The organism is Kribbella koreensis, assembly GCF_039525325.1.
Taxonomy (GTDB): Bacteria; Actinomycetota; Actinomycetes; order Propionibacteriales; family Kribbellaceae; genus Kribbella; species Kribbella koreensis.
The window spans coordinates 1-54,731 of record NZ_BAAAHK010000019.1 but is presented as its reverse complement, the minus strand read 5'-3'; the positions used below and the strand labels follow the sequence as shown (position 1 = coordinate 54,731).

Below are 54,731 nucleotides of genomic sequence, written 5' to 3'. Positions count from 1 at the left end.
CGGTCGCCTACCGGATCCGGCAGGAGCCGAACGAGGTCGGCGTCGGGATCACCCGGATCGAGCCGCGCGCTCTGCTGATCCCGCCGGGGCATCCGGACTTCATGAGCCGGCACCGCTTCGTCCCCGCCGGACCGATCGTCCTGCAGGGCCGCGCCTGGTCCGGCTGGGCGCCGATCGAGCGGGTCGAGGTCAGCGTCGACGCCGGCGTCAGCTGGCAGGACGCGAAGCTCGATGCCGACAGCAACGACCTGTCCTGGCGCGGCTTCTCCTTCGACTGGGACGCCGTCCCCGGCGAGCACGTCCTCACCGTCCGGGCCCACGACGCCAGCGGCCGGGTCCAGCCGATCGAGGCCCCCTGGAACCGCGGCGGCTTCGCCAACAACTCCGCCCAGCGGATCACCGTCCTGGTGCTGTCCCAACCTTCTGCCTAGTCCGCGTGTCGAGCCGGGGTTCGGCGGCTGCCCGTCTCATGATGGAGACAGGTTTTCGTCAGCTGTTTCTCGACTTCACGGGGATGCGAGCGATGAGCGACCTTGACACCCAGATCCACCTGCACGCGCGCGTCTTCCGCACCGGCTGTGACTGGTACGCCGATATCGACGACCACACGGATCCACAACCCGACGATCCCTACTGGTACGGCTACTACTCCTCCCAGCGGGCCGCCATCGACGCGGCCTGCGAGCGGATCGCCGCCCTCAACCGCGACCGCTGCCGCCGGCTCAGCCAGCAATTGTTGTTGAGAGCAACTAGTTCCGCATGAGGTGATCACCACAGCAGCATGCTGCTGAAGCCGGCCAGGACCAGGCTGACGGCGATGCACAGCACGTACCAGTACCAATGCATGGTCCAGTCGGCGTCGGCGGCGAGGACGTTGCCGGGATCGTGCGGATCGACGTACACGCCGATCTTGTCGCCGACCGCCGGCCGCGGGTCGATTTCGTCGGCGCCGTAGATCTCGACGGTCCCGCCGTCGCCGGGGCGGGCGACCTTGATGGTGAGGTCGTGGTTCTTCGACCACTTGTCCTCGTCCACCGAGACCACGACAGCCTGCTGCACCGGCGCGGTCCGGGCGAGGCGCTCGTCGGAGCGCCCCGCCCCCAGCCCGAACGGGATGATCGCCAGCGACCCGAGCACCAGCACCAGGCCGAGAAGTCTCACCAGGAGATCCTCGATCCGGAACCGCCGCCGCCCGGCATGCCGGCCCTGGCCCTCGCGCGCTTTCCCATCGCGCTCCTGCCGCCGGTACTCGCGCTGCAGCTTCCGCTCACGCTCCGCGGCCCGCTCCCGCCGCGCGACCGTCCACTGGGTCGGCTGCTCGAGCCGCTTCCACCACGCGAACCGCTCGACCAGGAGCCGTGCCGGGTAGCAGGCGCCGCCGGCGATGGCGAAGGCGACCAGTGGGCCGTCCCACATCCAGTTCGGTCGCGCCAGCCACGCGATCAGCAACAGCAGTCCGGCGGTACCTCCGAAGAACAGCAGGAGCAGGACGAGCTGCCTGCCGTACAGGTCGTCGGTACCGTCGTCGTCATCGCTCATCTCGTCCAGTAGACGACACGAACCGGTCTTGGGTTCCTCAGTCGGTCACTCGGGCTTGTTGTGGGTGCTGCCGCCGATCCGGTACGGCGTACTGACGCCCTCGTACGCCAGATGCGTCATCAACCCCTCCGACGCGTGCGGCAGGTTGTGGCAGTGATCCATCCAGACGCCCGGATTGTCCGCGACGAAGGCGATCTCGTACGTCTCCTTGTCGCCCACCTCGAGGGTGTCGATCCACCACGGCGACCCGGTCGCCGCGACGCCGTTCCTGGACAGCACGACCGCATGGTGGCCGTGCAGGTGCATCGGATGCGCCTGGCCGCTGGAGTTGCCGATCGTCATCACCACGACGTCCCCCTCGGTGACCATGAACATCGGTACGTCGGGGAACTTGTGCCCGTTGATCGTCCACCACAGGCCGGGCACCCCGTCGAGAAAGCCTGCGCTGCGCCCGATCTTGTACTCGAAGCGGCGGTCGGCCTTCGACGGATCGAGGCCGAGCGGCGCCGGCGTACCGTAGGTCAGCAGATCGACGCTTGCACTTGGCAACGATCCCGCCGCCTCGCCCTCTCCCAGCACCAACGACACCGTCCCAGCCTCGAGCTTCAAGGCTCCGGTCGCGGGCATTACGGCTTCAAGGTCGACTCTTGCGCCTGCAGCGAGCGGAAACGCCGCCGTTGTCGGCGTCGGACCATGCACGTCTCGGCCGTCGACGGCGACCACCTTGTACTCCGCGCCGGTGAGCCCGGTCCGTACCAGCGTGTTGTCGGTGTTGATCACCCGGACTCTGAGCTTCTTGCCTGGGGCGACGGATAGTCGCTGGTGGCCGGTCCGGCCGTTGATCGTGCGTTTGCCGTCATAGGTGTGGATGGCCGCGATCACGTCGTCGTGCGCGCCGCCGATGACGATCGTGCCGAACAGGCCGTCGCGGACCTCCTCGCTCGACACCTGGTGTGAGTGGTACCAGTACGTGCCTTGCTGGTCGGCCTTGAAGCGGTAGACGTGTTTGCCACCGACCGGTACCGCGTCCTGGGTGACGCCGGCGACGCCGTCCTCCGCGTTCGGTACGTCGATGCCGTGCCAGTGCAGGGTGGCACCGTCCGGGACCGACTCGTTGACGAGGGTGACCTCGACGAGATCGCCTTGCCCGGCTCGGATCAGCGGGCCGGGCGACGAGCCGTTGAGGGTGAAGCCGTCGATCTGTTCACCACTCGCGAGGGTGAACTTCTGCTTCCGGGCGGTCAGGGTGACGGCGACGTCCGGCTTGCCTCGGCGCGGTCCGGTCAGGTCGGTGAGGCTGGTCCCACCGTGGTGCATGTGGCCGGACATCGACGGGCCGCCGCCGTAGTCGGCGTACCCCATGTCCATGGCCGAGTAGTTGTCAGGGACGAGGCTGGTCGCCCAGAGGTACGCCAGCGGTACGAGTACCGCCAGCGTCACCCCCAGAGCGATCAGCCGTCCCCTCCACCTACGCACTGACCGGCTGGGCTGGTGTCGCTGCCCGACGTGACGCCATCCCAGCGACTGCCGCGACGGCGAGCCCGTTGATGCCGTGCAGGATTCCCAGCGCCGGCAACCCGAAGGACACGACCGCGAGCACGAACTGCAGCACCACCAACCCGAGCACGATCCCGGCCAGGGCACGGCCGCGCGGTACGTCGGTCAGGAAGGACACGATCAGGAAGACGAGCGCGAGCACGGCGATCGCAGTACCGGCGATGCTGTGATAGCTCTGCCCGAAGTTGCTGTAGTCGGCCCCGATCGTCTTCCCGTCCTCGGCATCACTCGCGACGGTGAACCCGGCCAGCGCGATCGACGCGATCTGCAGTACCACCGCCACCGCGATCGACGACGCCAGCACCCGGTACGCCGCTCTCATGCCCGTCGCTCCTGCCGACGCCGCTTAGCGATCACCACGCCAGCCACCAGCAACACCAGCGGCAGTACGGGCGGATGCCCACCGAACACCACACACCCGATGGACGCCAGCACCCCAGCCACCGCCAGCACCACCAACAACGGCAACGGAACCCGCCCCAGCGGCCCCCGCCCACCCCACGGCGGCCCGTACTGCGCTCCGTCGCGCCCACTCCAGGCCCCCTGCCTCCGCGGATCCTGTCCAGCACCTGGCCTGCCACCCGGCCCAGCGCCCTGCCCTGCTGCGTGCGCCGCGCCCTGGTCCTGCGGCGTCGTCCACGGCGGCCGCGACCATCCCCACGGCCCAGCCCACTGCTCGCCGTCGCCCGCCTCCTGCGCTCCAGCGGTCGGCTCCCCCGGCAGATCCGCGAACAGCGCCGCCAGCTCCACCTGCGTCTTCGCCTGCAGCGCCTCCCCGACCCGCTCCTGGTGCTCCTCAGCAGTCAGCCGCCCGGCCTCGTAATGCGCACCCAGCCGCGAGACAGCCTCCTCCCGCTCCTGATCGCCGATCCGAACCGGCTTCTCCTCGTTCATGACACTCCTCGCTGTAATCGCAGTTTTCCGACCACATCGATCGTGTCGCCCACCCCCTACCCAGCGCGTCGCCTCCGCGGCTACACCTCATCTACTCCCCAGGAGGCACCTCCCCCACCAGCCGCAGCAGGACGTACTCCCTCTGGAGTACGTCACCCCAGGGACAACCCTTGCCGGGAAAACAAGCTGAACCAGGGGTGCATCTCGGGTTAGGGTCGAACCAGGTCGCACCGATGCCAGGTGCACCCGCCGGCAGGCCGTTCCGGCTCTCCAGTGTGGCGACCTCCCCAGTCTGCGCCGGGGTCGCAGATTGGATGACCTATGCCCGCGATCCAGACCGAAGCCCTGACGAAGAGCTACCGCTACACCGAGCAACGCCCAGGACTCAGCGCGGCCGTACGAGGCTTGTTCCGTCCCGACCGTCGTGAGCGGCTGGCGGTCGACGCGCTCGACCTCACTGTGCCTCGCGGTCAGGTGATCGGCCTGCTCGGCCCGAACGGCGCCGGCAAGACGACCACGATCAAGATGCTCTGCGGCCTGCTGCGACCGACCGCCGGCGAGCTCGAGGTGCTCGGCCATCGCCCGTCGAAGCGCGGCTACGACTTCTTGTCGCGGATCTCCGTCGTCTTCGGCCAGAAGTCGATGCTGTGGTGGGACGTCTCGACGTACGACTCCCTGCTGATCCACAAGGAGATGTACGCCCTGGCCAAGCCACGCTTCGACCAGACCGTCGAGGACCTGTCGAACCGGCTGCAGATCCAGGACATCCTGAACATCGCGGTCCGCAAGCTCTCCCTCGGCCAGCGGATGCGCTGCGAGCTGATGCTGGCCCTCCTGCACGGCCCGGAACTGCTCTTCGCCGACGAACCGACCGTCGGCCTCGACGTCGTCGCCAAGCTCACCGTCCGTACCTTCCTGGCCGAGCTCAACCGCGACCTCGGCACCACCATCGTGCTCACCAGCCACGACATGAACGACGTCGCCGCGCTGTGCGAGCGGATCGTCGTGATCAACCACGGCCGCCCCGTCTTCGACGGCGACCTGCCGGCGTTGCGTGCCCGGTCCCACGACGGCGACGACCTCGACCAGGTGATGTCGAAGCTCTTCACGGCGCAAGCATGAGGACCGTACGGATCCTCCGGGTACTGATCGCCCGCGAGCTCACGACGACGCTGACCTACCGCTGGTGGCTGCTCTTCCTCCAACTCGCCACCGTCATCTCGCCGGCGATCTCGCTGCTCGTCTTGCGCGGCGCCATCGCCCAGGGAGCGACCCCGCCGGTCACCGAGTCGTTCCTCACGACGTACCTGGTCATGGTCGGCCTGGTGGTGATGCTGACCGCCAGCTGGACCTCGGGCTTCATGGCCGAGAGCATCCGGCTGGGCAAGCTGAGCAGCTGGCTGGTCCGGCCATGCTCCACCCATCTGGCGAACATCGCCAACAACCTCGGCGAGAAGCTGATCAAACTGCTGCTCGCCGTCCCGCTGGCCGTCGGGCTCGGCATCATCTTCCGCGACCAGGTCAAGCTCCCGTCGTCGCCGCGCCGATGGCTCGCCTTCGCCGTCGCGCTGACACTGGCCGGTGGCATGGCCTACACCCTGGACGTCGTGATCGGCTCGCTGGCGTTCTGGTTCGAGGACGTCACGGCCGTGAACCGGCTGCGTTTCCTGGTCTCCGGCCTGCTGTCGGGCGCGATCATCCCGCTCGCCCTCTTCCCGTCCGCCTTCGCCGGTTTCCTCGCGATCCAGCCGTTCCGCTTCATGGTGTCGTTCCCGCTCGAGGTACTGCTGGGCCACCCGACGGCCGGCAGCTTCGCCTGGCAGGCAGGCTGGTCCGCCACCTTCCTCGGGGCCGCGATCCTCACCTGGCGGCTAGGATTGCGCAGCTATCAGGGAGCCGGCGCATGAGGCGCTACGGACGGCTGTGGACAAGTTGCCTGAGGCAAGCGATCCGGCGCGACCTGCAGTTCCGCAGCCAGACGCTCATCAACGCGATCGCCTCGGCCGCCGAGCTGGCGCTCGGCCTGATCCCGGTCCTCGTCCTCACCGACCTGTCGACCACGGCCACCGGCTGGAACGGCCCGCTGACGCTCGTCGTCGTCGGCCTGTACGGCGCCTGTACCGGCCTGATGGACTGCTTCGTGACACCGAACCTGCGGCGGATCGACACCTACGTCCGGCAGGGTGAGCTCGACCTGATCCTGATCCGCCCGGTGAACGCCCAGCTCTTCGCCCTGTTGCGGTGGATGGAGCCGGCCGAGTTCGGGCGCGTCGTCACCGGCCTCGCTCTGGCGGCGGCCGGCGCGCAGGCGGCGCAGCTGTCGATCGACCCGGCGCTGCTGGCCAAGGCCGCGATCTGGCTCGTGACCGGTTTCATCGGCTACAGCCTGCTCTGGGCCAACCTCGCGTACCTCGCGTTCTGGACCGAGAGCGCGGCGCCCATCAACGATGTCGCGCAACAGGCCCGCGAAGCCGGGAAGTACCCGCAGACGTACTTCCCGAAGTCCGTCCAGCTCGTCTTGGCGACGATCGTGCCGGCCGGGCTGATCGCTGCGGTACCAGTTGGCGTTCTGACCGGTACCACCGCGGCGCTTTCAACAGCGGCGCTAGTGCTGACGGCCGGCGCCCTGCTCACCGTGTTGCATTGGCAGGTCGCCAGCCGTCGCTACAGCAGTGCGAGCTAGTCGATCGCCTGGACCTCCAGCAGTACTGCGGTTTCGGGCCACTGGGCTGGTACCTGTACGCCGACTGCGGCCAGGGCCGCGCCGTTGAGTTGGACCGTGCCGCCGTCTTGCCACCAGGGGGCCGAGTGGCGGGGTTGCGGGCCAGGCGTGGCTAGTTTGCTGACTCGGTAGGTGCGGTCCTTGTCGAGCCCTGGCAGGCGGACGCGGCCGAGGTCGGAGGTGATCGACTGGGCGACCTGTACTGCGGAGAAGACCCCACGCGAGCCGTCCTGAGCGACTACTCCGTGGAGCAGGAAGTCGTCCGAGCCGCGGTCGGCGCGGACTACCCGGCCGGTGTGGAGCAGCGGGCGGAGGGCCTTGTGCAGGGCGACCCAGCCGGCCAGCTCTTCGCGCTCCTCGGGGGACGCCAGGCTGATGTCCCACTCGATGCCGAAGTGGCCGAAGAGGGCCGTCGACGCACGGAAAGCCAGGCTCTGGGTGCGGCCGGTGGTGTGGGCCTTCGGCGGGCCGACGTGGCAGCCGATCAGCTCCGGCGGCAGCAGCAGTTGGGTGTAGCGCTGGATCTTCTGACGCTCCAGCGCGTCGTTGCTGTCGCTGCCCCAGACGCGGTCGGTCCGCTCGAGGATGGCGAGGTCGACCCGGGCGCCACCGGACGAGCAGGACTCGATCTCGACCTTGGGGTGGCGGCGCTTGAGCTCGTCCAGCAGCCGGTACACGCCGAGCGTCTGCTCGTGGATGCCCGCCGTACCGGTCAGCTGGTTGCCGCCGTCAACGAAGTCGCGGTTGTGGTCCCACTTGATGTAGCTGATGTCGTACTCGGTCAGGATGCTGTCGATCCGCTCGAGCAGGTAGTTCCAGGCCTCCGGGATGCCGAGGTTCAGGCCCTGCTGGTGCCGGGCGGTCGGCGGCATCCGGTTGCCGGTGGCAAGGATCCAGTCGGGGTGCTCGCGGGCCAGGTCGGAGTCGGGGTTGACCATCTCCGGCTCGAACCACAGCCCGAACTGCAGCCCGAGGCCGGTGACGTGGTCGACGAGCGGGTGCAGCCCCTTGGGCCAGATGCCTTCGTCGACGTACCAGTCACCGAGGCCCGCGTGGTCGTCGCGACGGCCGCGGAACCAGCCGTCGTCGAGCACGAACCGCTCGGCGCCGACCTGGGCGGCCGCATCGGCGAGCGCCTTGAGCTTGTCGAGGTCCAGGTCGAAGTACACGGCCTCCCAGGTGTTCAGCACCACCGGGCGATCGGTCTTCGGGTGGGTGTCGCGCGCCCGGAGGTACTCGTGGAAGCGGGTCGACATCTGGTCGAGGCCGATGCCGTACGAGCCGTAGATCCATGGAGTGCCGTACGAGCCTTGCGGCTGGAGGCGGCCTTCGCCGGGGAGGAGCAGTTCGCCGCCGCCGATCACGGCGTACCCGCTCATGCCGCGTTCGGCGTACGAGCGGTGGTTGCCACTCCAGGCGGTGTGGACGGCCCAGAGCTCGCCGGTGCTGAAGTCGAAGCCGGGGGTGCCGGCGATCAGCAGCAGAGTTGCGTCGGCGCCGGTGCGGCCGCGGCGGTTGTCGCGGATGTGCGCGCCCTGGGTGAACGCGTGCCGCTGCGGGTGCCGCTCACCGATGTGCCGGCCGGTCATGTCGAACAGCTCGGTCGCCTCGGTCGGTACCGGCAGAGCGAGCAGCAACTGGTCGACCGTGTAGACGGACGTACCGGTGTTGGTCAGCTCGGCCTTGGCCCGGACCAGGCCAGAGTCGGTCAGCTCGATCACCAGGGCCAGGCTCAGCCCGGCCTGCGGATCGGTCGCGGTGACCTGGACCGCGTTGCCGGACTGCGAGACCTCGGTGAGCTGGAACGACGCGGAGAAGTCCTGCCCGTCCCGGTGACCGTTGAGTCCCGGCAGTCCGAACCAGCCCGCGGAGTACTCCGGGATGATCGCGACCGGCTTGTTGTCATCGAGCCCGTTACCGGCCTGGACCGCGCCCGCACCTGTCCTCAGATCGGCCAGCACGGCCTCGTCCAGCGGGCCGAGATCCGCACCCCAGTGCAGGACGGACGGAAGAGCCGGACCGGAGCAGTCCAGGACCAAGCTGACACCCGCCGAGCGGAGCTGCAGCACCTTGGCGTTCGACACTGTTGATTCACTCTGCTTTCTGATTGTTTTCAGGACGAAACTATTTCCCGCCGCAGAGCAGATGTCAATAGATTCACAGAGTTAAGTAATACCCCGCCCGAGCGCTCTCAGACAGAGATGCTCCTTCTCCGGACAGACCTGAGCCAGGCGTCGACCTTGGCGACGTTCGGCACTGCCGGGAGAACTGTTTTCTGTAAGGCGTTTTCGAGGTCGTGGTGGAGGTCGAGGCGCCAGCGTTCCACCTCGTCCCACGGGAGCTCACCTCGTTTGACCGCCAGCAGGCGGTCGCGGTTCGGGCCGACGTCGACGATCAGTTCACCTTCGGTGAGGAGGGTGCGGGCGGCTAGCAGCAAGCGGATCAGGTGCATGACGTGCTTCCACTTGGGGGCGCCGTCGCGTCGGCAGTCCGCTTCGATCTTCTTGAACTGGCTGAGGACGTAGCCCGAGTAGGTCTGGTAGGCCAGTTGCGACAGGAAGTCTCGTCTCAGGTCGACCAACTCCTCGCCGAGTGGCGTCTGCTTGACCACCAGCGGTGAGTGGAGCACCTCGAGCAGGTTCGGGTTCGCCTTCAGGGCGAGTTCGCAGAAGCGCTCGACCTCCCACGAGAACCACTCCTCCGCCGGCCCGTCGACATGCATCGGCGGCTTGCCGAGCGACCAGAACGCCTCGGTCGGCGCGACGTAGACGCCACGGGTGTCGGTGTCCGAGGCATCCGTGTCCAGCCCGAACGCCCGCGACCCGACGACGGCCGCATAGATCGTGTGCTCCAGCACCAGCCGATCCCCATCCGGCTGATCCACGGCAACGGCTTCGCTCTGGTACGCCGTACGCAGGCTGAGCTGATCGCGTTTGGCCGTCGCCTCCCGCCCGTCGACCAGCGTGACGACGTACTGGCCGTCGGGAGTGACCCCGGTGACCCGCCCGGTCGCACCGCGTTGCGCAGTACCGCCGGCCTTGTCGCGCCGCTCCACCCGCAACACCACCTGCGTCCCCACCGGCAGCTGTGGCCCCTCGATCACCATGCGCTCATGCTCTCTCATCTGTTATTGACAAATGAAACTGTCAATAACAAGCTTGGCGGGTGAGGTTGCTGGAGGAGCCGGAGAAGGTGCGGGCTGCGTTGTCGCCGTTGCGGCGGCAGTTGCTCGACCTGCTGCAGGAGCCTGCGTCGGGGACCCAGTTGGCGGCGGCGTTGGAGTTGCCCCGGCAGCGGGTGAATTACCACTTGCGGGAGCTCGAGAAGGCCGGGCTGGTGGAGCTGGTCGAGGAGCGTCAGCGGCGGGGGTGCGTCGAGCGGATCCTGCGCGCGACCTCTGGTTCCTTCGTTGTGGATCCGGCTGTGATGGGCCGGGCCTTCAGTCGTCTGGGTGATCAGTACGCGGCTGAGCATCTGGTGGAGGTGGCTGCCGGCACCGTTCGCGACGTCGCCCGGATGCAGAACGCGGCCGATGCCGAGGGCAAGCGTCTGCTGACGTTCACGCTCGAGGCGTCGGTGCGGTTCGCGGAGCCGGGCGATATGCATCGCTTCACCGACGCGCTGGCCGAGGCGGTGCGGCAGGTGGTCGAGACCTTCGACAGTCCTGATGGGCGGGCCTATCGCGTGATCGCCGGCGGGCACCCGGCGCCCCGTAGTACAGAAGGAGAGAAGGCATGAGCAAGGAGACGCCCGAGATCGTGGTGGTCGTGGCCGCGCCGGTCGATGCGGTCTGGGATGCCCTGCGGGACAAGGAGAAGATCCGGCATTGGCACGGGTGGGAGGATCCGCAGCTGGATGCCGAGATCGACCTGATCTACTTCAGCGACGGCACTGTCGAGGACGGCCACACGCTGACCAGTCCGAACGGCGACCGGTTCGTGGTCGAGCCTTGGGAGGGTGGTTCGAGGGTCACTTTGACGCGGGCGGCGTACGGGGCGAATCCGGACTGGGACGCGTACTACGACGACATCACCGAGGGGTGGATCACGTTCCTCCACCAGCTGCGGTTCGCGCTCGAACGGCATCCGGGGACGGGGCGTCGAACTTTGTTCTACTCGGGGATCGGAGTTCGTAGCGCGGGACCGGCTGAGTTGCTCGGGCTCGATGGCGCTGTCGGTTCGGAGTACAGGGCCGACGTTGTCGGTGAGGCTGTGAGCGGGTCGGTGTGGTTCCGGTCCGAGCATCAGGTCGGGCTGACTGTGGACCAGTGGGGCGATGGGTTGCTCGTGCTCAGCTACATCGCGCCTGGCGAGGAGAAGCCGTCGGGGGCTGCGATGGCCGTACTCACCTTGTACGACCTCGGCGACAACGAGCGCGAACAACTCGGCGAACGCTGGCAGGCCTGGTGGTCAACGCGTTACCCAGCTCCGCCTCAACCGGACAATGATTGACCCGGTGGTGACAGGGCGCAAACGTGCCAGCACGCTCGGTCTGTTTTCCTTGATTACCCGGGAGTACATTCTCGCTGCACGGTGACCATCACGGGGTCCGAATGGTCGCCGCCGCCCCGGCGAGGAGGCCCTTGTGCCCAGACGACTTTCCTTGACCATCACCGCACTCACCCTGACGGCCGGCAGCCTGGTCGTCACCACCCCAGCAGCCCACGCGGACGGCCCCGGCACCGGTACGCCGTACGTCGTCACCGTCGGCGACTCGTACATCTCCGGCGAAGCGGGTCGCTGGGCCGGAAGCTCCAACGACTCCGAGACACCGGCCGACGCGCTCGGTGCCCACGCGTACCACGACAACGCGGCCGGTACCGCCGAGACGATCCCCCGCTGCCACCGCAGCAAGTCCGCGGAGGCCTACATCGGCGGCGGGGTCGGCGGACTCAATCTCGCCTGCTCGGGCGCGACGACCGGCACCACGACTGGGGACAACTTCAAACCCGGGCTCGACTTCTACGACGACGGCGCTGGTCATCTCGGTCAGGCCAAGCTGCTGCAGCAGTTCGCGACCGGGCACAACGTCAAGCAGGTGGTGGTGTCGATCGGCGGCAACGACTTCAACTTCGCGTCGGTCGTGCAGTCCTGCGTGACCGACTTCCTGACCTCACCGTCCTGGAACCCCGACTACTGCCGCGACGACTCATCCGTCGTCGCCAACTTCACCTCGGCCAACGTGACCGCGGTGCGCGGCCGGATCGCAACCGCCTTCCAGAACGTCCGTACTGCGATGCGCAACGCGGGCTATGGAGACACCGCGTGGACGCTGCTCGTACAGACGTACCCGTCCCCCATCCCTGCTGCTAGTGGCTTCCGTTACGGCCAATCCGGCTTCACCCGGCAGAGCGTCGGCGGCTGCGGCTTCTGGAACGCGGATGCGGACTGGGCCAACGCGACCGCCCTCCCCACGATCAACAGCACGGTGCGCGCCGCCATCGGCCAATCCGGCCTGACCAACACGCGCCTCCTCGAACTCCAGTCGACCTTCAACGGCCGACGCCTCTGCGAGAAGACAGTCGGCCTGTACGAAGAGGTAGGCCTCTCCTCCTGGACCCAGCCGACGGCTGTGGACCGCACCGAATGGGTCAACCAGATCCGCACGGTCACGACGGTCGGCTCCAACTACTTCATCCAGGAATCCATCCACCCCAACTACTGGGGCCAACTGGCCCTCCGCTCCTGCGTACGCCAGACCTACACCCAAAACCGAGGCGGCACCTGCACCATCGCCGGCACAGGCCTCCTCAACGCCGAACCCCGCATGACCCTGAACTAACCCCCACCGCCCCCGGCACGCGACGACCTGCGAGCCATTTGAGGGGATAACCCCGCAGATGGTGGGTTGCCTCGTCAGATACTGGCGAGGCAACCCACAAACTGAGGGGTTGCCCCCTCAAATGGGGGTCGGACGATTCAGGTGCGGCAGCTGATTTCCATGCCGTCTTCGACCGGGAACTCGGTGGTTACGTAGCCGTTGGTGGGGGTGCGGACGTAGGTGAGGTAGTCGGACATGGTGGTGAAGGTGATGTCGTCGGCGACGACCAGGGCGCCGGGGGCGAGGCGGTCTTCGAGGAGGCGGAGTACGGGGAGGCAGAGGTCTTTCCAGCCGTCCAGGAGGAGTAGGCCGATCGGGCCTGGGACGTCGGCGAGGGTGGTCAGGGCGTCGCCGGGGAGGATCTTCACCTGGTTCGCGACGCCGGCTTCGGTCAGGTTTGCTTGGGCGGCGGCGATCTTCGTCTCGCTCAGTTCGGTCGTCAGCACCTGGCCGATGCCGTTGTCGGCGACGGCGGCTGCGAGGTAGATGGTGGAGATGCCGTACGACGTACCGAACTCGACGACGGTCGTCGGCCGGGCGGCCCGGACCAGCGAATAGAGCAGGGCGCCTCCGGCCGCGGAGATCGGCATGTAGATGCCGGCGAGGGCGTCGGCGCGTTCCTGCGCGGTCGCCGACTCGTAGGAGAAGCCGTCGCCGCCGGGCGAACGTACGTCGTCATCGCGCTTGGCATCCTCGAAGAGGCGGTCGAGGACCTTCTGGACCGCGGGACTTTGCAGGGTGTTGGTCATGCTCGCTAGGCTAGACGCAACGTATGGTCTAGGCAAGAGACCATGGAGGAGGCAGGACTGTGCACCACGGGAACAGGCACGGGCGGAGCGAAGAGGCGCGGCAGGCAGTCCTCGAGGCGGCCGACGATCTGCTGGTGGAGAAGGGTTTCGCGGGCCTGACGGTCGAAGGGATCGCCACCCGGGCCGGCGTCGCGAAGCAGACGATCTACCGCTGGTGGCCGTCCAAGACGGAGATCCTGATCGAGGCGTTCGTCGACGACGCGGCGCAGTACCTGACCCCGCCCGACACCGGCGACCTGGCCACCGACCTCCGCCGCCACCTCGCCAGACTCGCCGACTTCCTCACCAAGACAGACGCCGGCGCAGTCTTCCGCGCCCTGGCAGGCCAGGCCCAGCATGACCCCACAGTCGCCGACCGCCTCCGCGCCGACCACCTGACCCACCAATGCGCCCGAGACAGCCAGCCCCTCCTCAACGCAATAGCCCGCGGCGACCTCCCCGCCACCACAGACGTCGACTCAGCCGTAGAACAACTCGTCAGCCCCATCTACTACCGAGTCCTCCTCACCGGCGAACCAGTCCCCCGCAAATACACCAACCACCTGGTCACCCAGTACCTGAGCCAGACATGACGAGGCCCCGGCAACCCATTGGGGAGTTGCCGGGGCCTCGCTTAACTCAGGTCAGCTCAGGTTCAGGCCCGTGTCGTCTACGACGAAGGAGGTCTGGAGGGAGCTGTCTTCGGTGCCGGTGAAGGTGATGGTGGACGTCGTGCCCGCGAGGGACGAGACGTCGAAGGACCGGAGCGTGTAGCCCGCGGCCTTGTTGAGGTTGGAGTACGTGGCCAGGGTGGTCGCGCCGGCCTTCACGGTCAGCTTGTCGTACTGGACCGTGGTGGTCGTCTCGGCCGTGTCGATGTGCAGCCAGAAGGACAGGGTCCCGTGGCAGCCGGCCGGGATGGTGACGGACTGGCTCAGCGTGTCGGTGTGAGTCGTTCCGTAGCCGTCGAGCCACGCCTTCTTGGCGCCGCCGTGAGCCGGCTGACTGGCGGAGCTGTCGATCACTCCGGCGGTAGCCGTCCAGGGTGCCGCCGTAGCGGATTCGAAGCCCGGGTTGCCCAGTACCTGACCGGAGCATCCGCCGCCGCCACCGGTGATGGTGAAGGTGAACGAGGTGCTACCGGATCCACCGGCACTCGCGGTCGCCGTTGCGGTGACGTTGTAGGTGCCGGCCGCGGTCGGCGTACCGGAGATGGTGCCGGTCGACGAACCGATCGTGATGCCGCCCGGCAGGCCGGTGGCCGACCAGGTGTACGGCGCGGTGCCGCCGGTGGCCGTCAGCGTGAACGACGCGATCGCGGTACCGACGACGCCGGACTTGTTGCCCGGGTTGCCGACGGTGACGCCGCCGCTGACGCTGCAGGTCGGGTCAGCGGCCTGCGCCGGAACGCTCACCGCGTCCCACGCCGCCTTGACGGTGTTGAACTCGGTGCAGCTGCCCGGGTACAGGTTCTTGGCAGCGGTCAGCGTCCAGGTGCGGTACTTCAGGTACGAGCTGCTGCTCGTCTTCATCAGCATCGCGTTGTACATGATCTTGATGGCCTTCTGGATGCCCAGACCGGTCACCGTCGAGCTGTTGCAGGTCGGCACGTTCGGGCTGCCGCCGCTGCCCTGGGACAGCAGCACGAACCAGTGGTTACCCGGACCGGCCGCCGCGTGCACCTCGGTGCCCGGGATCGAGCTCGAGTAGCAGTTGGGGTCGCCGAGCGCCGACGGGTCGTACATGTTGCGGATCGGGCCGCTGCCGACCAGGTTGACCTCTTCGCCGACCAGGAAGTCCGGCGGGTCGTACGAGGCGCCCTGGTTGCTGTAGAACTCGGTGGCCGCGCCGAACGTGTCGGCGACGAACTCCTGCGTTCCCGAACCCGAGATGCCACCCGGGGTGTGGTCGTCGATGCCGTGGCCCATCTCGTGCGCCAGAACGTCGATCGAGCCGATCCAGGCGCCGGCGGTGTTCTTGCCGATCTGGACCTGGGAACCGTCGTAGTACGCGTTCTGGTCGTTCAGGCCGACGCGGATCGGCCAGGCGCCGCCCGAGCCGTCCATGGCGTTGCGGCCGAGCCAGTCGTTCAGCATCTTCTTCTCGGTCTGGGCGGCGAAGAGCGCGTCGACGCAGCCCGTCTCCTTGTTCGTACCGACGCCGTTGCCCCAGACGTCGTCCGGACCGCTGAACGTGGTGTTGTTCGCCGCGTCCTGGCAGGACAGGTTCGTCGTGCCCGGGTCCTTCATCGAGTACGTGCTACCGGTCAGCGTGGTCGCCAGGGTCAGCGGGGCGGGCCCGCTGTAGACGCCCGTACCGGTGCCGGCCATCACGTGCTCCTTGGTACCGAGCACCTTGCCGGAGGCCGCGTCGACGTACACCGACAGGCTGGACGGCTCGTGGCCGTTGCTGCCGGTGACACGGGACTGCCAAGCCAGCTTGGGGGTACCGCTGAGGGCGTACACGGCCAGCGTCGGCGTGGTGCTGGAGGTGACGACCTTGAGTTGCTTGGTCGCGGTCGCCTTGGCGGTCGCGGCGCTGATACCGGCCTTCGTCGCTAGGTCGGGGATAGCGGTGGTCTGAGCGACCGAGGTTGCCTTGACGGCGCCGTCTCCGTCGGTGACGACGACGAAGTCACCGCCGATGACGGGCAGGCCCTTGAAGGTCCGCTCGTACGGGACGTACTGCAGCCCGGACGGTTCGGAGATCACGGGCTTTGCGATGAAGCTGTCCGACTTGCCGGCATGCAACGCGGCAGGACGGGCCGCCACCAGCGACGTCGCGGTCTTGGCCGCGAACGCCTTCGACTGGGCCTGTGTCGGCCGTGGTGGCGGTGCCGCGCCCGGCGCGGCGCTGGAGGCCGAGGTCCCCAGCGCGGCAGCGGTGGCTACCGAGAGGCTGAGGATCGCCAGAACGGTGGCGGGTTTACGGGAACGCTGAAACAAGACCATCGGTGTGGTCCCTTCGCGAAAATGGTGCTGGGCGGATCGCGCAACGCCGGGCTGGCAGGCAGCTGCACCAATCTCCGCCTGGAACGCACCGGCTCCCCACCCGACGTGCTGCAGGTCCTCACCTTCGTTTACCGTCCGGTAGAGCGCGCGGACGGACACTATGCCCGCGCATATTCCCCGGCAAGGCGCGGAAATGCCGCTGGCACCAACACGCCAAGTGACCACGTTGTCACGGTCCGGACATCGCTTTCCTGACCCGCTGGACAGGACATAGTCCGCCCGCGGCCGCCACTTTCCGGCGGTTTTCCTCGTGGGTCAGCGGTGGGCGGTAACGCGGGGGTGGTCGCGCCAGGCGGGCATGGTGGCCATGTAGGCGAGGGTGTCGGCTTCGATCTTCTCGCGGGGGTCGCCGGGGTTGCGGCGTTCCTGCCAGGAGACCATCGAGGCGAACCGGGTGTCGAAGTCCTGGAGGTTGCCGTCGGCATCTACGCAGTGTTCGCAGTACCGGCCGCTCTCGATCGGCATGCTGCAGCTCTCGCAGCTGGTGGTCGTGGTCATCGCGGGTCTCCGTTCGTTCGTACCAGGGTTGAGAGGGTGGTGAGCAGGCCGGCCCGGTCGCCGGGGGCCAGGGCGGCGAACGCCTCGGCCAGGGCTGGGACGCTGAGGACGTCGCGGTCAGCGCGGAGTACGGCGAAGCCATCGGGCGACAGCCACACCAGCGTGCGGCGCCGGTCCTCCGGATCGCGCTCCCGCTCCAGCACGCCCTTGGACTCGAGCTGAGTGACGATGTCGCTGACCACCGACTGCGCCCGATCCAGATGCAGCGCGATGTCACCAACCGTCAACGGCCCGGTCTGCGAAAGATGCTGCAACACGGCCCGGCTGGCCCCCGACATCTCACTCCGCTTCCCGTCCCGCCGGTGAAACCGCAGATACGTCTCCCGGAACAGATCGGCGAACGCCTGAGCGTCCTCGTCAACAGTGCTCACACGCAGAATCTCCATCGCCACAGATCCATCGTCAATCCCGATGGAATCCGCCCGGACAGGCGAGAAGGCCGGCCCCCGAGGGGACCGGCCTTCTCAACTCATAGGGGTGGAGGTGGCGGGAATCGAACCCGCGTCCTTCAGCGTCGCTCCAAGACTTCTCCGGGCGCAGTCTGCAAAATCGTTGTTCTCAGCCCCAGCACTCGTGCAGACACGTTGCTGACAGACTCATTCGCTGTAAATGTCCCGCGTCAACCCCGCGACCGGGTTGACGAAGCAAGCTTCCTAGCTGAGGCCAGGAACCGGGTCGGAAGCACCCCCGGGCTGACCGCTTCTTTTAGCTCAGGCCGTCAGGCGGCGAGAGCGAAGCTCTGCTGATTTGCATCGGCAGTTATTTTTTTCCAGAGATCGTTAACGAGATAACCCTGGATCCTCGGCCCGCTTCTCATGGAACGTACGTCCAAAGTCGAAACCGTTCACCCCCTGTTGAGTTGTCAAACCTCCGCGGACCGATAGCGCTCTGACTGTCCGCAGAAGACCAACACTACCAAGTACAACCAGTCACCCGCACGTGGGATTCCCTCAGTGGATCATGCGGAGGGTGAAGGGGTAGCGGAAGTCGGAGCCGAGCAGGGCCGCGATGCCGCCGATGCCGGTCAGGACGAACCAGACCAGGCCGACGAGCGGGAACAGGAAGCCGGTGAAGCCGCCGGTCACCCCGGTCACGATGCCCAGCAGGGCGAAGAGGCCGAAGGCGCTGAGCTGGAAGTTCAGCGCCTCCACCGCGTGCTTGCGGATGACCGGGTTCTGCTTGCCCGCGCCGGCCGCGACCAGCGCCGGGCCGACGAAGAAGGTGGGGAACCCGAGCCAGTGCGTGACCAGCCCCATCCCGCGCCCTTCCGACTGCCGGGCCGGTAGCGGCGGCCGGGTGAAGGCCGCGGGAGCGAAGGTCGGGACGGGCCGGGAGACGAGGCCGTCGAAGGTGCCGTTCAGCTCGGCCCGAGTCCGCGACTTGAGCGCCAGCTCCAGCCTGGTGTCGAACTCGAACCGGTCCAGGCGCCCGTCGGCGTACATCTCTTGAAGAATCTCGACGGCGCGGTCCCGTTGGGCCGGCGTCACCAGCAGGTCTGAAGTGGACATGCCTTCAGCCTGCCCCGCACCGGACGGCGACCCCATAGGGTGACGCCCGGAGCGGCCCCTGAGCAGACCCCCGCCCGCCCTCAGCAAGGCCGCCCAGTACTACCCCCGGCGGCGGTCGCTGAGTGCGCGCTGTGCCTCGCGGTCGGCCTGGCGCTCGGCCAGGGCGTGCCGCTTGTCGTAGTCCTTCTTGCCGCGCCCGGTGGCCAGCTCGACCTTCGCGTACCCGTCCTTGAAGTACAGCGACAGCGGGATCAGCGAGACGCCCTGCTGCTCGACCGCTTTGATCAGCTTCTGCATCTCGTCCTTGTGCAGCAGCAGCTTGCGGGTCCGCCGGGGCTCGTGGTTGGTCCACGTGCCGTGCGTGTACTCCGGGATGTGCATGTTCTGCAGCCAGAGCTCGCCGCCGCGCACCGACGCGAAGGCGTCGACGAGGGAGGCCCGACCCAGCCGCAGGGACTTCACCTCGGTCCCGGTCAGCACGAGTCCGGCCTCCACCACGTCGTCGATGTGGTAGTCGTGTCGCGCCTTACGATTCTGCGCGATCGGCTTGTGGCCGGTCTGTTTCACCATCCGACCAGTATCTCAGACCACTCACAGCCACTTCATCGGATTAACCACGTTGCCGTCCTGGTAGACCATGAAGTGCAGGTGACAGCCGGTCGAGTAGCCGGTCGTCCCGACGTACCCGATCACCTGGCCCTTCTTCACCCGCTGGCCGACGTGGACGTTGTACTTCGACAGGTGGTTGTAGACCGTGGTGATCGACGATCCGTCGATCACACCGTGTGACACGAACAACCGGTTGCCGTAGCCGCCGTTGTAGTACTTGTCCGTGACCCGCCCACTGGCCGCCGCGTGGATCGGCGTACCGCAGCCGGCGCCGAAGTCGGTGCCGTCGTGCAGCTTCCAGATGTGCAGGATCGGGTGGAACCGCATCCCGAACGGCGAGGTGATGTAGGTGTTGATCGGGTAGCTCAGCCCCGACGAGTTGTCCGGCGGATCATCCGGGATGCTCCGCGGCGGCCGGTGCTCCTTGCGCGCCTTCTCCCGCTCGGCCTTCTGGCGGGCGGCCTTGCGACGCGCCGCGGCCTCCCGCTCCGCCTTCGCCCGGGCGACCAGGATGCGCTGCACCCGGTTCCGCTCCGCGACCAGTGAGTTGTACTGCGCGAGGTCGGCGTTCTTGTCCCGCTGCGCCGCCTGGTACGTCGTCAGCTTCGCCTGGGCCAGCCGTGCCGCCTCAGCCTTGTCGGCGGCGACCTGCAACGTCAACGCGGTGACGTCCTTCACCGTCTGCGCTGCTTCGGCACGCTGCGCCGACACGGCCTTCTCGGCCGCGACCAGCTTGGCCCGCTTGTTCGCGAGTTGCGCCTGGGCGTCGTTCAGCCGGGTGATCGTGTTGCTCTGGATGCCGAACACGTTGCGCTGCACCTGGATGCCGTTGGCGACATCGGCCGGCGAGGCGCCCTGCAGCACGATCGACAGCCCGACCAGGCTGTTCTGCTGCTGGAACGCCGACTGCGCCGCACGGCCGGCCAGCCGGCGCTGCTTGTAGATCGCCAGCTCGCCGTCGTCGACGTCGGCGATCGCCGTCTGCAGCGCCGCCTCGGCCTCCCTGAGCTTGCCCGCGGCAACCTGATCGGCGGCCTTCGCGGCGGCGAGCTTGCCCTGCGCAACGGCGTACCGGATCTGGACGGCCTTGTACTGCGTCTCGGCCTGGTTGTACGCGGCAACGGACTGCGCGACCTGGTCGGTGGACTCTTTCAGGTCGGCGCGCGACTCGTTGATCTGCGAGTCGAGCTGCTTCTTCTTCGCGGCGGGGTCCGGTGGGTCCGCCTGGGCAGACGGGACCACCGCCAGTGCTCCGGCGGACATTGACAGGACAACGCAGCAAGCGGCGATGACCGTCTGCCGATGCGGCGAACCGCGCAGGCGTTGCCTGGCGGAGCGCTGAACCGGTACGGCGGCGGCGCCGATGCTGTCGTCTCGCTTGATGCTCCCCCGCTTGCGCGGGTTCGCACCGGGGAAGTGCGGGACCACAGTCGACCCCTTGCTATGGGTGATGGTGACGTGCTACTGCACGATAAGTCACCCAGGTCAGACTTTGAGGTATTTCCGCGTTGTCAGGAATGTCGGGATGATCGCCAGCACCAGACCGACCACGACCATGATGAGCGTGGCCCGGAAGGTTTCGGCCGCGCCGACCCACTGCCAGACCCGGAACGTCTCCTCGGCCTGTCTCTTCACGAACAGGAAGACGCCGAGCCACAAGGTGCCGCAGGCAAGGACCGCGCCGAGCAGGGCGGCCAGGATCGCCTCCAGCAGGAACGGCAGCTGGATGTAGAAGTTCGAGGCGCCCACCAGACGCATGATCCCGATCTCCCGTCTCCGGGCGTACGCCGCCAGCCGGATCGTGTTGGAGATCTGCATCAGCGCGGCGACCAGCAGCAACCCGGCGGCCGCCAGGGTCGCCCATTTCAGCTGGTTCAGCGCCTTGAAGAGTGGATCGAGATACTGTCTCAGGTCCTGCACGGTGTCGACGCCGGGCAGCCCGGCGACCGCGCTGACCAGGTTCTGGTAGCGCTGTGGATCCTTCAGTTTGACCCGGAAGGACTCCTGCATCTGGTCCTCGGTCACCGTCGAGACGATCGGCGAGTCCTTGTAGAGCTTCTTGAACTGATCGAAGGCTTCCTTCTTCGACTCGCCGAAGACGCCTTCGGGCGCGGTGTCCGGGTTCGACTCGATCACCTGCTTGATCCGGTTCTTCTGCTCCGTGGTCACCTCGGCGCCCGAGCAGCCGCGGCCGCCGGAGTCCTTGGTGCAGAGGAAGACCGAGATCTGGATCTTGTCGTACCAGTTCCCCTTCATCAGGTCGACCTGCTCGCGGGCGAGCAGCGCGCTGCCGAACAGCGACAGCGAGACCCAGATGGTGACCACGACGGCGATCGTCATCGAGAGGTTCCGGCGCAGGCCGATGCCGAGGTCGGAGAGGATGTAGTTCAAGCGCATCAGTCAGTCAGTCCCTGTAATCAGCCCTGATCGGCCCGGTCCGGGCAGGTCAGGCAGCGGTCAGTGCTGGTAGCCGTAGACGCCGCGCGACTCGTCGCGGACGACATGGCCGTTCTCCAGCTCGATCACGCGCTTGCGCATCTGGTCGACGATCGAGACGTCGTGGGTGGCCATCACCACGGTCGTCCCGGTCCGGTTGATCCGGTCCAGCAGCTTCATGATGCCGACCGACGTCCCGGGGTCGAGGTTTCCGGTCGGCTCGTCGGCGATCAGGATCATCGGCCGGTTGACGAAGGCCCGGGCGATCGCGACCCGCTGCTGCTCACCGCCGGACAGCTCGTCCGGCATCCGGTCCTCCTTGCCGTCCAGACCGACCAGCTCGAGCACCTCGGGCACCGTCTTGCGGATGTGCGAGCGGGGCTTGCCGATCACCTGCAGGGCGAAGGCGACGTTCTCCGCGACGGTCTTGTTCGGCAGCAGCCGGAAGTCCTGGAAGACGGTGCCGATCTGCCGGCGCATCTGCGGGATCCGCCAGCTGGCCAGCCGGTTCAGGTCCTTGCCCGCCACCATGATGTGACCCTTGGTGGTCCGGTGCTCGCGCAGGACGAGGCGCAGGAACGTCGACTTGCCGGAACCGGAGGTACCGACCAGGAAGACGAACTCGCCTTTTTCGATCTCGACGTCGACGTTCAGCAGGGCAGCCTTGGACTGGCCCTCGTACGTCTTGGAAACATTCTCGAAGCGGATCACGTGAGATTCCGGCCGTGGTCGGGAACAGGGAGTGACACAACGGTGTCCACGAAGGCACCGTACGCCACCGGAGCGGCCGTCGATCAGTGTAGGGGCTCCACCAGCGTGCTCCGACAAGGCGTGCCGCACCGTCCGCTAACCGGTGTTGGAGCTCCGGTACTACGTGACGCCAAGCCCAGCCCGCGTGGGTAGTACAAGTCAGGCAGGAGCCGGGGCGCCGGGACCTGTCTCGGGACGCGCGCTCGCGATCCGCGCCACGCCGGCGTCGGGCTTGCGGCCGGCCTTGCGGGCGGCCTCCACGTGCAGCCGTGCCAACTCGACGGCCTGGCGGGAGACCTTGACGGTCTTCTTCTCACCCATCGGCACTGTCTCCCTCGATCACGTCCGCGCCCTCTTCGGCAATATCAGCGTACGCGGCCGAGCCGACCCGGTCGATCGCCACGGCGGCCGTCAGCGCGGCGACCAGGTCGTAGTCCTCGGGCTGTAACAGTTCCGATCTCATCAGTGAGCGCAGCGTCACCACACCGGCGTCCGTGCCGGCCTCGTCGCCGGCGAGGATCTGCTCGACCGCCCAGCGGACCATCCGCATCGTCTCCTCGCGGTGCCGCCAGGTGTCCAGCTCGCGATCGGACTTGCGGGTCAGGTAGCCACCCAGCGCCACCCCGCCGAGCGCGATGAACGGGCTCAGCACGGTCGCGATCACGCCGATCACGCCGATCCAGGTCGGGATCACGAACACACCCCAGAACTCATCGCGTTCCTCCCAAATCCATGGTGATGGCCGGTCGATGATGCTACGAAGGACAGCACATCATCAGCCACCGACAATGCCGCCCCGCCACCGCCCGGCCGCCCGGCCGTCACCGAAGGAGCGAGTGTCACCGTGAAGGACGAACCGGACTGCTACGACGTGTTCGTACAGGGGACCGTGTTCCTGGACATCGTGCTGACCGGCCTGGAGTCCGCCCCGACCACCGGGACCGAGATCTTCGCCGAGGGGATGGGGTCGTGCCCCGGCGGCGTCGCCAACTTCGCCATCGCCGCCAGCCGGCTCGGCCTGCGCAGCGGCCTGGCCGCCGTCTTCGGCGACGACGTGTACGCCGACTTCTGCTGGCGCACGCTCGCCGACCAGGAGGGCGTCGACCTGTCGCACTCGCGCCGGATCGGTCACTGGCACTCACCCGTCACGGTCTCGATGTCGATCGACCGGGACCGCGCGATGGTCACCCACGCGCACGACGCGCCGGGCGACCCGAGCAAGCTGGTCGGCCCGGGACTGCGGACGCGGTCGGCGATCGTGCCGGTCGCGGAGGAGCTGCCGAGCTGGACCGCCGAGGCCCGCGAGTCGGGTGCATTGCTCTTCGGCGATGTCGGCTGGGATCCCACCGAGTCCTGGTCCCCCGCCGTGCTCGACGTACTCGAGGGCTTCCACGCCTTCACGCCGAATGCGGGTGAGGCGATGGCCTACACCCGCACCGACACCCCGAAGGCCGCTCTCCACAAGCTCGCCGAGAGGGTCCCCCTCGCCGTGGTCACCAACGGCTCCGACGGCGTACTGGCCATCGACTCCCTGACAGGCGAAGAGGAGCACATCCCAGCCCTCCCCGTCCGCTCCTACGACCCCACCGGCGCAGGCGACGTCTTCCTGGCCTCGCTGGTCCTAGGCACCCTCCGAGGCTGGCCCCTGGCCCACCGCCTAGCCTTCGGCAACCTCTGCGCCGGCCTCTCGGTCCAGCACTTCGGCGGCTCCCTGGCGGCCCCCGGCTGGGGCGACATCATCGACTGGGTCCGCGACCACAGCCGCTCCCGCCCCGGCGACGTAGACCCCGAAATCCTCCGCCACTACACCTTCATCGGCGACGTCCTCCCCGCCGGCCCAGTCCCCATAGTCCGCCGAGCCAGCGCCACCATCGCCCGCCTCTCGGACGCATAACCACCAGTACTACGCACGCCAGCAACACGGCTCCGGCGAAGGAGCCGTGGGATGGGGTGGTCTGGTCCAGGGCTAGGCCCGCCAGGGAGGAGCCGGCTGAGCTGCCTATGTTGTTGGCGGTGTTGATCCAGGTGCTGGCTTCGGTGCGTTGGTGGGCGGGAGTCAGGTCGTCGGAGGCTAGGTAGGAGACGACGTAGAGCGGGGCTATCGCTAGGCCGGTGCACGCCATTACTGCGCCTAGTACGAGCAGGTTGGTCGTTAGGGAGGCTGCTAGTAGGCCGGTGGCTAGTAGGGCGATCAGGACGGCCAGGTGGGTGTGCGGGGATCTGGTGTGGTTGCGGCGGGCCCAGAGGAGGCCGCCTATGACGCTGCCTACGCCGATGCCTGCTTCTAGGTAGCCGGCGGCTCCTGGGCGGCCTTGGGATTGGGCTACTGCGGCCAGGCAGATGTACGCGACGCTGATGCCGGCTGCGGTGGCCATGATGATCAGGAGGATGCGGCGGAGTCCGCCGATCGTCAGGGGCCCGAGTAGGTGCTGCTTGGGTGGGGTTGGGCTGGTGTGCCGGGCGTAGGGGTTGGTGACCATCAGGAGGGTGCCGACCAGCAGCAGGATGGCAGTACAGGTCAGCGCCAGGCGCGGGGACCAGAGGGTGATCAGTACGCCGGTGAGCAGCGGCCCGAAGAGGTACAGGGTCTCCTCGCAGATCGCGTCGAGGGCGTAGGCGCGTTCCTTGAGTTCGGAGCCCTCGGTGATCAGTCGCCAGGTCGCGCGCATCGACGGGCCGAGTGGTGGCGCGAAGAGGCCGGTGATGCCGACCATGGTGATCAGGAACGCGGCGTTCGTAGTACGGGCTGAAGCGGTCAGGCCCAGGCCGAGTGCGCACAGCAGCGCCAGGACCGGGAGGACGCGGCGCTGGCTGAAGCGGTCGACCAGGCGGGCCTTGAGCGGCATCGACAGGGAGGCCAGGCCGAAGGCGGCGACGGCGGGGCCCGCGGTCGCGAACGAGTCGGTTGATTGTTGAACGGTGAACAGGGCAGACAGCGGGAGCAGACCGTAGGCCAGCCGGCCGAACAGCGCGGGCACGAAAGTGCGCAGCGCGTGCGGCAGCAGCAGGACGTCACGGTAGCTCCCGGCACGGGTTGTGCCAGGCATGAGAAGGCGCTCCTAGAAAGCCCCGGCTCCGTCAGCGGAGCGGGGTACGAAATGGGCTCGGCGACTGCGAGCGCTCTCTAGGCACGGGGAGCTGACACGGCACGAAGCTTAGCGGAGAAACCTGTCAGGGAAGTTGCTTTTTCACCGGCGGAAATGGCGCGACGTCAACCCCCTGCGGTCGTAGGGTCGGAGGGCTGCGTGGCTCGGGGCCGCGCCGGGACTGCGGAGGTACGTCGAGATGCCAAGCGCGGGTGGATTCAACCGTCGGAAGTTCCTGGCTGTGGGTGGCGGGCTGGCCGCGATGGCGGTCGCGAGCTGTGGCTCCAACACCGGGCGAGCGTCCGACAGTGGATCGAGTGGTGGCAAGCCGGCGCTGGCGCAGTGGTACCACCAGTACGGCGAAGCGGGCACCCAGCAAGCCGTGGAGAAGTACGCCAAGGCCTACCCCGATGCCACCGTGACCGTGCAGTGGTCGCCCGGCGACTACGACAAGAAGACAGCGTCGGCGCTGCTCACCGACGGCGGGCCGGACGTCTTCGAGTACGTCAACGGCCCGAGCATCGACATGATCAAGGGCGGCCAGGTCGTCGACCTGACCGACCTGCTCGGTGACACCAAGTCCGACTTCACTCCGTCGCTGATCGCCCGGATGACGTACCAGGGCAAGCTGTACGCGATCCCGCAAGTGACCGACATGCAACTGCTCGTCTACCGCAAGAGCCTGCTCTCGGCCGCCGGCATCCAGCCGCCGACGACCGTCGACGAGCTGATCGCCGCCGCCAAGAAGCTCACCACCGACAAGGTGAAGGGCCTGTTCGTCGGCAACGACGGCGGTGTCGGCATCCTCGGTGGACCGGCGCTCTGGTCGGCCGGCCTCGACTACCTCAAGGACGACAACACCTTCGGCTTCGACGACCCGGCCGCGGTCGAGTCGCTGCGCAAACTGCGCGAGCTCTTCACCAGCAAGGCCTTGTTGCTCGGGGCACCGACCGACTGGTCCGACCCGTCGGCCTTCACCCAGGGACTGACCGCGATGCAGTTCACCGGGCTGTGGACCTTCCCGCAGATCCAGAAAGCGCTGCCGGACGACTTCGGCGTACTGCCCTGGCCCAAGCTGAACAGCACGACCGGCGCACCCAGCGTGCCGGTCGGCGCCTACGGCTCGGTGGTCAGTGCCAAGTCGAAGAACGTCGACGCCGCCAAGAAGTTCGTCAAGTGGCTGTGGGTGGACCAGACCGAGGACCAGCTCGACTTCGCCCAGTCCTACGGCTTCCACATCCCGGCCCGCAAGAGCCTGGCCGAGAAGGCGGACAAGCTGAAGTCCGGCCCGGCCGCCGACGCGGTCAAGTTCGTCAACGAGAACGGGCACGCCCAGACCCCGCTGCTCTGGACGCCCAAATCCGGTACCGCGTACTCCGACGCCCTCAACCGCATCATCAAGAACGGCTCCGACCCGGCCACCGAGATCAAGGCCGTCAAGGCGATCGTCGAAGCGGAACTCAAGCGCGTAGCAGGCTGATGACTGCGTCGATACCATCCCCACCCCACCGCCCCGGTCGGGTAAGCACCAGGCTGCGTGGCCGCCACGACCGCAATCTCTGGTTCGCCGTCTTCGTCGGCCCCTTCGTCCTGGGGCTGGCCGTCTTCGTCTACGTCCCGATCCTGTGGTCGGTCTGGCTGAGCTTCTTCAACGCGCACAACACCGTCACGCCGACCGAGTTCGTTGGCCTGGGCAACTATCTCGACATGCTGAGGGACGAGGCCTTCCGCTCCAGCCTGCTCACCTTCGTCGTCTTCGCGCTGTTCATCGTGCCGGCCACCTTCGTCGCGTCCCTCGGCCTGGCCCTGCTGGTCAACCGCGCCCGCTTCGCCAAGACCTTCTTCCGCTCGGTCTTCTTCCTGCCGACCGCCTGCTCCTACGTCGTCGCCTCGCTGATCTGGAAGCTCTCGATCTTCTCCGGCGTCCGTTTCGGCCTGATGAACACGGTTCTCGGCTGGTTCGGCATCGACCCGATCGCCTGGCTCTCGGTCACACAACCACCGTGGTACTGGCTGGTCATCGTCACCGCCCGGATGTGGCTGCAGGCCGGCTTCTACATGATCCTCTTCCTGGCCGGCCTGCAACGGATCTCGCCGTCGCTCTACGAAGCCGCCGCGATCGACGGAGCGACAGGCTGGAAGGTGCTCCGCTTCCTCACCCTCCCCCAGCTCCGCGCCACCTCGACCGCAGTACTGCTGCTCCTTCTGATCAACGCATTCCAAGCCTTCGACGAGTTCTACAACCTGCTGTCCAGCTCCGGGCAATACCCGCCGTACGCCCGCCCGCCCCTCGTCTACCTGTACTACGCAGCCCTCGGCCAGGGCCAGGACTTCGGCCACGGCAGCGCCGGAGCCGTGATCCTCACGCTGCTCATCGCCCTGGTCGCACTAGGCCAAGGACGCTTCCTGGGACTCGGCCGGAGGGAGGACTGAGATGGCGGTGATCCAGCGATCGCGCACGGACAAGACGGGCAGCGTTCTGCGGTACGTCGTGCTGGCGATCGGCGCACTCCTGTTCCTGCTGCCCTTCTATCTCCTGATCCGCAACGGCTTGTCGACCGAGCAGGACATCACCTCCCCGGACTGGAAGCTGTTCCCGTCGACGCTGCACTGGAGCAACGTCGCGGACCTGTTCGACGACCCAGCCGTGCCGATGTTCAGATCGCTGGTCAACTCGCTCGTGATCGCGGTCGTCCAGACGATCGGCGTCCTGGTCATCTCCGGCCTGGCCGGCTACGGCCTGGCCCGCATTCCGTTCCGCTATGCCGACGCGGTCTTCTACTTCATCGTGGCGACGCTGCTGATCCCGGCGGCGGTGACCTTCGTCCCGAGCTTCGTGCTCGTCTCGTCGCTCGGCTGGGTCAGCACCCTGCGCGGCCTGATCATCCCGGGCCTGTTCCAGGCGTTCGCGACGTTCCTGTTCCGGCAGTACTTCCTCAACTTCCCGCGCGAGCTCGAAGAGGCCGCGGCGCTGGACGGTACGGCGTACTGGGGCACCTTCTGGCGGATCGTCGTACCGAACTCGAAGGGCTTCGTCGCCGCCATCGCCACGATCACCTTCATCGGCTCCTGGAACGCGTTCCTGTGGCCTCTCGTGATCGCACCCGACAAGTCCGCGTGGACCGTACAGCTCGCGCTGTCCACCTTCCTCACCGCCCAGACCATCAATCTCCCCCAGCTGTTCGTCGCGGCCACAGTCGCGATCCTGCCGCTGGTGGTGATGTTCGTGTTCCTGCAGCGCTGGATCGTCGAAGGCGTCGAGCGCTCCGGAATCAGCGAGTAACCCCTGCACAAGAGAGGCATCATGACCCTGATCGACCAGCTCCGCGACTCCATCACCGGCCCTGTCCTGGGCCCGGCCGACGACGACTTCGCCGCGGAGGTCGCGGCGTGGGTCCTCAGCACCCAGCACACCCCCGACATTGCCGTCGGCCTCACCTCGGAAGAGGACGCCGCAGCCCTCGTCCGCCTCGCAGCAGCCGCCGGTACGCCGGTACGCGTGCTCGCCTCCGGCCACGGCTCGGCCGTCGCCGTCACCGACGGCATCCTCGCCACCACGTCGCGTCTAACCGGCGTGACCATCGACCCCGAGACCCGGATCGCGCGCATCAACGCCGGCTGCCGCTGGGCCGACGTGATCGAGGCGGCCGGCGAGCACGGCCTCACCCCCATCACCGGCGCGTCGGCCAACGTCGGCGTCATCGGCTACACGCTCGGTGGCGGTCTCGGGCCGCTCTCCCGGACGTACGGATTCTCCTCGGACTGGGCTCGCGGCTTCCGGGTCGCGGTCGCCTCGGGCGAGGTGGTCACGGCCAGTGCGACCGAGAACCCGGATCTGTTCTGGGCGCTGCGCGGCGGCAAGGGCGGCTTCGGCATCGTCACCTCGATGGACTTCGAGCTGGTCGAGCTGTCCACGATCTACGGCGGCTCGGTGTTCTTCGACGCTCCGCAGATCGCGAGCGCGGTGCCGACCTGGATCGAGTGGACCAAGACGCTGCCCGAGACGGCGACCTCGTCGTTCGTCGTCCTGCGGCTGCCACCGATGGAGTTCATCCCGGAGCCGTTGCGCGGCAAGACCGTGATCAGCGTGCGGTTCGCCTTCGTCGGCGACGCGGCCGAGGGTGAGCGGCTCTTCCAGCCGATCCGCGACATCGGGCCGACCATCATCGACGCGGTGTCGCAGATGCCGACGACGGCGATCGCGACCATCCACAACGACCCGACCGACCCGAGCCCGTCGTGGGACCGCGGGCTGCTGCTGAACGAGCTCGACGCGGACTTCGCCAAGACGTTCCTCGACGTGGCCGGGCCGGACCAGCAAGTTCCGTTCGTCGCCATCGAGATCCGGCACCTCGGCGGGGCGACCAAGCGCGACGTACCGGAGGGCAGCGCGGTCGGTGGGCGCGGCGGTGCGTACACGTTCTTCATGGCCGGCGTCCCGGACCCCAGCCTGTTCGCCACGGTCCTGCCGCCGGCGGCCGACGCGATCCTCACCGCGATCGGTCCCTGGACAGCGGCGGAGACGACCATCAACTACGCGGGCGGCCTGACCGTGCCCGGCGTCTACGAGGCGTCGTGGCCCGCCGCAACGTTCGCGCGGCTGGCGGAAGTACGGGCTACGTACGACCCGAACACGCTCTTTCCCTACGGCCCCGCGTAAAACGCTCACATGAGCAGGGAATGAATACCTGACCGAACTCTGGTCGACGTCGTTGCCAAGTCGTAACCTCTGCTGTGGAGGGTCTCCCTGGGGGCAGGAGCGAGACCCGGCACCAAATGGGGGATAGACCATGCGTCACCGCTTCGCCCTGCTCTGCGCCGCGGTCGCGCTGGCTGCCGGATCGCTCGTCGCGATCATCCAGCCGGCCACCGCGGCAACCAACACCATCGTCAGCCTGACCTTCGACGACGGTCAGGCGTCCCACATCGACACCCTGCCGATGCTGCAGTCGCGCGGGATGCGCGGGACGTACTACATCAACTCGGGCTGGGTCGGTGACTCCGACTACTACATGACCTGGCCGCAGATCCACCAGCTCGCCGACGCGGGCAACGAGATCGCCAGCCACAGCGTGCACCACACCGTCCTGACCAGGGTCAGCCAGACGACCGCGATGCATGAGGTGTGCGACGACCGGGCCAACATCGTTGCCCAGGGCTTCCCGGCGCCGGTGTCGTTCGCCTATCCGGAGGCCGAGTACAACAGCACCGCCGAGCAGATCGTCCGCAACTGCGGCTTCACCAGCGCCCGTGGCGTCGGTGGCGTCAGCGAGGACGGCTGCGACCAATGCCCGTACGCCGAATCGGTGCCGCCGGTGGATCCGATGGCACTGCAAACGCCCCAATCGCCCGATGAGAACACGACGGTCGCGCAACTCCAGTCGTATGTGACAGCGGCCGAGACGCATGGCGGCGGCTGGGTCGTACTCACCTTCCACGGGGTCTGCTCCGACCGGTGCACCGATGAGCTGTCGTTCAGTACGGCGAAGTTCACCGCGTTCCTCGACTGGCTGAAGGCGCGAGAGGCCAATGGCACCGTCGTCCAGACGGTCGGCGACGTGATGGGCGGGGTGCCGGTCACACCTCCGCCGCCGGGTCCGCCGACGACGAGCATCGCTTGTGGTGGGACGACGTGCTCGACCGGCTGGTACCGGAGCAGCTCGGTGGATGTTGCGCTGAGCACGTTCGATCCGGACGGCTCGGCGGTCGCCTCGACGCGGTACACGACGGATGGGACCGACCCGGTTTCGAGTGCTACCGCTGTCGCTTACACCGGGCCGTTCGCGGTATCCGGGCCTTCGACCACGGTCCAGTACTACTCGACGGATGTGGACGGGCATGCGGAGCCGGTGAAGTCTGCGCTGATCCAGATCGACGCGGTGGCGCCGACGGTCGCACTGACGAGTCCGCTCGCCGACTCGTCGTACCGGCGGGGGACGTCGATCCCCCTGGCGGCGACCGCCGACGACGCTGGTGGGTCAGGGATCGCGCGGGTCGTCTTCCGGGACGGTTCTTCGACCCTCAGAACGGACACGTCGGCGCCGTACAGCTGGAGCTGGGCGACCTCGAGCAACGCGCGGACCGGCCCTCACGTTCTGACAGCCGTGGCAACCGATGTCGCCGGCAACACCGTCACCTCGGCATCGGTGACCATCAACATCACCAGGCGCTAGAGGCTCGGGATGATCTGCTTGCCGTAGGCAGCCAGTGTTTCTTCCTTCGCGTCATGTTGGAGGTAGACCGCGAACTGGTCGACGCCGAGTGACTTGAGCTCCTCGAGCCGGGCCAGATGGTTCTCGACCGGCCCGAGGAGGCAGAACCGGTCGACGACTTCGTCGGGCACGAAATCGGTGTGGGTGTTGCCCGCCCGGCCGTGCTCGGCGTAGTCGTAGCCCTTGCGACCGGCGATGTAGTCGGTCAGCGCCTTCGGCACCCCGCCGTCGGCGCCGTAGCGCTCGACGATGTCCGCGACGTGGTTGCCGACCATGCCGCCGAACCAGCGGGTCTGGTCGCGCTGGTGCTGCAGGTCGTCTCCGACGTACGCCGGGGCTGCCACGCAGAAGGTGATCTTGTCGGGGTCACGGCCGGCCTGCTCGGCGGAGCGGCGTACCGCCGAGATCATCCATTGCGCGATATCGGGGTCGGCGAGCTGGAGGATGTAGCCGTCGCCGACCTCGCCGGTCGCCTGCAGCGCCTTCGGACCGTACGCCGCGACCCAGACCTCGAGCTTGCCGTCCTCGACCCAGGTGAACTTGAGCTGCTGGCCGCGGTACTCGACCGTCCGGCCGGCCGCCAACTCGCGCACGACCTCGACGCACTGCTTCATCTCGGCGATCGTGCCCGGTTTGGCCCCGAGCGTGCGCAGCGCCGAGTCGCCGCGGCCGATCCCGCAGACCGTGCGGTTGCCGAACATCTCGTTCAGGGTGGCGAACTGCGAGGCGATCACGGTCCAGTCGCGGGTGCCCGGATTGGTGACCATCGGGCCGACGACGACGCGTTCGGTCGCGGCCAGGATCTGGCTGTAGATGACGAACGGCTCCTGCCAGAGCAGGTGCGAGTCGAACGTCCAGACGTAGTCGAACCCGGCCGCCTCGGCCTTGACCGCGAGGTCCACCACCGCGGACGCGGGCGGATCGCACTGGAACACCACTCCGAAGTCCACGGTTCTCCTCTTAGAGCAGGTACGACGAAAGGCCGCGCTTCAGGTACCGGCCACGACCCTTGCGGCCATGGTAGTTGCCATCAGCCACGATCACCTCGCCGCGCGAGATCACTGTGCCCACCCGGCCCGCGATCTCTACCCCTTCGTACGCCGAGTAGTCCATGTTCATGTGATGGGTCTCGACACTCAGGCGCGTTGTCCCCTGCGGGTCGTAGATCACGATGTCGGCGTCCGAGCCGGGCGCGATGATGCCCTTCTGCGGATAGAGCCCGAACATCCGGGCCGGTGTCGTCGCGATCGTCTCGACCCAGCGCTCGAGGCTGAGCTGACCGTCCACGACGCCTTGGTAGATGAGGTCGACGCGGTGCTCGACGCCGCCGATACCGTTGGGGATCTTGGAGAAGTCGCCGAGCCCCAGTTCCTTCTGGTCCTTGAAGCAGAACGGGCAGTGGTCGGTCGAGACGACTGCCAGATCGTTGGTCTTGAGGCCCTTCCACAGGTCCCTGGCGTGGTGCTCGTGCTTGCTGCGCAATGGCGTCGAGCAGACCCATTTGGCGCCTTCGAAGCCGGGCGCGCCCAATTGGTCTTCGAGGGTCAGATACAGGTACTGCGGGCAGGTCTCCGCGAAGACGTTCCGGCCGTCGTTGCGCGCTGCCGCGACGGCCTCGAGGGCACCGCTCGCCGACAGGTGCACGATGTAGAGCGGGCAGTCCTGCGCGACCTCCGCCAGAGTGATCGCGCGGCTCGTCGCCTCGGTCTCCAGCGCGGCCGGCCGGGTGATCCCGTGGTAGATCGGGTCGGTCTCACCGCGGGCGAGGGCCTGCTGGACGAGGACGTCGATCGCGATCCCGTTCTCCGCGTGCATCATGATCATCGCGCCGTTCTCGCGCGCCGTCTGCATCGCCCGCAGGATCTGCCCGTCGTCGGAGTAGAAGACGCCCGGGTAGGCCATGAACAGCTTGAAGCTGGTGATGCCCTCGTCCGTGACCAGCTGGTCCATCGCCTTCAGCGACTCGTCGTCGACGCCACCGAGGATCATGTGGAACGCGTAGTCGATGTGACAGTTGCCATCGGCCTTCGCATGCCAGGCAGCGAGCCCGTCCTGCACGACCTCACCGGTGCGCTGGACGGCGAAGTCGATGATCGTCGTCGTACCACCCCAGGCCGCCGCCCGGGTCCCCGTGTCGAAGGTGTCGCTGGCCGCCGTACCGCCGAACGGCAGCTCCATGTGGGTGTGCGCGTCGATCCCGCCCGGGATCACATACTTGCCGGTGGCATCGATCACCTCGTCGGCGGTCACCTCTTGCCGGTACCCGGAGTCGAAGAGCGCGACGATCTTCTCCCCGTCGACCAGCACATCAGCCTTCTGGGCACCCGTCGGCCCGACGACCGTCCCGCCCTTGACCAGCAACGACATCGGCTTGTCCCCTTCGGCTACGGCTTGGTCAGATCCCCATAAGCATCCGGCCGGCGATCCCGGTAGAACTGCCACCGGTCCCTGACCGTGTCGAGCAGGCTCAGATCCAGATCCCGCACGATCAGCTCGGGGTCATGATCATGCCCGACCTCCCCCACGAACTTCCCCTCCGGATCCACGAAGTACGACGACCCGTAGAAGTCGTTGTCCCCGAACTCCGACTCGATCCCCACCCGGTTGATGGCCCCGATGAAGTACTCGTTGGCCACCGCACTCGCCGGCTGCTCCAGCTTCCACAGATACGACGACAACCCGCGACTCGTCGCCGACGGATTGAACACGATCTTCGCCCCCGCCAACCCCAACGCCCGCCATCCCTCAGGAAAGTGCCGGTCGTAACAGATGTAGACCCCGATCCGCCCGACGGCGGTGTCGAACACGGGATAACCCAGATTGCCCGGCCGGAAGTAGAACTTCTCCCAGAACCCGTTCACCTGAGGAATATGGTTCTTCCGGTACTTCCCGAGGTACTTGCCATCAGCATCGATCACCGCGGCGGTGTTGTAGAGGACACCGGCCTGCTCCAGCTCGTACATGGGCAACACCATCACCATGCCAAGCTCCTTGGCCAACGCCTGGAACCGCTCGGTGGTAGGCCCCGGCACACTCTCGGCATACTCATAAAACTTGGGATCCTGCAGCTGGCAGAAGTAAGGCCCGTAGAACAGCTCCTGGAAGCAAATAACCTTGGCTCCAGCCGCCGCAGCCTGCCGCGCATACTCCTCATGCGCCTTGGTCATCGACTCCTGATCACCGGTCCAGTTCGTCTGAACCAGCGCCGCCCTGACTATGTCCGCCACCTGAGACCTCCCTAGCCGAGCCCCCATGCTCCATCCGCCAACCACCCCCAGTCAACGACCTCAGGAAAAGAGCGCCGGCCCCCGCACCCCTCAGAGCGCAACCCTCTCGACATCGATTGCCCCCGCACCCCAAACGACGTCCTTCCCATCAACCACCCACATCGCCGCCGACACCCGCCCAGCCAGCCGCCCCACCACCTCGACGAACAACTCCTCCCACCGACACTCCACCGAACACACCGCCACCGCCCGCAGATCAGGAATCACCACCCCCTCACCACCCGGCACCAGCACCACATCCGGGCCCTCAAGAAAGTCCCGATCCTCGTACTCCCCGAACACGGTGAGAACCCGCCCGCCCCCATCCACCAACTGCACCATCGGATCCTGCCCCCACGCGCACACCGCCCCCTCAGCAGACAGCACCGCCACGATCTCCTCGAAGAACCCCTGATCCAACGAGATCAGATACGCACCCTTCACCCACTACCTCCCCAACCAGCCCACGACCGTCGTATCCCCGACAGCCAGCCCCGCCCTAGTACTGCCGCTCCCACACCTGCCCCTGGTCGAGCCGGCCGTTCTCCCAGAAGGCCTTCAGCGCAGCCAACGCCTGCCCCTCGCTGACCACCTGCCTGGCCTCGAACACCCCCGGCTGCCCACCCGCCACCACCTCGACGCTTCCCGCCCCGGCATCCGGCACGATCAGGTTGTAGAAGTCCTCATCGCCCAGGTCGGCGTACAACACCAACCCCCTGCCCGCATCTCCCCCAACCGCCATATGCGCGAGTCCCCGAACCAGCGTCAGGATCGTGCGGTCGTACCCGTCGAGCGCCTTCATGGCCTCCGCGACGTCTTCCCATGCCGGCGTCTCGACGTCCTCCATGCCATCCCCACCCAACTCGAGGGCATGCCGTGGCTCAGCCATGAGTCAGGCGCCCCGGGCGCCCTGTGAGCGGAGTCGCTGCAGTTCTTTGACCAGGACTGGGAGATAGGTACGGGCTGCGGCGATCAGGTCCAGATCGATTGCGGAGGCGGGCCTGCCGTCGCGATCAATGTAGATGTCTTCGCCTCTCTCGGCGCCGTCGCGGACCATGATGAAGCTGTCGCCGGTCCCGTGGTTGCGGTCTTCGACGTACGACGTCCACGGACCCGGGTCGCCGCGGTCCGAGAGGTCCAGCAGGTGGTTCAGGAGCTCGTCGGTGAGGACGGGAAAGGTTGTGGTGTCCCGGGTCGGAGTCACCCGCCAGGTGCTCTCGGGGAGTTGGCGGCGGAGAGTCTCGTACTCCGGTCCGGTGAGCTCGAGCCAGGCGTCGTTGTGCCAGGGCACGGTCGCCAGCACAGTCGAACCGTCTGCTCTGAGCAGGTGCAGACTCTCCGGGAGATCCGGGAAGGCCCAGTCGAACAGGCTCGAGGCCGCCGACACCAGCATCTCCAGAGAGTCCGGGCTCAGCCGGTACAGATGCCGCGGCGAGGTCAGCCCGTCAGCCAGCCGTGTCCCCGGCCACTCCTGGACCTCGTCCACTTGGATCAGGTACGGCTTCAGGCGGGTCAGTACCGATTCAATGCTCGGCCGCCCACCGTGCGGAGCCCGCGTGATCATCAGCCCGAACGTGCTGGCCAGGGAGGCGGACGCGCCTAGCAGTTCGGCGTACCCGTCGGTCGCCGCGGGGCGCGAGAGCGCGTGCACGCGAAGCGCCGACGCGCTTGTCGCCCCAGAGGCCAGATCACTCACCCTCGGAGAGTAATGGCGCCGACCCTCTGGACGCAGGTCCTTTACGCGCGAAAGGTCGGTGGATGGGCTGCGTTCACAGTCGGGTTGCAGCGTCGGTGATGGCTTAGGGGATGTTGACGATGTCGGTTGGTTGTTCGGTGGTGGCGACCCGGCCGCCGACTGTGGTCCAGCCGTCTTGCAGGAGGGTTGTGTGGAGGTGGGAGCCTGCGCCTTGGATGACGTGGAGGTTGCGGCCGAGGTGGGCGGTTAGCTGGGTGGCGGCCGAACCGGTGGCTTCGTCTTCTTCGATGCCCATCGCAGGGGCGAACATCCGGGAGCGGATGGTGCCGGTGGGCTCGTTAAGCCAGGACCAGAGGTAGGTGTGGCCGGCGGAGTAGTCACGCGGTGAGGCAGCCAGTACTTCCGCAGCGGACTCCAGTTGGTGCCAGGCGAAGGTGCTGCCCCAACTGGAGTGGGCCTGGACCGAGGTGAGGTCGCCGTCACGGGTTACCGGGATTTCGCCGGCCGGCACACGGAGTACAGAAGCTTCGTACCCCTGGGAGTGGAGCCACCAGGCGGCTCCCACGGTGGGGTGGCCGGCGAAAGGCATCTGGGCCAGCGGGGTGAAGATCTGCAGGACGCCGGCGGCTGGGTCGTCGATGAAGACGGTTTCGCTGTAGCCGAGTTGGGCGGCAAGCGCTTGGCGGGATTCCAAGGGGACCTGGCGGCCGTCGACGATGCCCAGGGGGTTGCCGAAAGCGCCCGTAGGGTCGGTGAAGACCCGTACGACGTGGACGTCGACGGTGGTCATCTGGCGCGGCTCAGGTCAGCGAAGGGCGAACAGGAGTCAGCGAGCGAAGGTCAGAGGACGAAGATCGCGACGACGATCGCGAGCAGCACGACGGCGCCGCCGACGATTGCCAGCGTCCGGCCGTTCACCTTCGGCTCCGCGGCCGGCTCGGCCTTGGCCTCGTTGACGAACGCGCGGAACATCTGCGTGTTCGCTCCCGGGTCCTGCTCGTTTTCCGTGAAGTTCTGGTCAGACATGCGGCAGACCCTACCCGGCCGGTCGGCGCATCAGCACTTCAGTATCGCGAATCTGATCGACATCTGACGCAAAGTATGTACCATTTGGTACATGCGCTTCGATCATTCCGTCACCGTCCAGGCCCCGGCCGACCGCGTCTGGGCGATCTTCAGCGACGTCGCCAAGTGGCCCGAGTGGACCCCGACGATCGAGAAGGTGGAGCGGCTCGACGAGGGCCGGATCCATCTCGGCGCCCGGACCCGGATCCGCCAGCCCAAGCTCCCGGTCGCCGTCTGGGAGGTGACGGAGCTGGTCGAGGGCGAGTACTTCGAATGGGTCTCCAAAGCCCCCGGCATCAAGACCACCGGCGGCCACCGGGTCGCGGAGACCCCCGAGGGCACCGTCGTGACTGCGACGATCATCCAGGAGGGCCCGCTCGGCTGGGTGTTCGGCAAGCTGCTCGCCAAGCTGACCAAGGAGTACATCGCCATCGAGGGCGAGAGCCTGAAGAAGGTCAGCGAGCAGGCGTGAGCCGCGAGACCCTGCTGACCGACGCCGTCCAGTACTTCGCCGAGAACGGTATCGGCGACGCCAGCCTGCGCTCGATCGCGACCGGCATCGGGACCAGTCACCGGATGCTGATCTACCACTTCGGCTCCCGCGAAGGCCTGCTCGCCGAAGTGGTCCGTACGGTCGAGGCGCAGCAGCGCGACCTGCTGGCCACGCTCGACAACGACGTACCGATCGAAGAACTGTCCGAGCGATTCTGGCGCCAAGTCACCGAGGCAGCGCTGATCTACGGCCCACTGTTCTTCGAGCTGTCCGCCCACGCCATGCAGGACCTTCCCCACACCGAGGCCCTCAAGGCAGACCTGATCAACGTCTGGCTGCCACCCCTGATCGAACTCTGTATCCGCGCCGGCCTCCCAGAAGACCAAGCACCCGCGTACGCCCGCCTAGGCCTGGCCGCCTCCCGCGGACTCCTCTTCGACCTACTCCTGACCGGCGATCAATCAGGCGTCGACGAAGCGTCCGCCCTGCTCAACAAGCTCTTCTACGCAGGCTCCGTCGGCTGATCGATCCACCCGGCAACCACCGGCAGCCGCGAAGCACGATGTACGGCGACAAACCCGAACGGCCGATCCAGCGAAACCTCCAGCCGCTGCGACTGCGAGGTCTGCATCGACGCCCGCATCAACCCGATCGCCGTCACCGCGGCCGCCTCGAACCCAGTCGCGAAGAACCGCGCCAAGACCGTCTGCCGAGCCGACCCGACCACCAACTGCTCCGGGCTGATCGCACTGAAATGCCCAGCCCCGCGAGGCGGCGACGTCACCGCGGACAACCCGAAGAGCTCCCGTAAAGCCAACAGATCGTGCTCAACCCGCACATTGAAAGCAGGCAGCGACACCCGGACCTCCGGCGCCGGCGCAGTCGTCGTCCCGACACTCACCCCCGGCGCCACCCCACCCCCAGCAAGCAACTCCGCACCACCCACTCCGCCGTCGACGTCAAGCGATGCCGCCAGCAACCCAGCCAGTACGTCGCCAGACGACGCCTCAGCCGCCCCAATCCCGAGCAACACATCCACATCCGCGTCGCCGGCGACGGTCGCCACCGTCACCCCGTCGTACAGGCGCACAGACGACAGATCGCGATCACTCCGCTCGAGCCAATGCCACGACCCACCCGCCCACGGCCCGTCGTGCAGCCGCTTGACCTGCTCCTTGAACGCCCGCACCCAGGTCGTCCGCAGCGACAACGCCGACGCCAGCACGACGGCCAGGTCAGGCGTCACGTCGAGCGGCATCTCCCGAATCAACCCGTCCGTATGCTCCGCCGCCCAAGCATCAAGCTTCGCCTTGTCCGCCGCCTGATCCCCCGTCAGCGTCCCACTCAAAGCAGCCGGTACTACGGAGTCGAACGACTCACTCAACTTCAACTGCTCATGCACCCAAACCCCGAGCGCCGCATGCAGATCAGCCGCACCGTCCACGGCAGCCATCAACTCGACCGCCTGGGCAGCACCGCTAGCGGCATCAACTCCAGCCGCCTCCGCCAACTCACCACGCCCCGGCTCATCCGCCGCCGTCGCGAGCAACGCAAGCAACGGCCACAGCCCGAGCCCCGACACGACCGTGTTCCCCGGCTGCAACGACCGGACCCAGCGCGAAGTGAGTCGGTTGACGGCCCGTACGACGTCAGCATCCATACCGCCCACCCTGCCACGCCCCAACCACTCACGTCCTCCCCACAGCATCTCAGGGGTTAACCCCTCAAGTGGTGGGTTGCCACCCGCGGTTCAGAGGTGGCAACCCACCACCTCGGGGGTTAACCCCTGAGATGGTGGGTGGGGACGCGGGCGGTCGCGGGTGGGGGTAGGCGGGGACGGGACGGGCGGGACGGGCGGAGGCGGGGGCGGGCGAGGCGGGGACGGGCGGGGTGGGACGGGCGGGGCGGGGGGCGGTGGATGGGTGGGTAGGGGGTGTTGCGACTATTCGGCGGGATGACGCTGATTTTCATTTCACGGGCGCGTTGTGTGCTCGTCCGGGTGCGCTCCGCTGTGTCAGGATGCCGCCCATGACGACGCCTGAGGCCACCGAGGAACGGGATTCCGCCGTCCCCACGGCAGATCCCGCCGCGCCGCCCGGACCTCCGCCGGCGCCTTCGCCCGGCCCGGCCGCACCAGATGACGGCCCAGGCGAAGGACCGGCGAGCGCCCGGGAAGACAAGGAGCCGGCCGGGTCGTCGATCGCGTTCACGTTGACGCTGGTCGTGCTGGTCGGGCTCGCGCTGTTCGGCCGGAAGATCTTCGCCGGGCTGTTCACCGACGACGGCGTACGGACCTGGGCGACCATGTTCGTCGGGGTCACCGTCCAGGCGATGCCGTTCCTCGTCCTCGGCGTACTCCTCTCCGCCGCCCTCACCGCCTTCGTCCCCGCGTCCTTCTTCGCCAAGGCGCTCCCCAAGCACCCAGCTCTCGCGGTACCGGTCGCCAGCATGTCCGGCGTCGTCCTCCCGGGCTGCGAATGCGCCTCCGTCCCGGTATCCGCCGCCCTCATGAACCGCGGCGTCACCCCAGCCGCGGCGATCGCCTTCCTCCTCTCCGCACCGGCGATCAACCCAGTAGTACTGGCGTCAACCGCCGTCGCCTTCCCCGGCCAGCCGAAGGTCGTCGTCGCAAGAGCCGTCACCTCACTCGCAGTCTCGATGATGCTCGGCTGGCTGTGGCTGCTCACCGGCAAAGGCAGCAGCTGGCTGAAGATGCCGAAGAACCGGCACGCCGAAGGCACCGGCAAGCTCGAGGTGTTCCGCTCGTCGATGCTGCACGACTTCCTGCACGCGGGCGGATTCCTGGTCGTCGGCGCGGCCGCCGCGGCGACGCTGAACGTCGTCGTACCGCGCCAATGGCTCGACCACGTCGCCGGCAACCTGCTTGTCTCCGTCGTGGTGCTCGGCCTGCTCGCCGTGCTGCTCGCGATCTGCTCCGAGGCCGACGCGTTCGTCGCCGCCAGCCTGACCCAGTTCTCGCTCACCGCGCGGCTGGCGTTCATGGTGGTCGGGCCGATCGTCGACGTGAAGCTGATCGCGTTGCAGACCGGGACGTTCGGGCCGAAGTTCGCCGCCAGATTCGCGCCGGCCACCTTCGTGGTCGCGATCCTGTCCAGTCTTCTCGTCGGGTGGTGGCTGCTGTGAGGCGCAATGTCGCGGGTCTGGTCGTCGTGTTCGTCGGCGCCGCGGTGGTGCAGCTCGCCACCTCGAACACCTATCTGCGGTACGTGAAGCCCGGTATGCGCTGGATGCTGCTCGCAGCCGGCGCCATCCTGATCGTGCTCGCCGTCGCGGACGTCCTCGCCGACACTCGCAAGAAGCCCGGGGATGCCCGCGCCGATGACGGACACGGCCACGGGCACCTGCTGCCGCGAGCCGCCTGGCTGCTCGTAGTACCGATCTTCGCGCTGCTCGTCGTCGACCCGCCCGCGCTCGGCGCCGACGCGGCCCAGCGGCAGTCGCCGGTAGCGGCCAAACCGATCGCGCCGAAAGGCAACTCCTTCCTCGCGCAGAGCGCCGACAGCACGGCCCCGGTGCCGTTGGCGGTGCGGGACTACGCCGTCTGGGCCGTCTGGGAGAAGGAGAGCATGAAGGGCCGCAATTTCCAGCTCACCGGCTTCGTCACGCCCGGCAAGAACGGCACCTGGTACGTCTCCCGGATCGGCCTGACCTGCTGCGTCGCCGACGGAACCGCCTTCATGGTCGAGGCCCGCGGCCAGACCTCCCCGCCCAAGAACCAGTGGGTCACCGTGACCGGCCAATGGGCCGAGCCGACCAAGCGGGCGGACGGCGACGTCGCCGCGCTGACCATCACCGGAGTACAGAACGTCACTCCGCCGGCCAACCAGTACGAGTAGCTCCGCTCTGGACCGCCGGCCTACTCGACGGCCTGGCGAAGAAACTACGAGAACGTCTTCTTCTGGGCGAGACCCCGAACCGCGACGGCTGCATCGATACCGGCTGCCTCAGCCGGAATCGGTTGCTGGGGTCAGCGGGCGGACGTCGGTGCATGCACAACCCCGCAGAGCAAGCGCTTCCCCCGGTGTGTCGGGGTGGTTCGCCGGGGTTGTGCATGCGTGGCGGGGCAAGGGGGGTGAGGTGTCGCCCTAAGCAGCCGATTCGGCGAGTACCCGCTCGACAGCGTCCGCCTTGTCGCGCGTTCGCCGCCGTACGACCGTGCAGGCCATTCCGCCGATGATCAACAAGGCTGCGATCGCTTGCTGGAGACCGACTCGTTCGCCACGGAGGAGCCAGGCTGCGGCCATGCCTACTACTGGGACGAGTAGGGAGAACGGCGCGACGGTGGTGGCGTCGTACTGGCGGAGGAGGTAGCCCCAGATGCCGAAGCCGAAGAGGGTGGAGGCGAAGGAGAGGTAGGCGAGGGCGCCAACTCCGGTGAGGTCGATGGTGCGCAGGGCTTCCAGGTCGTTGCCTGGGCCCTCGGTCAGCAGCGAGAGGGCGAGCAGGGGTAGGACGGCTACCGCGCTGACCCAGACCATGAAGCGCAAGGTGTCCTGGGGTTTTCCCAACCTGGTGGCGACGTTGGCGACACCCCAGCTGGCGCCCGCGAGGATGACCAGGCCCAGGGCTCCGACCGGTGCCGCGAGTTGGTGGTCGACGAGGATGAGGGCGAGGCCGCAGCAGGCGATCGCGATGCCGGCCAGTTGGGCCGGGCGCGGGCGTTCCCGGAGTACGACGATTGCGAAGAGCAACGTGAAGACGACCTGGCACTGCAGGACCAGCGAGGCCAGACCGGCCGGTACGCCGTGGTCCATCGCGATGAAGAGCAGACCGAACTTCGCCACTCCGAGCGCGAGGCCGACGGCGATCACGTACCGCCAGGCGACGCGGGGCGGGCCGAGCAGGAAGATCGCCGGTACCGCCGCGAAGAAGAACCGCAACGCGGAAAAGAACAATGGCGGGAAGCCTTCGAGGCCGACCTCGATGACGACGAAGTTGACGCCCCAGACCACCACGGCTGCGAGGGCGAGGAGGACGTGACGAGGGTTCATGTCAGCAAGTCTGGGGTGGCGTACAGTTAAGGACCAGCGAAGATTGCTACCGCTGACACTGTAGGAGTGCTACATGATCGATCTGGGTCGCCTGCGCGCGCTGCACGCCGTCGCGACGTACGGGTCGGTCGGCAGCGCCGCCGACGCCCTCGGCTACACCCCGTCGGCCGTCTCGCAGCAACTCGCCAAGCTGGAGCGCGAGACCCGTACGGTCCTGATCGAGAAGCGTGGTCGCGGCATCGTCCTCACCGACGCGGCCCTGCAACTCGCAGCCACCGCATCGAAGGTCCTCGAACTGGTGGAGAGCGCCGAGCTGACCCTGGAAGAGCAGCGCGGTCAGGCCATCGGCTCGCTGTCGATCGCCGCCTTCCCGACCGCCACGCGAGGCCTGCTGCCGGCCGTGCTGCCGAAGTTGATGGACGACCACCCCGCCCTCGACGTCACCGTGACGGAGACCGACCCGGTCGAGGCCGTCGCCGCCGTCGCCCGCGGCGAGCTCCACATCGCCATCGTGCACGACTGGCACAACACCCCACTGGCGATCCCCGACGAGCTCTCCAGGATCAAGCTCGGCACCGACCCCGCCGACGTCCTGGTCCCCGCCTCGCATCGGCTCGCGGGCAAGGAGTTCGTCCGCGCCGACGACCTCGTCGGCGAGCGCTGGATCTGCCAGCCGGCCGGCTCGATCTGCCACGAGTGGCTGGTCCGCACGATGCGCAAGGCCGGCGTCCAGCCCGAGGTCGCCTACTCCATCGCGGAGTACCAGACCCAGCTCGCAATGCTTGCCCGAGGCATCGGCATCGGCCTCCTCCCCCGCCTCGGCCGCGGCCCGTTGCCAGCGGGAGTGATCGCTCTTCCCCTCCAACCGGCACCGAGCCGCCGCCTGTACGCCGTCTGGCGCACCGCCACCGCCCGTCGACCCGCCATCGCCGTCACGCTCGCGGCTCTCAAGTCCGGCTGGGCCGCGCGCGACACGGCGTAACGCCAGTCCTCGAAACACCGCTTTTCGGTCCGTCCGGTGGGAGTCCAGTGGGTCACTGGTTCCATCTGGCGGGAATTAGTTCCGTCACTCTTCGCGACCGATTGACAGCGCCTCGCATCGGGGCTAACTTCCTCGGAAATCTATTAGGAAACTTTCCTAACAGCTAGCCGTACCCCTCTCGTCCCCGCCCCTGACGCAGTAGGAGGAACCATGAACCGCCCCCGATGGATCGCTGCGGTGGCGGGTCTCGCGCTCACCGCGACGGCCCTCATCACCACCAGCGCGACCGCCAGTACAACCGCCCCCATCCCGGCGCCAGTTGCAGCCACCCCGGTTTCGATCAACGGACAGTTGCATGTCTGCGGTACCAAGCTCTGCAACCAGTACAACAAGCCGATCCAGCTCCGCGGCATGAGCACGCACGGCATCCAGTGGTACGCCAACTGCATCAAGAAGGCGTCCCTCGACGCGCTCGCCACCGACTGGAACGCCGACATCCTGCGGATCTCGATGTACGTCGCGAAAGGCGAGGACGGCTACGAGACCGACCCGCGCAAGTTCACCGACCTGGTGCACGGCTACATCGAGGAGGCCACCAAGCGCGGGATGTACGCGCTGGTCGACTGGCACCAACTCACCCCCGGCGACCCGAACATCTACACCGCCAAGGCCAAGACGTTCTTCGCCGAGATCGCCGAGCGGCACAAGGACAAGAACAACATCATCTACGACATCGCCAACGAGCCGAACGGCGTTCCGTGGGCCAAGATCAAGTCGTACGCCGAGCAGGTGATCCCCACCATCCGCGCCAAGGACCCCGACGGCGTCGTCTTCGTCGGTACCGCCGGCTGGTCCTCGCTCGGCGTCTCCGACAGCCGGACCGAGGCCGACGTGATCAACAACCCGGTCAACGCCACGAACCTGATGTACACCTTCCACTTCTACGCCGCGTCCCACCACGACGAGTACTTCGACGCCCTGTCGCGAGCCGCGGACAAGATCCCGTTGTTCGTCACCGAGTTCGGCACCCAGAACTACGAGGGTGAGGGCGCCAACGACTTCGCCTACTCGCAGAAGTACCTGGACTTCCTGGCCGGCAAGAAGATCGGCTGGACCAACTGGAACTTCTCCGACGACGAGCGCTCCGGTGCTGTCTTCAAGGAAGGCACGTGCGCGGGCAACAACTTCACCGGTACGTCGGTACTCAAGCAGGCCGGCGTCTGGATCCGCGACCGGATCCGCACCGCCGACGACTTCCCGACCGACGGAACCGATCCGACCGATCCCACCGAACCGACCGATCCCGCGACCACCATCAACGTCTCCACCGCGGCCCAGCTGAAGACGGCCCTGACCGCCGCCAAGCCGGGCGACACCATCAAGCTTGCCGACGGCACCTATACCGGCAACTTCAAGACCACCCTCTCCGGTACCTCCTCGGCGCCGATCAAGCTCACCGGCTCGGCGAAGGCGATTCTGACCGCGAGCGGTGGCTACGGCCTGCACCTCAACGGCGCGAGCTACTGGCAGGTGTCGGGCATCACCGTCACCGGCGGCCAGAAGGGCATCATGATCGACAACGCGACCCGCGTGCTGATCGACGGTGTCACCGTGCACGGCCTGGACATGGAGGGCGTGCACTTCCGCAACAGCAGCACCTACGGAACGATCAAGAACTCGCTGATCTACGACACCGGCAACGACGGCCGCGGGATGGGCGAAGGCGTGTACGTCGGCAGCGCCGGCGGCCTGGACGACAAGTCGGACAACGTGCAGATCCTCGACAACACGATCGGTCCGGACGTCGGCGGCGAGGCCGTCGACCTGAAGGAAGGCACCAAGGGCGGCCGGGTCGCGGGCAACAGCTTCGACGGCCGCGGGCTGACCGGCGCCAATTTCGACGACAGCTGGATCGATGTCAAGGGCAACAACTATGTGATCGAGAACAACACCGGCAAGAACACGACCAACAACGGCTTCGAGACCCACATGCAGCAGGACGGCTGGGGCTGCGGCACGGTCTTCCGCAACAACAAGTCCGACCTGACCGGCGCCACCGGAGCCGGTCGTTACGCCTTCAACATCACCAACTACGACGCCTCCACCTGCAAGGTCACCATCGACCGCTCCAACACCATCACCGGCGGCAAGGCCCTCACCAACCCGGGCATTCCCGTCAGCTGATCCGGACCGGCCGGTGGGCTTCACCAGGGCTCACCGGCCGGCCTCCGCAAGTCCACGCCCCGGTCGCTCCGCCCCGACGACCGGAGCGTGGATCAGCCGTCTACCAGAGTGTTGAGCTTGGCTTCGGACTCGTCGTCGACCGGGGTGTAGGTGGTCAGTCGCATTCCGGCCGCCTGGCTCACCCAGAGATTCACCGCCTCGACCCGCAGGAGGCCGACCTTCTCGTTGTCGATCACCTTGATCTTCGCGCTCGGCGCGGCCACGTCGTACCGCTGCCAGAGCTCCGCGAACAGCGGCGAGTTCACCAGCAGCCGCTCGGTCAGGTCCTGCCAGCTCGGCTCACCCAGATGGGCGGCCGACGCGGCCCGGAACCCCGCGACCATGTGCTGCTCGATCGACTCGTGATCGATGAAGGCGCACCGCCACTCGTCCGACACGAAGGTCAGCCAGAGCAGGTTGCGCTCCTCGATCGGGATCTCGTCCATGTTGAGGAGCACCTTGCAGTACGCGTCGTTGAACGCCAGCACGTCGTACCGCGAATTGACCACCGTCGCGGGGTACGGCGAGAGCTGGTCGAGCATCTTCTGCACCGACCCTGGTAGGGCAGCGCAGTCGCCCTTGCCGGGGCCGAGCGCGATGCCCGCCAGCGTGTACAGATGGTTGCGCTCCAACCGGTCGAGCCGGAGCGTCCGGGAGATCGCCTCGAGTACCTGGGCCGACACGTTGATGTCGCGACCCTGCTCAAGCCAGGTGTACCAAGTCACGCCGACGCCCGCCAACTGGGCGACCTCTTCGCGCCGCAGGCCCGGAGTACGGCGTCGTCCGCCGGGTGCGAAGCCGACCTCGTCCGGCTGGATCCGCTCCCGCCGGCTGCGCAAGAACGCGGACAGCTCCCGCCGTCGCTCGTCCTTGTCGGTGACGACTGGCACGCTGCTCAGCAGACTCACCTCCCCATGGTGCAGCCCCCGGCAGTCTGACGAAAGCCTGGTGCCGGGTGCTGCCAATACCAGGATAACCAGGCTCTCACCACCAGGCTCCTGGTGAGCACATGCTGGGTGTCATGACAGACCAGCTCCAAACCGCCCGGCTCACTTCACCTCAGCTCTCGAAGTCACCTCTCGGCCCGGTCGCCCTCACCACCTTGCTCTTCGGCGCCTTCCTGCCGATGCTCTCCTTCTTCATCATCAACGTCGCGCTGCCCGCGATCGGCTCGGACCTGCACGCGAACGCCGGTGAACTGCAGCTAGTCGTCGGTAGCTACGGCATCGCCAACGCCACCCTGCTCGTGGTCGGTGGCCGGCTCGGCGACGGCTTCGGCCGCAAGCGGCTGTTCCTGTTCGGCATCGTCGGTTTCACCGTGATGTCGCTGATCTGCGCGATCGCGCCGACCATCGGCGTACTGCTTGCCGCCCGCGTCCTGCAGGGTGCGGCCGCCGCGGCGATGACGCCGCAGGTGCTCGCCTCGATCAGCAGCCTGCTCACCGGCGAACACCGCGCTCGCGCGATGGCCATGTTCGGTGTGGCGGGTGGCTCGGCCGCCGCGCTCGGACAGATCCTCGGTGGTGCTCTGGTCGAGGCCAACGTGTTCGACCTCGGCTGGCGTGCGGTCTTCCTGGTCAACGTCCCGGTCGGCTTGATCGCGATCGTCGCCGCAGTGAAGCTCCTGCCCGAGACTCGCGCCGACAAGGCCCAGCGGGTCGACCTGGTCGGCGCCGGTCTCCTGGCTCTCGCACTGGTTCTACTGCTGCTCCCCCTGACCGAGGGCCGCCCACTGGGCTGGCCACTCTGGACCTGGCTCTCCCTCGCCGCCACGATCCCTGCGGTCGCTCTGCTCGGCGTACACCAGCACCGGTCCGAGAAGGCCGGTACTGCGCCCCTGATCCCGCCCTCGGTACTACGGCTGCGCCCGATGCAGATCGGATTGCTTCTGGCCGTAGGGTTCTTCACCACCTTCGGCGGCTTCATGTTCGTCTTCGCGCTGGCCACCCAGGGCGAAGCCGGGATGTCCCCACTGGAAGGCGGTCTGAGCCTGCTGCCGATGTCGGTCGGCTTCCTGATCACCTCGATCTACGGACCGCGTCTGCAGCAGAAGTACGGCGCAGGCCTCATCCTGCGCGGCTGGATCGTGCAGTCAGTCGGGTACGCCGCTCTGGCTGTGGTTGCCCTCACCGTGTGGCCTGACGTGACGCCGTGGACGCTAGCGATCCCCATGTTGATCGCAGGGTTCGGCAGCGGTCTGGTGATGGTCCCGCTGATGGGTGTAGTCATCGGTCAGGTCCCGGCTGCCCAAGCTGGTCTCGGTAGCGGGATCCTGCTCACCAGTCAGCAGACCTGCCTCGCACTGGGTGCTGCAACGGTCGGTACGGCGTACCTGTCGCTGGCGGGCACGTCCTGGGGACAGGGTGGCGCATTGGCAGCAGTAGCCCTGGCCATCACCGCCATCTCGCTGCTGATGACACCGGTGACTCACCAGCTGCGGTCTAAGTAGTCCAGTGGGCTGGGCGAGTCACTGCCTTGGGAAGCTTGGTCTTGGAGTCACCCCGGGCGGCGTTGACCTGGGACTGGGTGAGGAACAGTGAGCCGGTGAGGTCGGCGCCTTCCAGCCTGGTGTCACGGAGGTCGGCACCGATCAGGTCGGCTTGCCTCAGGTCGGCCTCGCGGAGGTCGGCCGCGATCAGGTAGGCACCCCGGAGGTTGGCACTGTGCAGGTCCGCGCCGCGGAGTTTGGCCCCGAACAGGTCAGCTCCGCGGCGTTCCTTCTTCTTGCCGGGCTTGCCACGCACGAGGGCGCTGGTCTGCAACAGGAGTTCGTTGACCTTCGCGCGCTCGCCTTGGAGATCGACCTTGGTGACATCGGGTTGCAGCGTGAGCTTCTCGATCTGGTCGCTCGCGGCGCGCAGGTCGGGGTGGATTGCCTTGGTTTGCGGCAATTCGAGCGCCTCAGCCAGGTACCAGAGCAGTTCGTGCAGTTGGCGCATGATCGGCAGCGCCTCGAACAGCTTCTGGCCTGGTTGCTCACGCCAGCTGCTGCCGGCCTGCCGGGAGATCTTCTGGCCGGCGCCGAAGCAGTCGTACACCGTGCAGCCCTGGAAGCCTTTGGTCCTGAGCTTGCTGTGGATGCCGCAGCGGAAGTCCTGATCGAGATTCGGGCAAGGCTCGCCGGCCGCCTTGTCGATCGCGAAGTCGGCCGACTTCGCGAAGGTCAGCGCGACGCAACAGAGGCCGAAGCAGCTACCGCAGTCGGCTCGGAGATCCGCCCTGAGCACTCGGTCAGTTCTGTTCGGCAGCCGTCTGGCCGGTCCGGCGCCAGCGGATGCCGGCCTCGATGAACTCGTCGATCTCACCGTCGAAGACACCGCTGGTGTTGCCCGACTCGTACAGCGTCCGCAGATCCTTGACCATCTGGTACGGGTGCAGCACGTAGGAGCGCATCTGGTCGCCCCACGAGCCCTGCACGTCACCGCGCAGCGAGTCGATCTCGGCCCGCTCCTCGGCCTTCTTCAGCGCGAGCAGCTTCGCCTTCAGGATCACCATCGCGGAGGCCTTGTTCTGCAGCTGGGACTTCTCGTTCTGGCAGGAGACCACGGTGCCGGTCGGGATGTGGGTGATCCGGACCGCCGAGTCGGTGGTGTTGACGCTCTGACCGCCGGGCCCGGACGACCGGTACACGTCGATCCGCAGCTCCTCGTCCGGTACGTCGATCTCGTCGGTCTGCTCCAGCACCGGGACCACCTCGACCGCGGCGAACGAGGTCTGCCGGCGGCCCTGGTTGTCGAACGGGGAGATCCGGACCAGCCGGTGGGTGCCCGTCTCGATGCTCAGCGTGCCGTAGGCGTAGGGGGCCTTGACGCCGAAGGTCGTGGACTTGAGGCCGGCCTCTTCGGCGTACGACGTGTCGTAGACCTCGGTCGGGTAGCCGTGCCGCTCGGCCCAGCGCAGGTACATCCGCTGCAGCATCTCGGCGAAGTCGGCCGCGTCGACGCCGCCGGCGCCCGAGCGGATGGTGACGAGCGCCTCGCGTTCGTCGTACTCGCCGGAGAGCAGGGTGCGGACCTCGAGCGACTGGATCGCCTTGGCCAGCGAGCCCATCTCCTTGTCGGCCTCGGCCAGCGTGTCCGCGTCGTTCTCGTCGCGGCCCATCTCGACCATGATCTCCAGGTCCTCGATCCGGCCGCGCAGCTTGACCACCCGGTCCAGGTCGGCCTCCAGCCGCGACAGCTTCGAGGTCACCTTCTGCGCGTTCGCCTGGTCGTTCCACAGATCGGGCGCGGCGACCTGCTCGCCGAGGTCGGCGATGTCACGGCGCATGCCCTCCAGATCGAGAACTTTCTCGATCGAGGTCAGGGTCGCGTCGAGTTGCTTCAGGTCAGCATCGAAATCAGGTCCAGCCACAACCAAGCAGCGTACCCGGTCGGCGTCCCAGGCCGGGAATTCAGCCCCGCCACCCGTGCTTCAGCGCACCGAACACCACGTCGGCCGCCTCCTCCATGGCCTCCTCGTACCGCGCCACGTGACTGGCCTGGGGCTGCTCGGGCAAGACCCGGGCGAACTCCGCCTCCAGTACTTTCTGAGCCGCCTGGTACTGGGCCGCGATCACACGGGCGCCGAGCGGATCGAGCTGCGGATACCGGTCCTGGAGCGCCTGGACCATCAGGACCTCCATCTCCTCGGCATTCTTCCGCCGTCGGGCCAGCAGCGCCGGACTCTCCTCGATGGTTCGGGCGAAGGCCTTCCAAGTCACCAGGTGCTCCGACCGCAGCCGCATTCGCAACTCGTCCAGGTAGTACTGCTCGAGCACCTCGATCACGCCGGCACCAGGGTCGGCCTCCCGGATCGCCCGCACAGGCCCGAGCCACCAGGCGTCCTCGTCGAAGAGCAGATCCTCCTTCGTCGGGAAGTGGTTGAAGACGGTCTGGACGGCGACATCGGCCGCCTTCGCCACCTCCGCGACGGTGACTTGATCGAATCCGCGCTCCATGAACAGCCCGGTCGCGACGTCCGAGATCAGCTGCCGCGTCTGCTGCTTCTTCCGCTCCCGCCGGCCGACCTCCTGGTTCTCCATGGACAGCAGCTTAGCGAGCATGCTTTACTTCCTCCATAGTTGTAGTCACTACAAGTTTGGAGCTACACCATGACAATCCTCGTCACCGGCGGCCGCGGCAAGATCGCCCGCGCCGTCCACGCCGGCCTCGTCGCCGCCGGCCGCACCGTCCGCGTCGCCAGCCGCGAACCCGCCGACCTGCCCGGCGCCATCACCCTCAACACCGCCCACCCGGTCTCGCTCGCCAACGCCCTCGACGGCATCTCCCAGGTCTTCCTGTACTCCGACCCGTCGACCGCCGCGCTCTTCGTCGAGGCCGCCGAGAACGCCGGCGTCAAGCAGGTCGTCCTGCTCTCGTCGATGGCCTCGCAGGCCTCCAACGACGACGCAGCGGCCGATCCGCACGGTGAGGCCGAGCGCGTCATCACCGACGGCGCCTACGCGACGACTCGGTTGCAGCCCGGGACCTTCATGTCTAACGCGATCTACTGGTCGTACCAGGTCCGCGCCACCGGTCAGATCCGGCTGCCCTACTTGGACGCCGAGGAAGCGCCTATCCATGAACTGGACATCGCGGACGTCGCTTTGAAGGTGCTGCTCGACGGGCCTGGTGGCTCGCACGACGGTCGCGCGTATCCGCTGACCGGGCCCGAGTCGATGACCCGGCGGCACCAGATCGAGCTGATCACCGAGGTCACCGGCGTACCGATCGAAGCAGTCGATCTGACTCCCGAGCAGGCCTTCGTCGAGATGGCCAACACCATGCGCAATCCCGCGCAGCTCGCGTCGCTGATGGCGTACTGGGCGTCGCGCGTTGGCAGCCCGCACCCGTTGGAGCCCAACGTCGAACTACTCACCGGCACACCTGCGCGCACCTTCGTCAGCTGGCTGCGGGACAACCCGGGCGTCTACAGCAACTGAGCGCGGCCGACGCCGACGCTCCTGCGGCAGCCGACGCCGACGCGCTTGCGGCAGCCGACACCAACGGGCTTGCGGCAGCCGACAGGCTTGCCTTCAGGGCAGGATCGAGTCGATGTAGCCGCCGTCGACGCGGATTGCGCCACCTGTGGTCGCGGCGGCCTGGGTGGAGCTGAGGTAGACGATCATCTGGCCGATCTCGGCCGGCTCGATCAGACGCTGGGTGAGCGACTTGGGGTCGTCGAGCTCCTCGCTGGCTGGTCCACGCGTGGGGCCGGCCAGTACTGAATTCACTGTGACCCCGGTACCTGCGGCGGCCTTCGCGAAGCCGCGGGTCACTGCGAGCAGAGCGGTCTTGGTGACGCCGAGGTGCACCATGTGGAGCGGGGTGGCCACTGCTGCTTCGCTGGCGATGCTCATCACCCGGCCGAAGCCGCGCTCCATCATTCCCGGTAGGTAGTGGCGGATGAGCCGGACCGCTGAAAGGACGTTCACCTCGAAGTACCGGCGCCACTCGTCGTCATCGATCTCGAACACCGGCTTCGCACCATAGATCCCGAGGTTGTTGACGAGGATGTCTACCTCGGGAGTTGCTTTGAACAGCTCGCCTGCTCCGCCTTCCGAGGCTAGATCGGCTGCAACCGCGGTCACCTCGGCATCCGGTACCTCCCGCCGAACCGCTGCCGCTGCATGCTCGGTCCTTTCCTCACTACGTCCGTTAACCACCACTGCTGCGCCGGAGCGGGCCAGCTCGGTGGCGATGGCGAGCCCGATACCTTGGGTCGATCCGGAAACCAGTGCGCGGCGGCCGGTCAGGTCGAGGTTCATGAGGGCTGGCTGTGCGTAGTACCGGCGTACCGGCTAGGGGAGGATCGAGTCGATGTAGCCGCCGTCGACGCGGATGGCGCCGCCTGTGGTGGCCGAGGCCTGGGTGGAGCTGAGGTAGACGACCATGTTGCCGATCTCGGGCGGCTCGATCAGACGCTGGATCAGGGAGTACGGGCGGTGTTCCTTCATGAACTGGCGTTGCGCCTCGTCCCAGGGCATGTCGTCGCCGACCAGCTCGCCGACGAACTCCTCGACACCGGGTGTGTGGGTGGGGCCGGCCATCACCGAGTTGACCGTGACGCCGGTGCCGGCGGCGGCCTTCGCGAAACCACGCGTCACGGCCAGCAGCGCGGTCTTCGTGACGCCGTAGTGGACCATCTCGAGCGGTGTCACCACGGCGGAGTCGCTGGCGATGTTCATCACCCGGCCGAAGCCGCGCTCCATCATGGTGGGTAGGTAGTGGCGGATCAGCCGGACGGCGCTCAGCACATTGACCTCGAAGTACCGGCGCCACTCGTCGTCATCGATCTCCAGCACCGGCTTCGCGCCGAAGATGCCGAGGTTGTTGACGAGGATGTCGAGCTCGTCGACCTTCGCGAACAGCTCGTCGGCGCCAGCTCCTGACGCGAGATCGGCCGCGACCGCGGTCACCTCGGCGTCGGGTACTTCGCGCCGGACTTCCGCCGCGGCCTGCTCGGTCTTCTCCTGGCCACGCCCGTTGACCACCACCGAGGCACCCGACCGCGCCAACTCGGTCGCGATCGCCAGCCCAATCCCTTGGCTGGACCCCGAAACCAGCGCCCGCCGCCCCGTCAGATCGATGTCCATAGCCCCACTGTGCCCTATCACCTGATCGGTACTACGGCCGCCGCGTCCGAAGCGATATCGGCCGACCCCTGCCACCCGGGCGGCTCGAACGGAAGATCAACCGTCGACGTCAAGGTCACCGTCACGGTGGTACCGGTGACGTCGGCCGACCAGTCCAACCCGTCGAAACGGTTGCCTGCGCCAACGGAATCCAGGTAGTCCGCGGTCAGCCGGCGCGCCTCGTCGGGGTCGAGCTCGGCGTTGCCTTCACCACTCGGCTGCGCGTAGATCGCCGCCAGACCGTTGGCGGCGGCCAGTACCGCGCCATCCGCGGTCGCGTCGAGATCCCGGCGTACCAGAAACACCTTCGAGATATCGGTGACGACCACGATCATCAGCAACACGATCGCGGTGAACCCGATGATGAGCACCGTCATCTGCCCGCGCTCGTCCCGCTGCCGCCGTGACTTCATCCGTCGCCCTTGGCTTCGCGATAATCCCCGAACGACTCGGTATGCGAAGCACTGATGTGAATCGCCGGCCGCTCCCCACCGAGCGCATCCGGAATCAACGGCAGCGGTACCTCCGTATCCAACTCGACGGTGACCGTCGACCCCGGCTGCAAACACGCCGGATCACAACTGATCTTGAGCTCCCCCGGGCTCAACTCCATCCCCTGATCCTTCATCGCAACCCTCGCGGCTTCGAACGCCCGCTCCCGAGCCTCATCCTCCGACAACCCAGCCGGCACGATCACAAACGCCCGACCCGCCGCCCGAGTAGCAGCAGTAGCCCCATACGAAGCCCGCTGCACATCGAAAACCCCCAACATCACATAAATCAACGGCACCAACAGCAACAAAGCCAACCAAGAAAACTCCACCACAGCATTCCCCCGCTCCCCCCGCCCACCCACCCCGCCACGCCCACCCAGCCCAGCCCACCCACC

General features: G+C 67.3%; 59 protein-coding genes and 1 other RNA gene (1 of these 60 running past the window's edge). 23 read left to right on the top strand and 37 right to left on the bottom strand.

The window, feature by feature from the left end:
* Both ABD116_RS34340 and ABD116_RS34335 read left to right on the top strand, forming a co-directional pair.
* Positions 1 to 431 carry the end of a sulfite oxidase gene (locus ABD116_RS34340; protein ID WP_343980240.1) on the top strand. 679 nt of this gene lie to the left of the window's left edge, so the window shows 431 of its 1,110 coding nt (coding positions 680–1,110); the start codon falls outside the window, past its left edge; the stop codon is at positions 429 to 431.
* Positions 432 to 523: 92 nt separating this feature from the next.
* A complete protein-coding gene (locus tag ABD116_RS34335; protein ID WP_343980238.1) occupies positions 524 to 763 on the top strand; it encodes a hypothetical protein in 240 nt (79 codons plus the stop codon).
* A 5-nt stretch (positions 764 to 768) separates the two neighbouring features.
* Here ABD116_RS34335 and ABD116_RS34330 read toward each other — a convergent pair whose 3' ends face one another.
* Genes ABD116_RS34330 through ABD116_RS34315 form a run of 4 tightly spaced genes read right to left on the bottom strand, consistent with a single transcriptional unit; the run spans position 769 to position 3,990 of the window.
* Positions 769 to 1,539 carry a DUF3592 domain-containing protein gene (locus ABD116_RS34330; RefSeq protein ID WP_343980236.1) on the bottom strand — a complete coding sequence of 257 codons (771 nt, stop codon included), beginning with the start codon at positions 1,537 to 1,539 and terminating at the stop codon, positions 769 to 771.
* Positions 1,540 to 1,584: 45 nt separating this feature from the next.
* The gene (locus ABD116_RS34325; RefSeq protein ID WP_343980234.1) at positions 1,585 to 2,979 is read right to left on the bottom strand and encodes a multicopper oxidase family protein; all 1,395 of its coding nucleotides are present in this window, start codon (positions 2,977 to 2,979) and stop codon (positions 1,585 to 1,587) included.
* A gap of 28 nt (positions 2,980 to 3,007) precedes the next feature.
* Positions 3,008 to 3,418, bottom strand: coding sequence for a hypothetical protein (locus tag ABD116_RS34320; RefSeq protein WP_343980230.1), 411 nt, complete (start codon positions 3,416 to 3,418; stop codon positions 3,008 to 3,010).
* Positions 3,415 to 3,990 (bottom strand): DUF1707 SHOCT-like domain-containing protein, encoded by a 576-nt coding sequence (locus ABD116_RS34315; RefSeq protein WP_343980227.1) that lies wholly within the window; start codon positions 3,988 to 3,990, stop codon positions 3,415 to 3,417. Before ABD116_RS34315 ends, ABD116_RS34320 begins: the two co-directional genes overlap by 4 nt.
* Before the next feature lie 321 nt (positions 3,991 to 4,311).
* Between ABD116_RS34315 and ABD116_RS34310 the strand changes: the two genes are divergently transcribed.
* Genes ABD116_RS34310 through ABD116_RS34300 form a run of 3 tightly spaced genes read left to right on the top strand, consistent with a single transcriptional unit; the run spans position 4,312 to position 6,673 of the window.
* Positions 4,312 to 5,112, top strand: a complete 801-nt coding sequence (locus ABD116_RS34310) for an ABC transporter ATP-binding protein (RefSeq protein WP_343980224.1) — start codon at positions 4,312 to 4,314, stop codon at positions 5,110 to 5,112.
* Entirely contained in the window at positions 5,109 to 5,897 is a 789-nt protein-coding gene (locus ABD116_RS34305; RefSeq protein ID WP_343980221.1) for an ABC transporter permease, read from the top strand. Before ABD116_RS34310 ends, ABD116_RS34305 begins: the two co-directional genes overlap by 4 nt.
* On the top strand, positions 5,894 to 6,673 hold the full coding sequence (locus ABD116_RS34300; protein ID WP_343980218.1) for an ABC transporter permease: 780 nt from the start codon (positions 5,894 to 5,896) through the stop codon (positions 6,671 to 6,673). The genes ABD116_RS34305 and ABD116_RS34300 overlap by 4 nt, the downstream gene beginning before the upstream one ends.
* Here ABD116_RS34300 and ABD116_RS34295 read toward each other — a convergent pair.
* The gene (locus ABD116_RS34295) at positions 6,670 to 8,796 is read right to left on the bottom strand and encodes an alpha-galactosidase (protein WP_343980216.1); all 2,127 of its coding nucleotides are present in this window, start codon (positions 8,794 to 8,796) and stop codon (positions 6,670 to 6,672) included. The two genes, ABD116_RS34300 and ABD116_RS34295, sit on opposite strands and share 4 nt — an antisense overlap.
* A gap of 107 nt (positions 8,797 to 8,903) precedes the next feature.
* Positions 8,904 to 9,818 (bottom strand): nucleotidyltransferase domain-containing protein, encoded by a 915-nt coding sequence (locus ABD116_RS34290; protein WP_343980214.1) that lies wholly within the window; start codon positions 9,816 to 9,818, stop codon positions 8,904 to 8,906.
* 59 nt (positions 9,819 to 9,877) lie between these two features.
* Between ABD116_RS34290 and ABD116_RS34285 the strand changes: the two genes are divergently transcribed.
* From ABD116_RS34285 to ABD116_RS34275, 3 genes are all read left to right on the top strand, one after another.
* Positions 9,878 to 10,450 carry a helix-turn-helix domain-containing protein gene (locus ABD116_RS34285; protein WP_343980211.1) on the top strand — a complete coding sequence of 191 codons (573 nt, stop codon included), beginning with the start codon at positions 9,878 to 9,880 and terminating at the stop codon, positions 10,448 to 10,450.
* Positions 10,447 to 11,163: a hypothetical protein gene (locus ABD116_RS34280; protein ID WP_343980208.1), complete on the top strand. Its 717-nt coding sequence runs from the start codon at positions 10,447 to 10,449 to the stop codon at positions 11,161 to 11,163. The genes ABD116_RS34285 and ABD116_RS34280 overlap by 4 nt, the downstream gene beginning before the upstream one ends.
* Positions 11,164 to 11,296: 133 nt before the next feature.
* Positions 11,297 to 12,493 carry an SGNH/GDSL hydrolase family protein gene (locus ABD116_RS34275; RefSeq protein ID WP_343980205.1) on the top strand — a complete coding sequence of 399 codons (1,197 nt, stop codon included), beginning with the start codon at positions 11,297 to 11,299 and terminating at the stop codon, positions 12,491 to 12,493.
* Positions 12,494 to 12,630: 137 nt separating this feature from the next.
* Here ABD116_RS34275 and ABD116_RS34270 read toward each other — a convergent pair whose 3' ends face one another.
* Positions 12,631 to 13,281: an O-methyltransferase gene (locus tag ABD116_RS34270; RefSeq protein WP_343980202.1), complete on the bottom strand. Its 651-nt coding sequence runs from the start codon at positions 13,279 to 13,281 to the stop codon at positions 12,631 to 12,633.
* A 59-nt stretch (positions 13,282 to 13,340) separates the two neighbouring features.
* On the opposite strand from ABD116_RS34270, the gene ABD116_RS34265 reads away from it, so the two are divergent.
* Positions 13,341 to 13,913, top strand: a complete 573-nt coding sequence (locus ABD116_RS34265) for a TetR/AcrR family transcriptional regulator (protein WP_343980199.1) — start codon at positions 13,341 to 13,343, stop codon at positions 13,911 to 13,913.
* Positions 13,914 to 13,964: 51 nt separating this feature from the next.
* Here ABD116_RS34265 and ABD116_RS34260 read toward each other — a convergent pair whose 3' ends face one another.
* The 11 genes from ABD116_RS34260 to ABD116_RS34210 all read right to left on the bottom strand — a co-directional run bounded on the left by ABD116_RS34260 (position 13,965) and on the right by ABD116_RS34210 (position 22,886).
* Positions 13,965 to 16,271: a M4 family metallopeptidase gene (locus tag ABD116_RS34260; protein ID WP_343980197.1), complete on the bottom strand. Its 2,307-nt coding sequence runs from the start codon at positions 16,269 to 16,271 to the stop codon at positions 13,965 to 13,967.
* Between the two features lie 315 nt (positions 16,272 to 16,586).
* Complete coding sequence (locus ABD116_RS34255) at positions 16,587 to 16,829, bottom strand: hypothetical protein (RefSeq protein ID WP_343980195.1); 243 nt, start codon at positions 16,827 to 16,829, stop codon at positions 16,587 to 16,589.
* Entirely contained in the window at positions 16,826 to 17,275 is a 450-nt protein-coding gene (locus ABD116_RS34250) for a MarR family transcriptional regulator (protein ID WP_343980192.1), read from the bottom strand. Before ABD116_RS34250 ends, ABD116_RS34255 begins: the two co-directional genes overlap by 4 nt.
* 89 nt (positions 17,276 to 17,364) lie before the next feature.
* Positions 17,365 to 17,741, bottom strand: a transfer-messenger RNA (tmRNA) gene (ssrA, locus tag ABD116_RS34245).
* 98 nt (positions 17,742 to 17,839) lie between these two features.
* A complete protein-coding gene (locus ABD116_RS34240) occupies positions 17,840 to 18,397 on the bottom strand; it encodes a DUF1707 and DUF4870 domain-containing protein (RefSeq protein ID WP_343980189.1) in 558 nt (185 codons plus the stop codon).
* Positions 18,398 to 18,496: 99 nt separating this feature from the next.
* The gene (smpB, locus tag ABD116_RS34235; RefSeq protein WP_343980186.1) at positions 18,497 to 18,967 is read right to left on the bottom strand and encodes an SsrA-binding protein SmpB; all 471 of its coding nucleotides are present in this window, start codon (positions 18,965 to 18,967) and stop codon (positions 18,497 to 18,499) included.
* Positions 18,968 to 18,988: 21 nt separating this feature from the next.
* Positions 18,989 to 20,434 carry a peptidoglycan DD-metalloendopeptidase family protein gene (locus ABD116_RS34230; RefSeq protein WP_343980183.1) on the bottom strand — a complete coding sequence of 482 codons (1,446 nt, stop codon included), beginning with the start codon at positions 20,432 to 20,434 and terminating at the stop codon, positions 18,989 to 18,991.
* Between the two features lie 57 nt (positions 20,435 to 20,491).
* On the bottom strand, positions 20,492 to 21,403 hold the full coding sequence (gene ftsX / locus ABD116_RS34225) for a permease-like cell division protein FtsX (protein WP_343980180.1): 912 nt from the start codon (positions 21,401 to 21,403) through the stop codon (positions 20,492 to 20,494).
* Positions 21,404 to 21,463: 60 nt separating this feature from the next.
* The gene (gene ftsE / locus ABD116_RS34220; RefSeq protein ID WP_328320325.1) at positions 21,464 to 22,153 is read right to left on the bottom strand and encodes a cell division ATP-binding protein FtsE; all 690 of its coding nucleotides are present in this window, start codon (positions 22,151 to 22,153) and stop codon (positions 21,464 to 21,466) included.
* Positions 22,154 to 22,351: 198 nt separating this feature from the next.
* The gene (locus ABD116_RS34215) at positions 22,352 to 22,513 is read right to left on the bottom strand and encodes a hypothetical protein (protein ID WP_328320323.1); all 162 of its coding nucleotides are present in this window, start codon (positions 22,511 to 22,513) and stop codon (positions 22,352 to 22,354) included.
* Positions 22,506 to 22,886, bottom strand: coding sequence for a hypothetical protein (locus ABD116_RS34210; protein WP_343980176.1), 381 nt, complete (start codon positions 22,884 to 22,886; stop codon positions 22,506 to 22,508). Before ABD116_RS34210 ends, ABD116_RS34215 begins: the two co-directional genes overlap by 8 nt.
* A 150-nt stretch (positions 22,887 to 23,036) precedes the next feature.
* On the opposite strand from ABD116_RS34210, the gene ABD116_RS34205 reads away from it, so the two are divergent.
* On the top strand, positions 23,037 to 24,086 hold the full coding sequence (locus ABD116_RS34205; RefSeq protein ID WP_343980173.1) for a carbohydrate kinase family protein: 1,050 nt from the start codon (positions 23,037 to 23,039) through the stop codon (positions 24,084 to 24,086).
* On the opposite strand, the gene ABD116_RS34200 is transcribed toward ABD116_RS34205, so the two are convergent.
* A complete protein-coding gene (locus ABD116_RS34200) occupies positions 24,004 to 25,239 on the bottom strand; it encodes an MFS transporter (protein ID WP_343980169.1) in 1,236 nt (411 codons plus the stop codon). The two genes, ABD116_RS34205 and ABD116_RS34200, sit on opposite strands and share 83 nt — an antisense overlap.
* A 238-nt stretch (positions 25,240 to 25,477) precedes the next feature.
* Here ABD116_RS34200 and ABD116_RS34195 point away from each other — a divergent pair, with 238 nt between their 5' ends.
* From ABD116_RS34195 to ABD116_RS34175, 5 genes are all read left to right on the top strand, one after another.
* A complete protein-coding gene (locus ABD116_RS34195) occupies positions 25,478 to 26,758 on the top strand; it encodes an ABC transporter substrate-binding protein (protein WP_343980166.1) in 1,281 nt (426 codons plus the stop codon).
* The gene (locus ABD116_RS34190; protein ID WP_343980163.1) at positions 26,758 to 27,711 is read left to right on the top strand and encodes a carbohydrate ABC transporter permease; all 954 of its coding nucleotides are present in this window, start codon (positions 26,758 to 26,760) and stop codon (positions 27,709 to 27,711) included. Before ABD116_RS34195 ends, ABD116_RS34190 begins: the two co-directional genes overlap by 1 nt.
* Position 27,712: 1 nt before the next feature.
* Positions 27,713 to 28,561: a carbohydrate ABC transporter permease gene (locus ABD116_RS34185; RefSeq protein WP_343980160.1), complete on the top strand. Its 849-nt coding sequence runs from the start codon at positions 27,713 to 27,715 to the stop codon at positions 28,559 to 28,561.
* A 21-nt stretch (positions 28,562 to 28,582) separates the two neighbouring features.
* A complete protein-coding gene (locus ABD116_RS34180) occupies positions 28,583 to 29,938 on the top strand; it encodes an FAD-binding oxidoreductase (protein WP_343980158.1) in 1,356 nt (451 codons plus the stop codon).
* Between the two features lie 130 nt (positions 29,939 to 30,068).
* Positions 30,069 to 31,451: a polysaccharide deacetylase family protein gene (locus ABD116_RS34175; protein WP_343980154.1), complete on the top strand. Its 1,383-nt coding sequence runs from the start codon at positions 30,069 to 30,071 to the stop codon at positions 31,449 to 31,451.
* Here the strand turns inward: ABD116_RS34175 and ABD116_RS34170 are convergent.
* The 8 genes from ABD116_RS34170 to ABD116_RS34135 form a co-directional block, all read right to left on the bottom strand.
* Complete coding sequence (locus ABD116_RS34170; protein ID WP_343980151.1) at positions 31,448 to 32,440, bottom strand: TIGR03842 family LLM class F420-dependent oxidoreductase; 993 nt, start codon at positions 32,438 to 32,440, stop codon at positions 31,448 to 31,450. The genes ABD116_RS34175 and ABD116_RS34170 overlap by 4 nt on opposite strands.
* A gap of 10 nt (positions 32,441 to 32,450) precedes the next feature.
* Positions 32,451 to 33,857 (bottom strand): dihydropyrimidinase, encoded by a 1,407-nt coding sequence (gene hydA, locus ABD116_RS34165; protein ID WP_343980147.1) that lies wholly within the window; start codon positions 33,855 to 33,857, stop codon positions 32,451 to 32,453.
* A 17-nt stretch (positions 33,858 to 33,874) separates the two neighbouring features.
* Complete coding sequence (locus ABD116_RS34160; RefSeq protein WP_343980144.1) at positions 33,875 to 34,717, bottom strand: nitrilase-related carbon-nitrogen hydrolase; 843 nt, start codon at positions 34,715 to 34,717, stop codon at positions 33,875 to 33,877.
* A gap of 90 nt (positions 34,718 to 34,807) precedes the next feature.
* Complete coding sequence (locus ABD116_RS34155) at positions 34,808 to 35,200, bottom strand: hypothetical protein (protein WP_343980141.1); 393 nt, start codon at positions 35,198 to 35,200, stop codon at positions 34,808 to 34,810.
* Between the two features lie 55 nt (positions 35,201 to 35,255).
* Positions 35,256 to 35,645: an Imm1 family immunity protein gene (locus ABD116_RS34150; protein ID WP_343980138.1), complete on the bottom strand. Its 390-nt coding sequence runs from the start codon at positions 35,643 to 35,645 to the stop codon at positions 35,256 to 35,258.
* A 3-nt stretch (positions 35,646 to 35,648) separates the two neighbouring features.
* Positions 35,649 to 36,452: a hypothetical protein gene (locus tag ABD116_RS34145; protein ID WP_343980135.1), complete on the bottom strand. Its 804-nt coding sequence runs from the start codon at positions 36,450 to 36,452 to the stop codon at positions 35,649 to 35,651.
* A gap of 103 nt (positions 36,453 to 36,555) precedes the next feature.
* On the bottom strand, positions 36,556 to 37,242 hold the full coding sequence (locus ABD116_RS34140; RefSeq protein WP_343980132.1) for a PhzF family phenazine biosynthesis protein: 687 nt from the start codon (positions 37,240 to 37,242) through the stop codon (positions 36,556 to 36,558).
* Positions 37,243 to 37,292: 50 nt separating this feature from the next.
* Positions 37,293 to 37,478 (bottom strand): hypothetical protein, encoded by a 186-nt coding sequence (locus ABD116_RS34135; RefSeq protein ID WP_343980129.1) that lies wholly within the window; start codon positions 37,476 to 37,478, stop codon positions 37,293 to 37,295.
* Between the two features lie 91 nt (positions 37,479 to 37,569).
* Between ABD116_RS34135 and ABD116_RS34130 the strand changes: the two genes are divergently transcribed.
* Positions 37,570 to 37,989: an SRPBCC family protein gene (locus tag ABD116_RS34130; protein WP_343980127.1), complete on the top strand. Its 420-nt coding sequence runs from the start codon at positions 37,570 to 37,572 to the stop codon at positions 37,987 to 37,989.
* Positions 37,986 to 38,534, top strand: coding sequence for a TetR/AcrR family transcriptional regulator (locus tag ABD116_RS34125; RefSeq protein ID WP_343980124.1), 549 nt, complete (start codon positions 37,986 to 37,988; stop codon positions 38,532 to 38,534). Before ABD116_RS34130 ends, ABD116_RS34125 begins: the two co-directional genes overlap by 4 nt.
* Here ABD116_RS34125 and ABD116_RS34120 read toward each other — a convergent pair.
* Complete coding sequence (locus ABD116_RS34120; RefSeq protein ID WP_343980121.1) at positions 38,513 to 39,670, bottom strand: serpin family protein; 1,158 nt, start codon at positions 39,668 to 39,670, stop codon at positions 38,513 to 38,515. The genes ABD116_RS34125 and ABD116_RS34120 overlap by 22 nt on opposite strands.
* Positions 39,671 to 40,038: 368 nt before the next feature.
* Here ABD116_RS34120 and ABD116_RS34115 point away from each other — a divergent pair, with 368 nt between their 5' ends.
* Both ABD116_RS34115 and ABD116_RS34110 read left to right on the top strand, forming a co-directional pair.
* A complete protein-coding gene (locus ABD116_RS34115; RefSeq protein ID WP_343980118.1) occupies positions 40,039 to 41,154 on the top strand; it encodes a permease in 1,116 nt (371 codons plus the stop codon).
* Positions 41,151 to 41,867: a TIGR03943 family putative permease subunit gene (locus tag ABD116_RS34110; RefSeq protein WP_343980114.1), complete on the top strand. Its 717-nt coding sequence runs from the start codon at positions 41,151 to 41,153 to the stop codon at positions 41,865 to 41,867. Before ABD116_RS34115 ends, ABD116_RS34110 begins: the two co-directional genes overlap by 4 nt.
* 249 nt (positions 41,868 to 42,116) lie before the next feature.
* On the opposite strand, the gene ABD116_RS34105 is transcribed toward ABD116_RS34110, so the two are convergent.
* Positions 42,117 to 43,022 carry an EamA family transporter gene (locus ABD116_RS34105; protein WP_343980111.1) on the bottom strand — a complete coding sequence of 302 codons (906 nt, stop codon included), beginning with the start codon at positions 43,020 to 43,022 and terminating at the stop codon, positions 42,117 to 42,119.
* A gap of 73 nt (positions 43,023 to 43,095) precedes the next feature.
* Between ABD116_RS34105 and ABD116_RS34100 the strand changes: the two genes are divergently transcribed.
* On the top strand, positions 43,096 to 44,004 hold the full coding sequence (locus ABD116_RS34100) for a LysR family transcriptional regulator (protein ID WP_343980109.1): 909 nt from the start codon (positions 43,096 to 43,098) through the stop codon (positions 44,002 to 44,004).
* Between the two features lie 210 nt (positions 44,005 to 44,214).
* A complete protein-coding gene (locus ABD116_RS34095) occupies positions 44,215 to 46,188 on the top strand; it encodes a cellulase family glycosylhydrolase (protein WP_343980106.1) in 1,974 nt (657 codons plus the stop codon).
* 92 nt (positions 46,189 to 46,280) lie between these two features.
* Here the strand turns inward: ABD116_RS34095 and ABD116_RS34090 are convergent, their stop codons facing one another.
* The gene (locus ABD116_RS34090; protein WP_343980103.1) at positions 46,281 to 47,135 is read right to left on the bottom strand and encodes a helix-turn-helix transcriptional regulator; all 855 of its coding nucleotides are present in this window, start codon (positions 47,133 to 47,135) and stop codon (positions 46,281 to 46,283) included.
* Between the two features lie 113 nt (positions 47,136 to 47,248).
* Between ABD116_RS34090 and ABD116_RS34085 the strand changes: the two genes are divergently transcribed.
* A complete protein-coding gene (locus ABD116_RS34085) occupies positions 47,249 to 48,676 on the top strand; it encodes an MFS transporter (protein ID WP_343980100.1) in 1,428 nt (475 codons plus the stop codon).
* Here the strand turns inward: ABD116_RS34085 and ABD116_RS34080 are convergent.
* From ABD116_RS34080 to ABD116_RS34070, 3 genes are read right to left on the bottom strand one after another with little or no spacing between them, the layout of a single operon-like run.
* Positions 48,669 to 49,454, bottom strand: coding sequence for a pentapeptide repeat-containing protein (locus ABD116_RS34080; protein WP_343980097.1), 786 nt, complete (start codon positions 49,452 to 49,454; stop codon positions 48,669 to 48,671). The two genes, ABD116_RS34085 and ABD116_RS34080, sit on opposite strands and share 8 nt — an antisense overlap.
* Positions 49,455 to 49,458: 4 nt before the next feature.
* On the bottom strand, positions 49,459 to 50,580 hold the full coding sequence (prfB, locus tag ABD116_RS34075; RefSeq protein WP_343980093.1) for a peptide chain release factor 2: 1,122 nt from the start codon (positions 50,578 to 50,580) through the stop codon (positions 49,459 to 49,461).
* Positions 50,581 to 50,620: 40 nt separating this feature from the next.
* On the bottom strand, positions 50,621 to 51,271 hold the full coding sequence (locus tag ABD116_RS34070) for a TetR/AcrR family transcriptional regulator (protein WP_343980090.1): 651 nt from the start codon (positions 51,269 to 51,271) through the stop codon (positions 50,621 to 50,623).
* A 48-nt stretch (positions 51,272 to 51,319) separates the two neighbouring features.
* Between ABD116_RS34070 and ABD116_RS34065 the strand changes: the two genes are divergently transcribed.
* Entirely contained in the window at positions 51,320 to 52,150 is an 831-nt protein-coding gene (locus ABD116_RS34065; RefSeq protein ID WP_343980087.1) for an NAD(P)H-binding protein, read from the top strand.
* A 93-nt stretch (positions 52,151 to 52,243) separates the two neighbouring features.
* On the opposite strand, the gene ABD116_RS34060 is transcribed toward ABD116_RS34065, so the two are convergent.
* The 4 genes from ABD116_RS34060 to ABD116_RS34045 are packed head-to-tail and all read right to left on the bottom strand — an operon-like array spanning position 52,244 to position 54,665.
* Positions 52,244 to 52,975 (bottom strand): SDR family NAD(P)-dependent oxidoreductase, encoded by a 732-nt coding sequence (locus ABD116_RS34060; RefSeq protein ID WP_343980084.1) that lies wholly within the window; start codon positions 52,973 to 52,975, stop codon positions 52,244 to 52,246.
* A 33-nt stretch (positions 52,976 to 53,008) separates the two neighbouring features.
* Positions 53,009 to 53,803, bottom strand: coding sequence for an SDR family NAD(P)-dependent oxidoreductase (locus ABD116_RS34055; protein WP_343980081.1), 795 nt, complete (start codon positions 53,801 to 53,803; stop codon positions 53,009 to 53,011).
* A 17-nt stretch (positions 53,804 to 53,820) separates the two neighbouring features.
* Positions 53,821 to 54,255 (bottom strand): Tad domain-containing protein, encoded by a 435-nt coding sequence (locus ABD116_RS34050; RefSeq protein ID WP_343980078.1) that lies wholly within the window; start codon positions 54,253 to 54,255, stop codon positions 53,821 to 53,823.
* Complete coding sequence (locus ABD116_RS34045; RefSeq protein WP_343980717.1) at positions 54,252 to 54,665, bottom strand: hypothetical protein; 414 nt, start codon at positions 54,663 to 54,665, stop codon at positions 54,252 to 54,254. Before ABD116_RS34045 ends, ABD116_RS34050 begins: the two co-directional genes overlap by 4 nt.
* Between the last annotated feature and the right edge of the window lie 66 nt (positions 54,666 to 54,731).

What these genes read in the sequence shown, in the direction of transcription:
- ABD116_RS34335 (WP_343980238.1), top strand. Translation starts at nt 524, where the DNA reads ATGAGCGACCTTGACACCCAGATCCACCTGCACGCGCGCGTCTTCCGC.
- ABD116_RS34330 (WP_343980236.1), bottom strand. Translation starts at nt 1,539, where the DNA reads ATGAGCGATGACGACGACGGTACCGACGACCTGTACGGCAGGCAGCTC.
- ABD116_RS34320 (WP_343980230.1), bottom strand. Translation starts at nt 3,418, where the DNA reads ATGAGAGCGGCGTACCGGGTGCTGGCGTCGTCGATCGCGGTGGCGGTG.
- ABD116_RS34315 (WP_343980227.1), bottom strand. Translation starts at nt 3,990, where the DNA reads ATGAACGAGGAGAAGCCGGTTCGGATCGGCGATCAGGAGCGGGAGGAG.
- ABD116_RS34310 (WP_343980224.1), top strand. Translation starts at nt 4,312, where the DNA reads ATGCCCGCGATCCAGACCGAAGCCCTGACGAAGAGCTACCGCTACACC.
- ABD116_RS34305 (WP_343980221.1), top strand. Translation starts at nt 5,109, where the DNA reads ATGAGGACCGTACGGATCCTCCGGGTACTGATCGCCCGCGAGCTCACG.
- ABD116_RS34300 (WP_343980218.1), top strand. Translation starts at nt 5,894, where the DNA reads ATGAGGCGCTACGGACGGCTGTGGACAAGTTGCCTGAGGCAAGCGATC.
- ABD116_RS34290 (WP_343980214.1), bottom strand. Translation starts at nt 9,818, where the DNA reads ATGGTGATCGAGGGGCCACAGCTGCCGGTGGGGACGCAGGTGGTGTTG.
- ABD116_RS34280 (WP_343980208.1), top strand. Translation starts at nt 10,447, where the DNA reads ATGAGCAAGGAGACGCCCGAGATCGTGGTGGTCGTGGCCGCGCCGGTC.
- ABD116_RS34270 (WP_343980202.1), bottom strand. Translation starts at nt 13,281, where the DNA reads ATGACCAACACCCTGCAAAGTCCCGCGGTCCAGAAGGTCCTCGACCGC.
- ABD116_RS34260 (WP_343980197.1), bottom strand. Translation starts at nt 16,271, where the DNA reads ATGGTCTTGTTTCAGCGTTCCCGTAAACCCGCCACCGTTCTGGCGATC.
- ABD116_RS34255 (WP_343980195.1), bottom strand. Translation starts at nt 16,829, where the DNA reads ATGACCACGACCACCAGCTGCGAGAGCTGCAGCATGCCGATCGAGAGC.
- ABD116_RS34250 (WP_343980192.1), bottom strand. Translation starts at nt 17,275, where the DNA reads ATGGAGATTCTGCGTGTGAGCACTGTTGACGAGGACGCTCAGGCGTTC.
- ABD116_RS34240 (WP_343980189.1), bottom strand. Translation starts at nt 18,397, where the DNA reads ATGTCCACTTCAGACCTGCTGGTGACGCCGGCCCAACGGGACCGCGCC.
- smpB (WP_343980186.1), bottom strand. Translation starts at nt 18,967, where the DNA reads ATGGTGAAACAGACCGGCCACAAGCCGATCGCGCAGAATCGTAAGGCG.
- ftsX (WP_343980180.1), bottom strand. Translation starts at nt 21,403, where the DNA reads ATGCGCTTGAACTACATCCTCTCCGACCTCGGCATCGGCCTGCGCCGG.
- ABD116_RS34215 (WP_328320323.1), bottom strand. Translation starts at nt 22,513, where the DNA reads ATGGGTGAGAAGAAGACCGTCAAGGTCTCCCGCCAGGCCGTCGAGTTG.
- ABD116_RS34200 (WP_343980169.1), bottom strand. Translation starts at nt 25,239, where the DNA reads ATGCCTGGCACAACCCGTGCCGGGAGCTACCGTGACGTCCTGCTGCTG.
- ABD116_RS34195 (WP_343980166.1), top strand. Translation starts at nt 25,478, where the DNA reads ATGCCAAGCGCGGGTGGATTCAACCGTCGGAAGTTCCTGGCTGTGGGT.
- ABD116_RS34190 (WP_343980163.1), top strand. Translation starts at nt 26,758, where the DNA reads ATGACTGCGTCGATACCATCCCCACCCCACCGCCCCGGTCGGGTAAGC.
- ABD116_RS34185 (WP_343980160.1), top strand. Translation starts at nt 27,713, where the DNA reads ATGGCGGTGATCCAGCGATCGCGCACGGACAAGACGGGCAGCGTTCTG.
- ABD116_RS34180 (WP_343980158.1), top strand. Translation starts at nt 28,583, where the DNA reads ATGACCCTGATCGACCAGCTCCGCGACTCCATCACCGGCCCTGTCCTG.
- ABD116_RS34175 (WP_343980154.1), top strand. Translation starts at nt 30,069, where the DNA reads ATGCGTCACCGCTTCGCCCTGCTCTGCGCCGCGGTCGCGCTGGCTGCC.
- hydA (WP_343980147.1), bottom strand. Translation starts at nt 33,857, where the DNA reads ATGTCGTTGCTGGTCAAGGGCGGGACGGTCGTCGGGCCGACGGGTGCC.
- ABD116_RS34150 (WP_343980138.1), bottom strand. Translation starts at nt 35,645, where the DNA reads ATGGCTGAGCCACGGCATGCCCTCGAGTTGGGTGGGGATGGCATGGAG.
- ABD116_RS34140 (WP_343980132.1), bottom strand. Translation starts at nt 37,242, where the DNA reads ATGACCACCGTCGACGTCCACGTCGTACGGGTCTTCACCGACCCTACG.
- ABD116_RS34135 (WP_343980129.1), bottom strand. Translation starts at nt 37,478, where the DNA reads ATGTCTGACCAGAACTTCACGGAAAACGAGCAGGACCCGGGAGCGAAC.
- ABD116_RS34130 (WP_343980127.1), top strand. Translation starts at nt 37,570, where the DNA reads ATGCGCTTCGATCATTCCGTCACCGTCCAGGCCCCGGCCGACCGCGTC.
- ABD116_RS34120 (WP_343980121.1), bottom strand. Translation starts at nt 39,670, where the DNA reads ATGGATGCTGACGTCGTACGGGCCGTCAACCGACTCACTTCGCGCTGG.
- ABD116_RS34115 (WP_343980118.1), top strand. Translation starts at nt 40,039, where the DNA reads ATGACGACGCCTGAGGCCACCGAGGAACGGGATTCCGCCGTCCCCACG.
- ABD116_RS34105 (WP_343980111.1), bottom strand. Translation starts at nt 43,022, where the DNA reads ATGAACCCTCGTCACGTCCTCCTCGCCCTCGCAGCCGTGGTGGTCTGG.
- ABD116_RS34100 (WP_343980109.1), top strand. Translation starts at nt 43,096, where the DNA reads ATGATCGATCTGGGTCGCCTGCGCGCGCTGCACGCCGTCGCGACGTAC.
- ABD116_RS34095 (WP_343980106.1), top strand. Translation starts at nt 44,215, where the DNA reads ATGAACCGCCCCCGATGGATCGCTGCGGTGGCGGGTCTCGCGCTCACC.
- ABD116_RS34085 (WP_343980100.1), top strand. Translation starts at nt 47,249, where the DNA reads ATGACAGACCAGCTCCAAACCGCCCGGCTCACTTCACCTCAGCTCTCG.
- ABD116_RS34070 (WP_343980090.1), bottom strand. Translation starts at nt 51,271, where the DNA reads ATGCTCGCTAAGCTGCTGTCCATGGAGAACCAGGAGGTCGGCCGGCGG.
- ABD116_RS34065 (WP_343980087.1), top strand. Translation starts at nt 51,320, where the DNA reads ATGACAATCCTCGTCACCGGCGGCCGCGGCAAGATCGCCCGCGCCGTC.
- ABD116_RS34060 (WP_343980084.1), bottom strand. Translation starts at nt 52,975, where the DNA reads ATGAACCTCGACCTGACCGGCCGCCGCGCACTGGTTTCCGGATCGACC.
- ABD116_RS34055 (WP_343980081.1), bottom strand. Translation starts at nt 53,803, where the DNA reads ATGGACATCGATCTGACGGGGCGGCGGGCGCTGGTTTCGGGGTCCAGC.
- ABD116_RS34050 (WP_343980078.1), bottom strand. Translation starts at nt 54,255, where the DNA reads ATGAAGTCACGGCGGCAGCGGGACGAGCGCGGGCAGATGACGGTGCTC.